This window comes from Streptomyces sparsogenes subsp. cuspidosporus, assembly GCF_039532705.1.
GTDB classification, from domain to species: Bacteria; Actinomycetota; Actinomycetes; order Streptomycetales; family Streptomycetaceae; genus Streptomyces; species Streptomyces sparsogenes.
In genome coordinates this window covers 55,271-112,481 of the sequence record NZ_BAAASD010000026.1, presented here as the reverse complement: position 1 = coordinate 112,481, position 57,211 = coordinate 55,271, and the positions used below count along the sequence as shown (strand labels likewise).

At 73.4% G+C, this 57,211-nt stretch carries 47 protein-coding genes (1 of these 47 only partly in view); 28 read left to right on the top strand and 19 right to left on the bottom strand.

The window, feature by feature from the left end; translation table 11 throughout:
• The first annotated feature begins 46 nt into the window (after positions 1-46).
• Both ABFY07_RS26810 and ABFY07_RS26805 read left to right on the top strand, forming a co-directional pair.
• On the top strand, positions 47-1,402 hold the full coding sequence (locus tag ABFY07_RS26810; protein ID WP_346176941.1) for an AAA family ATPase: 1,356 nt from the start codon (positions 47-49) through the stop codon (positions 1,400-1,402).
• A complete protein-coding gene (locus ABFY07_RS26805) occupies positions 1,399-2,229 on the top strand; it encodes an HNH endonuclease family protein (protein ID WP_346176940.1) in 831 nt (276 codons plus the stop codon). The genes ABFY07_RS26810 and ABFY07_RS26805 overlap by 4 nt, the downstream gene beginning before the upstream one ends.
• A 10-nt stretch (positions 2,230-2,239) precedes the next feature.
• On the opposite strand, the gene ABFY07_RS26800 is transcribed toward ABFY07_RS26805, so the two are convergent.
• Together ABFY07_RS26800 and ABFY07_RS26795 are read right to left on the bottom strand one after the other, a co-directional pair.
• The gene (locus ABFY07_RS26800; RefSeq protein ID WP_346176939.1) at positions 2,240-2,839 is read right to left on the bottom strand and encodes a Uma2 family endonuclease; all 600 of its coding nucleotides are present in this window, start codon (positions 2,837-2,839) and stop codon (positions 2,240-2,242) included.
• A gap of 102 nt (positions 2,840-2,941) precedes the next feature.
• The gene (locus tag ABFY07_RS26795; RefSeq protein WP_346176938.1) at positions 2,942-3,445 is read right to left on the bottom strand and encodes a hypothetical protein; all 504 of its coding nucleotides are present in this window, start codon (positions 3,443-3,445) and stop codon (positions 2,942-2,944) included.
• Between the two features lie 64 nt (positions 3,446-3,509).
• Here ABFY07_RS26795 and ABFY07_RS26790 point away from each other — a divergent pair, with 64 nt between their 5' ends.
• On the top strand, positions 3,510-4,235 hold the full coding sequence (locus tag ABFY07_RS26790; protein WP_346176937.1) for a hypothetical protein: 726 nt from the start codon (positions 3,510-3,512) through the stop codon (positions 4,233-4,235).
• An 81-nt stretch (positions 4,236-4,316) separates the two neighbouring features.
• Here ABFY07_RS26790 and ABFY07_RS26785 read toward each other — a convergent pair whose 3' ends face one another.
• The 12 genes from ABFY07_RS26785 to ABFY07_RS26730 form a co-directional block, all read right to left on the bottom strand.
• Positions 4,317-6,014 (bottom strand): phosphodiester glycosidase family protein, encoded by a 1,698-nt coding sequence (locus tag ABFY07_RS26785; protein ID WP_346176936.1) that lies wholly within the window; start codon positions 6,012-6,014, stop codon positions 4,317-4,319.
• Between the two features lie 222 nt (positions 6,015-6,236).
• On the bottom strand, positions 6,237-7,004 hold the full coding sequence (locus ABFY07_RS26780) for a sirohydrochlorin chelatase (protein ID WP_346176935.1): 768 nt from the start codon (positions 7,002-7,004) through the stop codon (positions 6,237-6,239).
• A 93-nt stretch (positions 7,005-7,097) separates the two neighbouring features.
• Positions 7,098-8,096 carry an ABC transporter permease gene (locus ABFY07_RS26775; RefSeq protein ID WP_346176934.1) on the bottom strand — a complete coding sequence of 333 codons (999 nt, stop codon included), beginning with the start codon at positions 8,094-8,096 and terminating at the stop codon, positions 7,098-7,100.
• On the bottom strand, positions 8,083-8,907 hold the full coding sequence (locus tag ABFY07_RS26770; protein WP_346176933.1) for an ABC transporter ATP-binding protein: 825 nt from the start codon (positions 8,905-8,907) through the stop codon (positions 8,083-8,085). The genes ABFY07_RS26775 and ABFY07_RS26770 overlap by 14 nt, the downstream gene beginning before the upstream one ends.
• An 80-nt stretch (positions 8,908-8,987) precedes the next feature.
• Positions 8,988-10,130 (bottom strand): aliphatic sulfonate ABC transporter substrate-binding protein, encoded by a 1,143-nt coding sequence (locus ABFY07_RS26765; protein ID WP_346176932.1) that lies wholly within the window; start codon positions 10,128-10,130, stop codon positions 8,988-8,990.
• Between the two features lie 254 nt (positions 10,131-10,384).
• Positions 10,385-11,725, bottom strand: coding sequence for a sulfate adenylyltransferase subunit 1 (locus ABFY07_RS26760; RefSeq protein WP_346176931.1), 1,341 nt, complete (start codon positions 11,723-11,725; stop codon positions 10,385-10,387).
• A 1-nt stretch (position 11,726) separates the two neighbouring features.
• Positions 11,727-12,683, bottom strand: a complete 957-nt coding sequence (gene cysD, locus ABFY07_RS26755; protein ID WP_346176954.1) for a sulfate adenylyltransferase subunit CysD — start codon at positions 12,681-12,683, stop codon at positions 11,727-11,729.
• Positions 12,684-12,781: 98 nt separating this feature from the next.
• The gene (cysC, locus tag ABFY07_RS26750; protein WP_346176953.1) at positions 12,782-13,318 is read right to left on the bottom strand and encodes an adenylyl-sulfate kinase; all 537 of its coding nucleotides are present in this window, start codon (positions 13,316-13,318) and stop codon (positions 12,782-12,784) included.
• 158 nt (positions 13,319-13,476) lie between these two features.
• Positions 13,477-14,193 carry a phosphoadenylyl-sulfate reductase gene (locus ABFY07_RS26745; RefSeq protein ID WP_346176930.1) on the bottom strand — a complete coding sequence of 239 codons (717 nt, stop codon included), beginning with the start codon at positions 14,191-14,193 and terminating at the stop codon, positions 13,477-13,479.
• On the bottom strand, positions 14,190-14,372 hold the full coding sequence (locus ABFY07_RS26740) for a hypothetical protein (protein WP_346176929.1): 183 nt from the start codon (positions 14,370-14,372) through the stop codon (positions 14,190-14,192). The genes ABFY07_RS26745 and ABFY07_RS26740 overlap by 4 nt, the downstream gene beginning before the upstream one ends.
• Positions 14,373-14,406: 34 nt before the next feature.
• Positions 14,407-16,104 (bottom strand): nitrite/sulfite reductase, encoded by a 1,698-nt coding sequence (locus ABFY07_RS26735; protein WP_346176928.1) that lies wholly within the window; start codon positions 16,102-16,104, stop codon positions 14,407-14,409.
• Between the two features lie 457 nt (positions 16,105-16,561).
• Entirely contained in the window at positions 16,562-17,182 is a 621-nt protein-coding gene (locus ABFY07_RS26730) for a GNAT family N-acetyltransferase (RefSeq protein ID WP_346176927.1), read from the bottom strand.
• Positions 17,183-17,475: 293 nt separating this feature from the next.
• Between ABFY07_RS26730 and ABFY07_RS26725 the strand changes: the two genes are divergently transcribed.
• Positions 17,476-18,807 (top strand): YhjD/YihY/BrkB family envelope integrity protein, encoded by a 1,332-nt coding sequence (locus tag ABFY07_RS26725; protein ID WP_346176952.1) that lies wholly within the window; start codon positions 17,476-17,478, stop codon positions 18,805-18,807.
• Between the two features lie 6 nt (positions 18,808-18,813).
• Here the strand turns inward: ABFY07_RS26725 and ABFY07_RS26720 are convergent, their stop codons facing one another.
• Positions 18,814-19,440 (bottom strand): hypothetical protein, encoded by a 627-nt coding sequence (locus tag ABFY07_RS26720; RefSeq protein WP_346176926.1) that lies wholly within the window; start codon positions 19,438-19,440, stop codon positions 18,814-18,816.
• A 163-nt stretch (positions 19,441-19,603) separates the two neighbouring features.
• On the opposite strand from ABFY07_RS26720, the gene ABFY07_RS26715 reads away from it, so the two are divergent.
• The 19 genes from ABFY07_RS26715 to ABFY07_RS26625 all read left to right on the top strand — a co-directional run bounded on the left by ABFY07_RS26715 (position 19,604) and on the right by ABFY07_RS26625 (position 45,499).
• Positions 19,604-21,646 carry a spermine/spermidine synthase domain-containing protein gene (locus ABFY07_RS26715; protein ID WP_346176925.1) on the top strand — a complete coding sequence of 681 codons (2,043 nt, stop codon included), beginning with the start codon at positions 19,604-19,606 and terminating at the stop codon, positions 21,644-21,646.
• A 178-nt stretch (positions 21,647-21,824) separates the two neighbouring features.
• Positions 21,825-23,006 carry an ROK family protein gene (locus ABFY07_RS26710; protein WP_346176924.1) on the top strand — a complete coding sequence of 394 codons (1,182 nt, stop codon included), beginning with the start codon at positions 21,825-21,827 and terminating at the stop codon, positions 23,004-23,006.
• A gap of 234 nt (positions 23,007-23,240) precedes the next feature.
• Entirely contained in the window at positions 23,241-24,758 is a 1,518-nt protein-coding gene (locus ABFY07_RS26705; RefSeq protein WP_346176923.1) for a sugar ABC transporter ATP-binding protein, read from the top strand.
• Positions 24,755-25,774 carry an ABC transporter permease gene (locus ABFY07_RS26700; RefSeq protein WP_346176922.1) on the top strand — a complete coding sequence of 340 codons (1,020 nt, stop codon included), beginning with the start codon at positions 24,755-24,757 and terminating at the stop codon, positions 25,772-25,774. Before ABFY07_RS26705 ends, ABFY07_RS26700 begins: the two co-directional genes overlap by 4 nt.
• 18 nt (positions 25,775-25,792) lie before the next feature.
• Positions 25,793-26,857 (top strand): substrate-binding domain-containing protein, encoded by a 1,065-nt coding sequence (locus ABFY07_RS26695; RefSeq protein WP_346176921.1) that lies wholly within the window; start codon positions 25,793-25,795, stop codon positions 26,855-26,857.
• A gap of 51 nt (positions 26,858-26,908) precedes the next feature.
• Positions 26,909-28,153 (top strand): Gfo/Idh/MocA family protein, encoded by a 1,245-nt coding sequence (locus ABFY07_RS26690; RefSeq protein ID WP_346176920.1) that lies wholly within the window; start codon positions 26,909-26,911, stop codon positions 28,151-28,153.
• Between the two features lie 133 nt (positions 28,154-28,286).
• Positions 28,287-30,773, top strand: a complete 2,487-nt coding sequence (locus ABFY07_RS26685) for a PQQ-dependent sugar dehydrogenase (protein ID WP_346176919.1) — start codon at positions 28,287-28,289, stop codon at positions 30,771-30,773.
• A 112-nt stretch (positions 30,774-30,885) separates the two neighbouring features.
• The gene (locus ABFY07_RS26680) at positions 30,886-32,097 is read left to right on the top strand and encodes an inositol-3-phosphate synthase (RefSeq protein WP_346176918.1); all 1,212 of its coding nucleotides are present in this window, start codon (positions 30,886-30,888) and stop codon (positions 32,095-32,097) included.
• A complete protein-coding gene (locus ABFY07_RS26675; protein WP_346176917.1) occupies positions 32,094-32,972 on the top strand; it encodes an SCO3242 family prenyltransferase in 879 nt (292 codons plus the stop codon). The genes ABFY07_RS26680 and ABFY07_RS26675 overlap by 4 nt, the downstream gene beginning before the upstream one ends.
• Positions 32,969-33,979, top strand: coding sequence for a sugar phosphate isomerase/epimerase family protein (locus ABFY07_RS26670; protein WP_346176916.1), 1,011 nt, complete (start codon positions 32,969-32,971; stop codon positions 33,977-33,979). Before ABFY07_RS26675 ends, ABFY07_RS26670 begins: the two co-directional genes overlap by 4 nt.
• Positions 33,976-34,641: an EboA domain-containing protein gene (locus tag ABFY07_RS26665; protein WP_346176915.1), complete on the top strand. Its 666-nt coding sequence runs from the start codon at positions 33,976-33,978 to the stop codon at positions 34,639-34,641. The genes ABFY07_RS26670 and ABFY07_RS26665 overlap by 4 nt, the downstream gene beginning before the upstream one ends.
• Entirely contained in the window at positions 34,641-35,489 is an 849-nt protein-coding gene (locus ABFY07_RS26660) for a TatD family hydrolase (protein ID WP_346176914.1), read from the top strand. The genes ABFY07_RS26665 and ABFY07_RS26660 overlap by 1 nt, the downstream gene beginning before the upstream one ends.
• A 3-nt stretch (positions 35,490-35,492) precedes the next feature.
• The gene (eboE, locus tag ABFY07_RS26655; protein WP_346176913.1) at positions 35,493-36,722 is read left to right on the top strand and encodes a metabolite traffic protein EboE; all 1,230 of its coding nucleotides are present in this window, start codon (positions 35,493-35,495) and stop codon (positions 36,720-36,722) included.
• Positions 36,719-38,149 (top strand): alkaline phosphatase family protein, encoded by a 1,431-nt coding sequence (locus ABFY07_RS26650; RefSeq protein WP_346176912.1) that lies wholly within the window; start codon positions 36,719-36,721, stop codon positions 38,147-38,149. The genes eboE and ABFY07_RS26650 overlap by 4 nt, the downstream gene beginning before the upstream one ends.
• Positions 38,146-39,285 (top strand): sugar phosphate isomerase/epimerase family protein, encoded by a 1,140-nt coding sequence (locus tag ABFY07_RS26645; RefSeq protein ID WP_346176911.1) that lies wholly within the window; start codon positions 38,146-38,148, stop codon positions 39,283-39,285. The genes ABFY07_RS26650 and ABFY07_RS26645 overlap by 4 nt, the downstream gene beginning before the upstream one ends.
• 404 nt (positions 39,286-39,689) lie before the next feature.
• Positions 39,690-40,772 carry a ribosome small subunit-dependent GTPase A gene (gene rsgA, locus ABFY07_RS26640; RefSeq protein WP_346176910.1) on the top strand — a complete coding sequence of 361 codons (1,083 nt, stop codon included), beginning with the start codon at positions 39,690-39,692 and terminating at the stop codon, positions 40,770-40,772.
• A gap of 145 nt (positions 40,773-40,917) precedes the next feature.
• Positions 40,918-42,357 (top strand): dihydrolipoyl dehydrogenase family protein, encoded by a 1,440-nt coding sequence (locus tag ABFY07_RS26635; protein ID WP_346176909.1) that lies wholly within the window; start codon positions 40,918-40,920, stop codon positions 42,355-42,357.
• Positions 42,358-42,410: 53 nt separating this feature from the next.
• Positions 42,411-43,577 (top strand): protein phosphatase 2C domain-containing protein, encoded by a 1,167-nt coding sequence (locus tag ABFY07_RS26630; RefSeq protein WP_346176908.1) that lies wholly within the window; start codon positions 42,411-42,413, stop codon positions 43,575-43,577.
• A 179-nt stretch (positions 43,578-43,756) separates the two neighbouring features.
• The gene (locus tag ABFY07_RS26625; protein ID WP_346176907.1) at positions 43,757-45,499 is read left to right on the top strand and encodes a pyruvate dehydrogenase; all 1,743 of its coding nucleotides are present in this window, start codon (positions 43,757-43,759) and stop codon (positions 45,497-45,499) included.
• Positions 45,500-45,541: 42 nt separating this feature from the next.
• Here the strand turns inward: ABFY07_RS26625 and ABFY07_RS26620 are convergent, their stop codons facing one another.
• Entirely contained in the window at positions 45,542-48,700 is a 3,159-nt protein-coding gene (locus ABFY07_RS26620) for an alpha-mannosidase (protein ID WP_346176906.1), read from the bottom strand.
• A gap of 151 nt (positions 48,701-48,851) precedes the next feature.
• Here ABFY07_RS26620 and ABFY07_RS26615 point away from each other — a divergent pair, with 151 nt between their 5' ends.
• Entirely contained in the window at positions 48,852-49,334 is a 483-nt protein-coding gene (locus tag ABFY07_RS26615; protein WP_428837011.1) for an ATP-binding protein, read from the top strand.
• Positions 49,335-49,446: 112 nt separating this feature from the next.
• On the opposite strand, the gene ABFY07_RS26610 is transcribed toward ABFY07_RS26615, so the two are convergent.
• A complete protein-coding gene (locus ABFY07_RS26610) occupies positions 49,447-50,550 on the bottom strand; it encodes a DUF2637 domain-containing protein (RefSeq protein ID WP_346176904.1) in 1,104 nt (367 codons plus the stop codon).
• A gap of 356 nt (positions 50,551-50,906) precedes the next feature.
• On the opposite strand from ABFY07_RS26610, the gene ABFY07_RS26605 reads away from it, so the two are divergent.
• Positions 50,907-51,605: a GntR family transcriptional regulator gene (locus tag ABFY07_RS26605; protein ID WP_065965626.1), complete on the top strand. Its 699-nt coding sequence runs from the start codon at positions 50,907-50,909 to the stop codon at positions 51,603-51,605.
• Between the two features lie 87 nt (positions 51,606-51,692).
• On the opposite strand, the gene ABFY07_RS26600 is transcribed toward ABFY07_RS26605, so the two are convergent.
• Entirely contained in the window at positions 51,693-52,490 is a 798-nt protein-coding gene (locus tag ABFY07_RS26600; protein WP_346176903.1) for a hypothetical protein, read from the bottom strand.
• A 206-nt stretch (positions 52,491-52,696) separates the two neighbouring features.
• Complete coding sequence (locus tag ABFY07_RS26595; protein WP_346176902.1) at positions 52,697-54,541, bottom strand: PucR family transcriptional regulator; 1,845 nt, start codon at positions 54,539-54,541, stop codon at positions 52,697-52,699.
• Positions 54,542-54,800: 259 nt separating this feature from the next.
• Here ABFY07_RS26595 and ABFY07_RS26590 point away from each other — a divergent pair, with 259 nt between their 5' ends.
• The 3 genes in view from ABFY07_RS26590 to pucD are tightly spaced (each overlapping or abutting the next) and all read left to right on the top strand, a layout consistent with a single transcriptional unit that may run on beyond the window.
• The gene (locus tag ABFY07_RS26590; RefSeq protein ID WP_346176901.1) at positions 54,801-55,700 is read left to right on the top strand and encodes an FAD binding domain-containing protein; all 900 of its coding nucleotides are present in this window, start codon (positions 54,801-54,803) and stop codon (positions 55,698-55,700) included.
• Positions 55,691-56,257, top strand: coding sequence for a (2Fe-2S)-binding protein (locus ABFY07_RS26585; protein ID WP_346176900.1), 567 nt, complete (start codon positions 55,691-55,693; stop codon positions 56,255-56,257). Before ABFY07_RS26590 ends, ABFY07_RS26585 begins: the two co-directional genes overlap by 10 nt.
• On the top strand, positions 56,254-57,211 hold the start of the coding sequence (gene pucD / locus ABFY07_RS26580; protein ID WP_346176899.1) for a xanthine dehydrogenase subunit D. 1,463 nt of this gene lie beyond the right edge of the window; 958 of the gene's 2,421 nt are visible here — the first part of the coding sequence; it begins with the start codon at positions 56,254-56,256; its stop codon lies beyond the right edge, outside the window. Before ABFY07_RS26585 ends, pucD begins: the two co-directional genes overlap by 4 nt.

The following is a 57,211-nucleotide window of genomic DNA, read 5'->3' as shown; positions in this document are numbered from 1 at the left end:
GATAGTGTGCGAGGAGTCGCCGGACCCCGTCGGTAGGAGGCACGTCATGTACGTCACGGAGCTGGAGCTGTCCGGCGTCCGGGGGTTCCACGGTGCGCGGGCCGCGCGGTTGCGGTTCCCTCGGCGCGAGGACGGCAGCCACGCGGGCTGGACCGTACTGGCCGGGCGTAACGGCTCCGGCAAGACGACGGTGCTTCAGGCGCTCGCGTTGGCGGTGCAGGGCCCGGCTGTCACCCACGCGCTGTTCAAGGAGGCGGGCGACTGGGTGACTCGGGGAGCGCGGAAGGCGGTGGTCGAGGCGCGTGTGGTCGGCCCGGATCACGTGGATGCGCGATGGGTGAGCACCGACAGCCTCACCGATGACTGGTTCCCGGAGGCGGGGAGCGTCCGCCTGGTCTGGGAGCGGTTGACCAACCGCGGGGAGAGCCATGTCCGCCTGCGTCGCCCCACGACGGCGAAGGCCTTCGAACTGCAACGCAGAGCCGAGTCGGGACCCTGGCAGGAAACACCGCAGGGGTGGCTGTGCCTCGGCTACGGTCCCTACCGTCGTCTCGACGGCGGGGCGTCCGCTCGGTATGTGAGCGCTGAACGGGCCGAGCGGTTGGCGACGCTCTTCGATGAAAGCGCCTGTCTGGCAGAAGGCGTCACCTGGCTGATCGATCAACATCTGCGCAGCCTCGAAGGGCGCACCGGCGCGCGGGAACTCGTAGAGGCCGTGAAACTCCTGCTCGCCGATGGACTGCTGCCCGACGACCACGAGGTGAGCGGAGTCGATTCCGACGGCCTCTGGGTGAACACCCCGCGTGGCGTCCTTGCCCTGCGCAGCATGAGCGATGGCTACCGCTCGGTCACGGCGCTCGTCGTAGACATCGTGCGCCACCTTCAGGGCGCCTATGGCGACCTTCGCGTCGAGGAGCGCGACGGGCACCCCGTTATTCCTATGCCGGGCGTCGTGCTCATCGATGAAGTCGACGCCCATCTACACGTCAGTTGGCAGAAGCGTATCGGCCAGTGGATGAAGCGGCACTTCCCGGAGATCCAGTTCATCGTCACCACGCACAGCCCGTACGTCTGTCAGGCCGCCGACCCCGGCGGCCTCATCCGACTGGCCGGCCCGACCGAGGAGCGGCCACCCGAGGTGGTCGACGAGGAGCTGTACCAGCGAGTCGTGTACGGCAGCGGGGACGACGCGATCCTCTCGGACCTCTTCGGGGTGGACTCCCCGTATTCCGAGCGGGCGGACGCACTGCGACGACGGCTTGCGGCCATGGAGTTCCGTGTTCTGGACGAGCAGGCGAGCGAGGAGGAGCTGGCCGAATACCGGAAGCTGAGCGCGCAGTTGAACAGTTCCTTGTCGGCACGAGTGACCGAAGTGGCCGCCCATCTGGGGCGTGACGAGTGATTCCACTGCAACGGCCGCCGCTCGACCACAAGACCGCCGGTCTCCTTGCCGAGGCACACGAGCGCTTACCCGAAGCCGGCCTCACCGAATCCGTTGCCCGGAAGGCCTGGAAGGATGCCAGCGGCACACGCAGGAGGGTCGCCGATGCGCTACGCGCCATGGCCAGCGGCATCGAGCGCTGCATGTACTGCTCGGAAAGCTTCGGGACCGCGATCGACCACCACGAGCCTCTGAACCACGCGCCGCGGCGGGTCTTCGACTGGTACAACCACCTGCTCGCCTGCGCATTCTGCAACACCCACGCCAAGGGCGGCACGTTCCCGCACGACAAGGCGGGGAACCCCCTCCTCGTCGATCCCACGGCGGACGAACCTGCCGACCACTTCCGGCTTTCGCTCACCAGCGGTGAGTATCACTGCCTGACCGAGCGAGGGTGTGCTTCCATCGACGTCTTTCAACTCAATCGCGGATCCCTGCGCCATGGCAGGCTGGACGCGGTGGGGCAGTGTCTCGACACGCTGGCGAAGTGTGCCGAGTACCTGGCGAACGGCGACAAGGCCGAAGTGGAGCAGCGGATACGGCGACTCGGGCGGCAGCCTTTCGCGGATGTGCTCCAGGAACTCCGGCGGATCGCCGACCGGCCCAAAGCCGGCGTGGTGCTCGGAAACGATGCCGCTCTCGCAGCCCTGCGCACCCTGTACACACCGCTCACGGCCATGCCCGTCTTCGTTCCCAAGCAGGAGCGCCACGAGCCGAACTGCCGCTCGTGGAGGGTGGCGGAGGCCACCGGGCCCAGTGGTGGTGTCGGGGCCGGAGCGCCCCGCTGACGCCCGTGGTTCAGTCGGCCAGATCGTCGAGCAGCGCCGCGACGTCCAGGTCGACGGTGAACTCTCCCGCGACCTCGACGGCTTCCTTGCCCGTGACCGTGGCCACCTCGCGGTAGGTGTCCACCGTCAGCTCGTGCACCACCACCCGCACATCGGGTTCGAGCTCGACCCGCCAGTAGGCAGGCACCTTCGCCTGGGCGTAGAGCGCCGGCTTGAGAATGCGATCGGTGGACCGGTTGAACGGCGACACGATTTCCACGAGCAGCAGGACCGCTTCCAGCGGCACGGCCAGCGTCCCGCGCTGGACGGCGGCGCGGTCGACGACGGCGATGTCGGGGATGAACAGCCTGGACTTTTCCGCCACCATCACGGCGCCGGCGGCCAGGAATGCCGCGGCCGACCGGACCAGGGCGGAGTTGATCCGGCGAAGCAGCTCACCGGACACGATCTGGTGGTCCCAACTGGGCGCGGGCGAGACCATGAGGACTCCGTCCACCAGCTCGTACCGGGCGCGTGCCGGGTGCTCCGGCAGCGCGAGGACGTCCGCGATCGACCAGGGGCCTTCGTGGTCGTCAACCCGAGTCTCGGCCGTGACACTCATGACTGTCATCACCGCCTCCCCGTGTTCCTTGTCCCCGGCAGGGCACAGACCGCGGACACTCGCAGAGAGTTCCAGTCCGAGCCCCGAGCGCGCGCCGAAAGGGTGCACTCGTCACTCAATGGAGTGAGGCGGCCACGCGGCGATGGTGGCGGTGACGCCGCCGCCGAGGAGGGCGAGCGCGAGGGTCAAGGCGAGCCAGTGGTGGGACGCCAGGTCGAGGGGGCCCTGGGCGAGGGCGCCGGCGGGTTGGGCGTCGTAGGGGTCGGCGCGGTCGTAGACGACGGTGGTCGCCACCCGGTCCTCGGCGTCGCGGTGGCCGCGCGGGACGTACAGCGAGCCGTCGATCGGCGCCTCCGGTACGGAGACGGGGTCGCCGGCGGCGTCGGTGAAGTCGAGCCACACCGAGGAGGTCTCGCAGGTGGTGCCCCGGCCCGTGGAGCAGGTGGTGGACAGGGTCGCCTGGGCCCGGGCGTGCAGGCCGTGGGCGCGCAGCGCGGCCAACTCGCCGCGGCCGTCCCAGATGTGCTTGACCTGGATCGCCAGCAGCAGAGCGCCGGCCAGCGCGACCGCCACGGCCGCCGCCGTCGGCCACCACCGTCGCAGCGCACTCTTCACGCCGCCACCCTACTGGGGTGGCCGGAAGTCGTGGTGTCACACCGTCGCACTAGGGTTTCCGACCATGACGAAAGACAGGCTTCGCGAGCTTCTCGCCACCGGGCTGATCGACCGTCTCGACGCCCGCGACAAGGCGCTGCTGGAGCGGCGCGCGCGGATCAAGGCCAGTGGTGAGAAGCCTGTTCGGCCGGATCCGCGGGGGTGGTGGTACGCGGTGCCCGGCGCGGCGTACGAGGGGGTGTTCACGGCGCTGGGGCTGCACGATCGGTTTCCGGCCACGCTGGAGGAGGGCGCCGACGTGGAGGACATGCCGTGGCGCCGGGGCGCGCTGCCGGTGTTCATCACGCCCGAACTGGACGGCTGGCGGTTGGTCTTCGGCAACCTCATCGATGTGGTCGGCCAGGACTGGGACGAGTGGATGGGCGCCGTGGAGCGGCTGAGCGAGCACTGCGGCGAGGCACAGATGTTCTTCGAGGACCAGGCGGCCGGGGCGGACGTCTGGGTGGTGGCGGAGAAGGGGCGGATCCGGCGGCGTTACGCGGCGGAGAGCGACCCCGAGTGGATCGGCGAGCCGCTGCCGTGGGAGGACCTGCGCGTCGACGACGAGGACTTCGACCCGGAGTACGACGAGGCCGAGCCGAACGAGGGGACGGCCCGCGCGGCCTACGCGTGCGGGCGGCTGTCCGTCGACCCCACCGAGGTCGGCCCCGCCACCCGGATACGCGGCCACGGCTGGCTGGCCCTCAACGCGCCCGGCATCGGGCACGAGGGGCTGGACCTGCTCGTGTAGGCGCACCGGGATTTCCGGTGAGAACGGGACAGCGACACGCCGATGTGACGGCGTGTCGCTGTCCCGTTCTCACCGCAAAGGTCAGCGGCGCGCAGGAAGCACCTGGACCGTGTCGCCCACCGGCCGCTCGCCCGCCGCGTCCGAGGGGACGTTGACGACCCTGCCCTCGACGGCCATGGTGCTGGAGCCGCCGCCGTCCAGGTTGAGCGCCTCTTCCGCGCCCAGGGAGCGCATGAACTCCGCGCCTTCCGCCAGGGTGAACCCCTCGCTGGTGCCGGGCTGCCGGCCGTCCACGGTGACCAGCAGCAGGCGGCCCTCCTTGTCGATGCCGGCCATGGTGCGGGGCTGCCGCCCGTTGGACCAGGCGTAGCCGAAGGAGAGGTCCTGGGGGTCGAGCATGCCCTCGGTGGCGGCGTCGACGGCGATCCGCCCGCCCGCCACCAGGGTCGGCGCGGCGCTGACGACGCTGTCGCCCGGGCCGAGTTCGACCTGGCGGCCCGCGGTGTCGCGGACCACCTCCCGCACGGCGATCCGCTCGCCGGGGCGGCCGTGGGCCGTCAGCCAGTCGGCCGCGGAGCCGATGCCCTGGAGCACCGACCCGCCGGCCGGGACCTTGCCGCCGCGCGCGCCGGTGGAGACCACACGGTGGCCGGCGTCGAGCACCACCTGGACACCGGGCCCGGTGGGCAGGCCGGCACGGAACGACGCGGTGAACTTGACCAGGTCGTCGGCCTTGGAGCAGGTGAGGTCCTGGCGGGGCAGGTCGGTCGGGGTGGCTCCGGGGCGGCCGCAGTTGCGTACCCGGCCCGGCACCCGGTTGACGCCCTCCACCGCGTAGTCGGCGGATCCGGCGCGCGCGGTGGCCGTGGTGGTCAGATCCGCGATACGGGCGCGCCGGCCGCCGTCCTCGAGGATCAGCGCGGCCCTCGGGCCGGCGGCCATCGACTGCAGCTCGCCGTCGTACGCGCCGATGCCGGCCATGGTGCCCTGGACACCGTCGGCGTCGGAGGTGACGAAGAAGCCGCCGTTGACGCCGACCAGGGAGTTCAGCGAGGTGGCGACCGAGGACGTCTTCTCGCGGTCCGCGACATCGCCGTGGTGGGTGGCTTCGACGGCGCCGGTGAAGGTGGCCGGGTCGATGACCGCCACCCGCACGCTCTCCCGGTCGGCGGGCTGCTGGATGTCGTAGCCGGTCCACTCCACGGACGGCTGGAGGCCGGCCGCGGTCACCTTCGGCGTCGTGCGCTGCGCCTCGGCCGAGGTGGCGTACGAGCCCACGCGCACCCGCCACCCCATGGTGCCGCGTGGCGTGTCCGCGTACTCCGGCCAGCCGACCTCCTCCACCCTCGGCGTCAGACCCGCCTCGCGCAGCCGCCGCGCGGTCTGGTCGGCCCAGGCGCGGGCGCCGAGCGGGGCGAAGGTCGCGGCGCCGGTCAGCCGGTCGACGGCGGGCGCCTGGACGGTGACCGTCCAGGCCGGCTCGGCGTCCGGGTGCTCGATGACGCCGGTGCGCAACTCGACACCCGGGGCCACCGTGCGCGTCGTCCAGCGGATCTCGTCGGAGACCGCGACGAGGGCCGGACGGGTGAGGGAGTGGGGAGTGGAATGGGTGGCGGTGTGGGTGGCCGGGGGAGCGGAGGCCTGCGCCGGTGCGGGCACCGCCCAGGGGTGGATGGCCGTCAGCGCGATGGTGGCGGCCACGGCGACCGTGACCCGCCTGCGGGGGCCGTGGCGGACTCCGGCGGCTCCGGGTGTACGAGTGTCGCGTTCGTTGCGCATGACATCCCCCTGTGGGTGGAGGGAAAGTCCAGCGGGGTACGGGGACCGGGTCGGCGACGGCGGGGGACGGTACGCGGAAGGGGCGGTGAACAGTGGGGACGGAGGGAGCCCGGCCGGGCCAGGAGTAGCTGGATTATCTCCCGGCGGCGGCCGTCCCGCGCCTTGGGCGCGGCGCCCGCCCGGCGGCGCCGCGCAGGCGCTCATCGGGCCGTGAGCCGCCCGTCAGGCCGTGAGCGCCGTGAGCTCCCGGGCCCGCGCCTCGTCGTAGCGGCGCAGCAGCAGGCGGGCCAGCTCGGGGGCCGGGCCCAGGACCTCCGCCAGCACGTCCGCGCCCGCCTCGCGCGCGCCGTGGGCGATGCGGTCCGGGAGGCGGCCGGGGGCGATGACGTACGGGGCGACGGCCACGCGGCGGGCCCCCTCGGCGCGCAGCGCGCGCACCGCGTCCTCGGTGCGGGGGAACCCCCCGGGTGCCGCGGAGGCGAACGCGGGTCGCACGGCGCACCAACCGGTGTGCCGCCACTCCCGCGCGATTTCTGCGATCACCGCGATCGCCTCCGGGTCGGTGGAGCCCGCCGAGGCCAGGACGACCCCGGTCGAGCGTCGGTCGCCGGGCCGCAGCCCGGCTTCGTACAGGCGCCGCTCCAGGGCGCGGGTCAGCAGTGGCGCGGGGCCGAGGACCTCGGCCTGCCGGACCCGCAGGCCCGGGTGGCGGGCCGTCGCCTCGCGCAGCACCGCCGGGATGTCGGCCTTCGCGTGGAAGGCGCGGGTGAGGAGGAGCGGGAGGGCGATCACCTCGTGGCTGCCCTCCGCGGCCAGCCGGTCCAGGACCTGGCCCACCCTCGGCGCGTTGAAGTCCAGGAACGCCGCCTCCACGCGCGTCCCCGCCCGCAGCGACCGCACCCGCGCGCACAGCGCGGCGACGGTCGCCGCGTGGCGTGGGTCGCGGCTGCCGTGGGCGATGACCAGCAGGACGGGGGCGGGGGATGTCACGGGATGCGTTACCTGGGCCTTACGGGGTCGAGGACGGGGACGGTTGTGGATGCGGGGCGGGTACGGGCACGGGGTGGTGCGGGCAGGGCGGGGTCACCGGGCGCTCGCCAGCAGGCCGCGGCTGCGCAGCACCCGCCGTTCGATCGGGGCGAAGACCAGCAGCTCGATCGCGATCCCGACGAACAGGATCATGATGATGCCGAGCAGCACCCCCGGCATGTCGGAGTTGTTGCGCTGGTTCTCCAGGTACTGGCCGAGCCCGACCCCCAGCTCCGGGGACTTCGCGATGATCTCCGCGGCCATCAGCGAGCGCCAGGAGAACGCCCAGCCCTGCTTGAGGCCCGCCACATAGCCGGGCAGCGCGGCGGGCAGCAGGATGTGCCGGGCGCTGACCAGGCCCCGGGCGCCCAGCGTCCGGCCGGCGCGCAGGAAGAGCGGGGGCACCTGGTCGATGCCGGCGACCAGGCCGTTGGCGATCGAGGGGACCGCGCCGAGGAGGATGACGGCGTACATCATCTTCTCGTTGAGGCCCAGCCAGATCACCGCGGGCGCCACCCAGGCGACCGAGGGCAGCGACTGGAGGCCGGACAGGATCGGCCCGATCGCGGCGCGGACGATCTTGACCCGGGCGACGATCAGCCCCAGCGGGGTGGCGATCGCCAGCGCGATGAGGAAGCCGAACAGGCCGCGCGAGACGCTGGTCCAGACGATGTCGAACAGTTCGCCCCGGAGCCACAGTTGCTCCAGCGCGTCCCAGACCAGTTTCGGATCGGGGAGCTTGTAGTCGTCGGTGACCTTCGCCCAGACCAGCACCTTCCACAGGACGAGGATCAGCGCGACGGCCACGACGGGCGGCAGCACCTTCTGGACCAGCACCTCGGTCGGCGAGGTGCGCCGGATCTGCACCGCGTCCAGCGCGTCCAGACCGGCCTCCAGGCCCGCCAGGTCCTGGCCGGCCTGCTTCCCTGGCTTGCCCGACTTCTCCGGCTTGCCCGGCTTCTCCGGCTTCCCCGGCTCTTCCGTCGTCTCGCCCGCCTTCGTCGCGGCGGTCGTGGTCTTCGGCGACTCGCCGGTGGTCTCAGTGCCGGCCATGGCGGCGGATCTCCCCACGCAGTTCTTCGGTGATCTCGATGGACAGGTCCGCGACGGCCGCGTCCTCGATCCGGCGCGGCTGCGGAATGTCGACCGCCCACTCCCGCACAACCCGCCCGGGCCGCGAGGACAGCAGCACCACGCGCTCGGCCAGCCGCACCGCCTCCCGCACGTTGTGCGTGACGAACAGGACCGACACGCCCGTCTCGCTCCAGATGCGGGTCAGTTCGCCGTGCAGCACATCGCGGGTGATGGCGTCGAGCGCGGCGAACGGCTCGTCCATCAGCAGCACGCTGGAGTCCTGCGCCAGCGCGCGGGCGAGCGCGACGCGCTGCCGCATGCCGCCGGACAGCTCGTGCACCCGCTTGCCGTACGCGCCGCCCAGCCGCACCAGCTCCAGCAGCCGCTCCGCCTCGGGCCTGCGGTCGGCGCGCGGCACCCCGCGCAGCCGCAGCGCCAGCTCGACGTTCTTGCCCGCCGTCAGCCACGGGAAGAGCGCGTGCTCCTGGAACATCAGGGCCGGCCGGCCGCCGGGGACCTCGATGGTCCCGGCGGTCGGCCGGTCCAGGTCGGCGATCAGGTTGAGCAGGGTCGACTTGCCGCAGCCGGAGGCGCCCAGGATGCACACGAACTCACCGGGCCGCACATCGAGGCTGATGTCGTCGAGCACGGGCTGCGCGGCGCCGGGCCGGCCGAACGCCTTGTGGACATGGTTGATCCGGACAGCTCCGGAGGAATCCGACGGGCCTGCCGCGCCTGCCGCGGCCGCGTCCGCCCGGTCGGCCTTGTCGGTGGTCAGTGCCGGGGACATCCGGTCACCTCCTGATGGGGTGCGTACGTGCGAGGGTGCGTACGGGATGCGTACGAGGTGCTTGCGTACGGGAGCGGCGGCTACTGCTTGCCGAGCCCCGCGGCGGAGACCGTCGGCCTGCCCTCCGCCTTCAGGACCTTGTTGAGCAGGGTCAGGTCGTAGATGCCCTTCAGGTCGGGCTTCTCCAGCAGCCCGGCCTTGACCGCGTGGGCCGCCTCGGTGTTCAGCGTGGCGGCCAGCGGGTCGTCGGTGACCTGGATGCCCTTCCACGCCGGGTCGAGCACCTCGGCCGGGAGCCCCTTGCCGGTCTCGGCCTTGAGCGCCGCGTTGGCGTCGGCCTTCGCCCGGTCGGGGTCGGCCTTGATGTACGCGTTGGTCTTCACCGAGCCGCGCAGCACCGCCTCCACCACGTCCGGGTGCTCCTTGAGGAAGTCCTGCCGGACGATCACGTTGGTGATGACGAACTTCTTCTCCGGCCACAGGGTGGACTCGTCCAGCAGCACCTTGGCGCCCTCGGCGACCAGCTTGGAGGCGGTCGGCTCGGGCACCCAGGCGCCGTCGATCGCGCCGGACTTGTAGGCGTCGGGGGTGATCTTGTTGTCCGTACGGACCACGGAGACATCGCCCCGGCCGCTCTGGGCGTCGACCTTCCAGCCCTTCTCGGCGATCCAGTTGAGGAACGCCACGTCCTGGGTGTTGCCGAGTTGCGGGGTGGCGATCTTCTTGCCCTTGACGTCGTCGAGCGTCTTGATCTTCTTCGGGTTGACGACGAGCTTGACCCCGCCGGACGCGGAGCCCGCGATGATCTTGAGGTTCTTGCCGTGCGACTTCACATAGCCGTTGATGGACGGGGACGGGCCGATCCAGCCGATGTCGATGGAGCCCGCGTTGAGCGCCTCGATCTCGGACGGTCCCGCGTTGAAGACGAACGGCTGGATCCTGGTGCCGCCCAGCTCCTTCTGGATCTCCCCGCCGTCGCGCAGGCCCACCAGCGCGGTGGCGTGCGTCAGATTGGCGAAGTAGCCGATCCTCACCTTGTCCAGACCGCCGACCTTCTTGCCACCGGCGGCGGGGACGGCCTTGCTTCCCGTGTCGTCCTTCTCCGAGCCGTAGCCGCACGCGCCCAGCGCGCCGATCAGCAGCGGAAGGGCGGCGCCCGCCGCCAGCAGGCGGGTGCGCCGGCGGCGGGGCGGGCGGGGCTGGGTGGTGCGGTCGACGGTCACGGGAGGTGTTCCTCTCGGAGGGCCGGGGACGACGTCAGGGGACGCCCGGCAGTGCGGAAGGTCTTCGTACGCGATACGGCGGGGGCGCGGCGACAGGGCCGATCAGCGCGCGGGTCAGCGCGTGGGCCAGGGCGCGGGGCAGGGCGTGGGTCAGCACGCACATCGCCCGACCCCGCCCTGGCCGCTGCCCAGCGCGCCGCTGCCGACGCGGCCGCCCTCCTTGGCGAACGTGGAGAAGACATCACCGGACATGCTCAGAAGTCCCATCCCTCGTCGTCGGCCGGGTCGCCCGGGCCGCCCTTGGCGGGGACGGGGGTCGCGAACGAGTCGCCCGCCATGCCCGCCGTCAGCGTCGTGCCGTCGGCCGGGTCGATCAGGATGAACGAGCCGGTGCGGCGCGAGTCGGCGTAGGAGTCCATCGGCAGCGGCTCGGCGGTACGGATCTTCACCCGGCCGATGTCGTTGGCGACGAGCTGCTCCGGGTGCGGGTGCAGCGACAGGTCGTCCAGGGTCAGCCGGGACGGGATGTCCTTGACGATGGCCTTCACCGTGCGGGTGCCGTGCTTCAGCAGCACGCGGTGGCCCACGGTCAGCGGCTGGTCCGCGACGTGGCAGACCGTCGCCTCGATGTCCTGCGTGGTCTCGGGCGCGTCCTTGGTGGGCACGATCAGATCGCCGCGCGACACGTCGATGTCGTCCTCCAGCAGGACGGTCACCGACTGCGTCGTCCAGGCCACCTCGACCGGCTTACCCAGCAGGTCGATGCCGGAGATCGTGCTCGTACGGCCGGACGGCAGGACCGTGACCCGCTCGCCGACGCGGAACGAACCGGCCGCGATCTGGCCCGCGTACCCCCGGTAGTCCGGGTGCTCCGCGGTCCGCGGACGGATCACGTACTGCACGGGCAGCCGCGCGTGGCAGTGCGCCAGGTCGTGGCTGACCGGGACGGTCTCCAGGTGCTCCAGGACGGTCGGGCCGCCGTACCAGTCCATGGTGGCGGACGGCTCCACCACGTTGTCCCCGGCCAGCGCCGAGATCGGGATCGCGGTCACCTCGGGTACGCCGAGCTCGGTGGCGTAGGCCGTGAACTCCTCGGCGATGGCCGCGAAGACGCTCTCCTGATAGCCGACGAGGTCCATCTTGTTGACGGCCAGCACCACATGCGGCACGCGCAGCAGGGCCGCGATCGCGGCGTGGCGGCGGGTCTGCTCCACCACGCCGTTGCGCGCGTCGACCAGGATGACCGTCAGCTCGGCGGTGGACGCGCCGGTGACCATGTTGCGGGTGTACTGCACATGGCCGGGCGTGTCGGCGAGGATGAACCGGCGCCGCGGCGTGGCGAAGTAGCGGTACGCCACGTCGATCGTGATGCCCTGCTCGCGCTCGGCGCGCAGCCCGTCGGTGAGCAGCGCCAGGTCCGGGCCCTGCTGCCCCCGGCTCGCCGAGGCGCGCTCCACGGCCTCCAGCTGGTCGGCGAGGACCGACTTGGAGTCGTGCAGGAGGCGGCCGACGAGGGTGGACTTGCCGTCGTCGACCGAGCCGGCGGTGGCGAACCGCAGGAGGGTGGTGGCGGAGAGTTCCGTGGTGGTGGTCATGCTAGAAGTACCCCTCGCGCTTGCGGTCCTCCATGGCGGCCTCGGACAGCTTGTCGTCGGCGCGGGTGGCGCCGCGCTCGGTGAGCCGGGAGGCGGCGATCTCGGCGATGACGGCGTCCAGCGTGGTCGCGTCGGAGTCCACGGCACCCGTGCAGGACATGTCGCCGACGGTGCGGTAGCGGACCTGCCGCTTCTCGACGGTCTCCCCGTCCTTGGGCCCGCCCCACTCGCCGGCGGTCAGCCACATGCCACCCCGCCGGAACACCTCGCGCTCGTGGGCGAAGTAGATCTCCGGCAGCTCGATGTCCTCCCGGGCGATGTACTGCCACACGTCCAGCTCGGTCCAGTTGGACAGCGGGAAGACGCGCACGTGCTCGCCCGGGGCGTGGCGGCCGTTGTACAGGTTCCACAGCTCGGGGCGCTGGCGGCGCGGGTCCCACTGCGAGAACTCGTCCCGCAGCGAGAACACCCGCTCCTTGGCGCGGGCCTTCTCCTCGTCGCGGCGGCCGCCGCCGAAGACCGCGTCGAACCGCTCCGACTGGATCTTCTCCGTCAGCGGCAGCGTCTGCAGCGGGTTGCGGGTGCCGTCGGGGCGCTCCTTGAGGACGCCGCGGTCGATGTAGTCCTGGACGGAGGCCACGTGCAACCGCAGCCCGTGCGCCGCCACCGCGCGGTCCCGGTACTCCAGGACCTCGGGGAAGTTGTGCCCGGTGTCGACGTGGAGCAGCGAGAAGGGCACCGGCGCCGGCGTGAACGCCTTCAGCGCCAGGTGCAGCATCACGATGGAGTCCTTGCCGCCGGAGAACAGGATCACCGGCCGCTCGAACTCGCCCGCCACCTCGCGGAAGATGTGCACCGCCTCGGACTCCAGCGCGTCCAGGTGCGTCAGCGCGTAGGGCTCGCCGACGCCCCCGCCCCCGCCGTCCGAGCCGGGACCCGTCCCGCCGACCTCGGTCACGGTCGTCACGGTGCTGGTTCCGTTCGCTTCTCCGCCCGCGCGGCGCAGAGGTGCGGCTTCCGTGGTCGTCCGCGGCCCGGCGGCCGCGCGCGCGTCGCTCACGCGAGTCCCCTCTCACTCAGCAGCGCCCGCAGCGCGGCGGCGGATTCCTGGACGCCCTGCCGGTGCGTCTCGATGCGCAGGTCCGGGTCCTCCGGGGCCTCGTACGGGTCGTCGACCCCGGTCAGCCCGGAGATCTCGCCCGCCGCCTGCTTGGCGTACAGCCCCTTGACGTCCCGCTCGGCGCACACCTCCACCGGGGTGGCCACGTGGATCTCCAGATACGCCGTGCCCTCGGTCTGGTGGCGCTTGCGTACCGCCTCGCGGCTGTCCGCGTACGGGGCGATGACCGGCACCAGGACCTTGACGCCGTTGGAGGCCAGCAGCTCGGCCACGAAGCCGATCCGCTGGACGTTGGTGTGCCGGTCCTCGCGGGAGAAGCCGAGGCCGGCGGAGAGGAACTCGCGGATCTCGTCGCCGTCCAGCACCTCCACCCGGTGCCCCTCGCCACGCAGCCGCTCCGCCAGCGCGTAGGCGATCGTGGTCTTCCCCGCGCTCGGCAGCCCCGTGAGCCACACGGTCGCGCCCCTCTTGATGGGCGCGCTCACCTCCGGGCGCTCGGACCCGGTATCGACGCTCGTCGGCTTCGGTCGCTCGTGCCTCGCTCCCTGTGCCTCCTCACTCTCGATACCGGCGCGCCCTTCGGCTCCCGCGCCCTGCTCAGTCACGCTCATCTGGTTCTCCTGGTCAGCCATCAGCCGTGCAGCCCGCACTCCGTCTTGGCGCGGCCCGCCCAGCGGCCGGCCCGTGCGTCCTCGCCCTCCAATACCCGCCTGGTGCAGGGCGCGCACCCCACCGACGGGTAGCCGTCCATCAGCAACGGGTTGGTGAGCACGCCGTGTTCGTCGATGTACGCGTCCACGTCCGCCTGCGTCCAGCGGGCGATCGGGGACACCTTGACCTTCCGCCGCCTGGCGTCCCAGCCGACGACCGGGGTGTTCGCGCGGGTCGGGGACTCGTCCCGGCGCAGTCCGGTCGCCCAGGCGTCGTACCCGCGCAGCCCCTCCTCCAGCGGCTTGACCTTGCGCAGGGCGCAGCACAGGTCGGGGTCGCGGTCGTGCAGCTTCGGCCCGTACTCGGCGTCCTGCTCGGCGACGCTCTGGCGGGGGGTGAGCGTGATGACGTTGACGTCCATCACGGCCGCCACCGCGTCGCGGGTGCCGATGGTCTCCGGGAAGTGGTAGCCGGTGTCCAGGAAGACGACGTCCACGCCGGGCCGCGCGCGGGAGGCCAGGTGGGCCACCACGGCGTCCTCCATCGAGGAGGTCACGCAGAAACGCGGTCCGAAGGTGTCGGCCGCCCAGCGCAGGATCTCGAGCGCGGGAGCGTCCTCCAGCTCGCGGCCGGCCCGCTCGGCCAGCTCCTCCAGGTCCTTCGAGTCCTTGAGCGTGTTCTGTGGCCGCTCGGTCATATCGCCGTGCCTCCTTCGCCCTGGTCGTGCCGCAGGCCCTTGGCCAGCAGCCCGAGAAACGACAGCCGGAACGCGCGGTTGCAAGAGGCGCATTCCCACGCGCCGTGGCCCTCCTCGGAGGGGCGCAGGTCCTCGTCCCCGCAGTACGGGCAGTAAAAGGGCGCCGCACGCTCACTCATGAGAGCGCCTCCTGCCTACCGTGGCTCGCCGCCCTCACGACAGCGCCTCCTCACTCGCCCGCGCCGCCCACGCGGCGAACCGCTCGCCGTCTTCCCGCTCTTCCTGGAAGCGGCGCAGCACGCGCTCGACGTAGTCGGGGAGTTCGGCGGAGGTGACCTTCAGGCCGCGCACCTTGCGGCCGAAGGCGGGCTCAAGGCCCAGCGTGCCGCCCAGGTGGACCTGGAAGCCCTCGACCTGGTTGCCGTCGCGGTCGGTGACGAGCTGGCCCTTGAGGCCGATGTCGGCGACCTGGATGCGCGCGCAGGCGTTCGGGCAGCCGTTGAGGTTGATGCTGATGGGCTGGTCGAAGTCGGGCAGCCGGCGCTCCAGCTCGTCGATCAGCGCGGAGCCGCGCTCCTTGGTCTCGACGATCGCCAGCTTGCAGAACTCGATGCCGGTGCAGGCCATCGTGCCGCGCCGGAACGGCGAGGGCTTGACCCGCAGGTCCAGCGCCTCCAGGCCGGAGACGAGCGACTCGACCTGGTCCCGGTCGACATCGAGCACGATCATCTTCTGCTCGACGGTCGTGCGGACCCGCCCCGAGCCGTGGGCCTCGGCCAGCTCGGCGATCTTGGTGAGGGTGGCCCCGTCCACGCGGCCGACGCGCGGCGCGAAGCCGACGTAGTAGCGGCCGTCCTGCTGGCGGTGCACACCGATGTGGTCGCGCCACTGCTGTACGGGCTGCTCGGGCGCGGGCCCGTCGGCCAGCTCGCGCTTGAGGTACTCGGTCTCCAGCACCTGGCGGAACCTCTCCGGGCCCCAGTCGGCGACCAGGTACTTCAACCGGGCGCGGTTGCGCAGCCGCCGGTAGCCGTAGTCGCGGAAGATGCCGATGACCCCCGCCCACACCTCGGGCACCTCGTCCAGCGGCACCCAGGCGCCGAGCCGGACGCCGATCTTCGGGTTGGTGGAAAGACCGCCGCCCACCCACAGGTCGAAGCCGGGGCCGTGCTCGGGGTGGCGCACCCCGACGAACGACACGTCGTTGATCTCGTGCACGACGTCGAGCAGCGGCGAGCCCGAGATGGCCGTCTTGAACTTGCGCGGCAGGTTGGAGAACTCCTTGCTGCCGATGTAGCGGCGCTGGATCTCCTCGATGGCCGGGCTGCCGTCGATGATCTCGTCCTCGGCGATCCCGGCGACGGGGGAGCCGATGATGACGCGCGGGGTGTCGCCGCAGGCCTCCGTGGTGGACAGGCCGACGGCCTCCAGCCGCCGCCAGATCTCCGGCACGTCCTCGATCCGGATCCAGTGGTACTGGATGTTCTGCCGGTCGGTGATGTCGGCCGTCCCACGGGCGAACTCCTGGGAGACCTCGCCGATGACGCGCAGCTGCTCGGTGGTCAGCCGGCCGCCGTCGACGCGGACCCGCATCATGAAGTACTCGTCGTCCAGCTCCTCCGGCTCCAGGACGGCGGTCTTGCCGCCGTCGATGCCGGGCTTGCGCTGGGTGTACAGGCCCCACCAGCGCATGCGTCCGCGCAGGTCGGCGCCGTCGATGGAGTCGAAGCCGCGGTGGGCGTAGATCGTCTCAATGCGTGTCCGCACATTGAGACCGTCGTCGTCCTTCTTGACCTGCTCGTTGGCGTTGAGGGGGGTGAAGTGACCCGCGGCCCACTGGCCCTCGCCGCGGTGGCGTCCGGCCTTGCGGCGGGGCGTGGCTGCACTGGGGCGGTCCGGGGTGGCGGCCATGGCGGTGTGTGTCCTTCTGAGCGGCTCTGGTGTGGCAGGCGTGCTCGTGCTACGCACCCTCGATGACCTGCGATGACGCACAGGTGGGCACGGCGCTGCGGCGGCGGGCGGGGTACGGGGGCGGGGAGCTCGAGGCGTGCGCGCTCGCCCACGACGTCGGGGGCGGCGCGGAGTGCGGTGATGGCGGGGGTGCCGGGGGTGTTGGCGGTGCTGTGCGGGGCGGGGGCCCGGCTACCGGGACAGCATCAGCCCGCCGGACAGATCGCGCTGGACATGCGGCCGAGATCGACGTGTCGCCGACTCACCAAGGCAATTCCAGCTCGAGACATGAGGGAAGCGTGGCATGGGGGTCTTGGGGCAGTCCACCATCGTCCAAAACCTGGACAGGTATGTCCCACATGGTGGAATGATGTGGCCTTGCTCACGCCGCCCGAGCCTTGCGGCCCGGGCGGCCGGCTCACTCGGTCCCGGGCTCTGGCGCGCTCCGGGACCCGGGCTCGGGACCGGTGTCGGGTTCGGTGTCGGGCTCGGGCTCGGGCTCGGGACCGGGCTCGGTGTCGAGTTTGGTGTCGAAGACCCGGAACCCCCGCCGCCGGTAGTTGTCCAGCGCGTACGGCCCGTCCTTGCTGCAGGTGTGCAGCCACACCCGCTTGGTCGGCGGCCGCCCCGGCCACCGCTCGGCCAGGTCCCAGGCCCGGGCGGTGCCCCAGCTCAGCAGGTGCCCGCCGATGCGCCGGCCGCGGAAGGCGGGCAGCAGCCCGAAGTACACGATCTCGACCACCCCCTCCTCCTGCCCCTCCAGCTCGATGTACCCGGCCGGGGTGCCGCGCTCGTACGCCACCCAGGTCTCGAGCCCGGGCCGCTCCAGCCACCCGCGCCACTGCTCGAGGCTCCACCCGAGCCGGTCCGTCCACGCGATGTCCGCGCCGACGGACCCGTAGAGGAAACGGCTGAACTCCGGCGAGGGGATCTCGGACCGGACGATCCGCACCCCCGCGGAGGCGGGAGGCTCCTGGGCCGGGGCGAGGTCCGCGGGCGAGGTCTGCTCCAGGGACCAGGTGGTGACCGTGATGCTCATGCGCCACATCTCATCACGGCCGGGACCTCTCCCCACGGGCGAGGCTGCAACGCCGCGCAACCTTTGCGTACGGCTGTACGCCGCGCGGACAGTGGGAGCGGCGGAGGGCGGTACCGAGTCGGCGCGGCATCCCCTCCGCCGGTCACCGGCCGGCCACGGAGGGAAACACCGTGCGCCCCCGGCCGGCCCCGGGCGGATACCGTGAGAAGGTGCAGCCAGGGAAAGAACCGTCGAAGCCGTCCGGCCGGCTCCACAAGGCCCGCGCCTTGTACCGCAATGTGTCCAAGCGCAGGATGGCCTGGCTGCTGCTGAAGGACACCGTCAACTCCTGCATGGAGTACCGGGTCACCGGCCTGGCCGCCGAGGCCGCCTTCTTCACCCTGCTGTCGCTGCCGCCGCTGCTCCTCGGCCTGATCGGGCTCCTCGGCTACTTCGACGCGTGGACCGACACCGACACCGTGGCCACCATCCGGCAGAACATCCTCAACGCGTCGGGGACCGTCCTGTCCGACCAGGGGGTCAGGGAGATCGCCCGGCCGCTCCTGGACGACGTCATAGAAGGCGGGCGGCCCGATGTCATCTCGCTCGGCTTCGGCATCGCCCTGTGGTCCGGCTCGCGCGCGGTCAACGTCTTCGTCGACACCATCACCATCATGTACGGGCTCGAAGGCCGCCGCGGGATCGTCAGGACCCGGCTGCTGGCCTTCCTCCTCTACCTGGTCGCGCTGGTCATCGGGGCGGTGGCGCTGCCCCTGATGGTGATCGGCCCGGAGACCGTCGTGTCGCTGGTGCCCGCGAGCGGGGATCTCGTACGGATCCTGTACTGGCCCGTGGTCATCCTGCTGTCCGTCGCCTTCCTCACCACCCTCTACCACGTCTCCGTACCGGTGCGCTCGCCCTGGCGGGAGGACATCCCCGGCGCGCTTGTCGCCCTGACGATATGGGTGCTCGGCAGCTTCCTGCTGCGCATCTACCTGATCCACACCGTCGAGGGGCCGACGATCTACGGCTCGCTGGCCGCGCCCGTCGCGGTGCTGCTGTGGATCGGCGTGTCCGCCTTCGCGGTGCTCGTCGGCGCGGCCGTCAACGCCGCGATCGACCGGGTCTGGCCGTCGGTGGCGACCGCCGCCGGGCGCGCCGAGGCCGCCGCCCGGGTCCGGGAGGAGGCGGCCAGGCAGCGGGCCAGGGAGCAGCGCACGGCGGACGACGGGGCGGCGGAGATCACCCCGCCCTCGGAGTTCCCCGAGCGCTGGGCGCAGTTCCTCCCGCACGCCGACATACGGTCCCGGCTGCATCACCGGCGCACCCCGCGGCAGGGGTCGCGCACGCCGGAGAACGGCGGGAAGAAGCCCCCGCAGGAGCCACCGGCGGCCCAGAACGGCGCCTCCACGGACCCCGCGCCCGACGCCCGCCCCGACGCCCGCTTCGAGGGTCGCCCCGACGCCCGCCCCGACGCCCGCCCCGACGCACGCTTCGAGGGTCGCCCCGACGCCCGCTTCGAGGGTCGCCCCGACGGCCGGACCGACGGCCGGCCCGACGCCCGCTTCGAGGGGCGGCCCGACGGCCGGACCGGCAGCCAACCCGGCAGCCGCAGCGACAACCGGTCCGACGCCCGCCCCGGCTAGGCGGGGTCAGATCCAGACGCGGGAGGCCAGGAGCCCCAATCCGGCCTCCGCCGCCTGGCGCCACACCCGCAGCGGCCCGTCCAGGAGCGCCGCGGCGTCCTCCTCGCCCGGCCAGTCGTCGATCCGGGCCAGCACCCGCTCACGCTCCGCACCGGCCACGGCGAGCGCGGCCTCGACCGCCGGAAGCAGGCGGCGCACCTCGCCGGCGGTGACCACGGCGTCCCCGGCCCAGCCGGGCAGCTTCTCCGCCCGCTCCGGCCCCAGGCCGTGGAAGAGCGCGGCCACCGGGTTCTCCTTGCGCACGGACTCGAAGAACGGCTGGACCGTGTCGCCGTCGATCCGGTCCCACCAGTTCATGACGTGGAGCTTCCCCGTGGCGTCCATGGCGTCGAAGGCCGAGTCGTTGACCATGTTGTACAGGTGCAGCGCCTCCTCGGTGGTGTAGCGGCCGTCCTCGCGCCACACCGGCACCGCGCCACCGCCACGCGCCGCGTCGCGCTCCCAGCGCCACCAGGACCCCACCGCGGAGGAGCGCGCCGCCGTGGCCTCGATGGCGGGCGAGGCCAGCGGGGCCAGCTCCGCGACGTCCGCGTCGTCCAGCGCCCCCACCAGCCACAAGCCGGACATCCCCATGCCACGCCCTCCATCACCGCGTCTGTGCTCGAACGGAGGTTCCACGGTGTCATGCCCCGCCGACACCCCGGCTGGGCCCATCGGGTGACAGACGCGGCCCAGGCGGCCCACCTGCCGCCGGGGTGCTCGACCTGCCCCCGCTCAGATGACACCGTCTCCAGGCATGGACCACAGCGCCCGACCGCGGAACGTGCGCCCGAGGCTGCTGCTCGCCAGCGCCACCATGCTCTTCGTCGAGCTGGCGCTGATCAGGTGGACCGGCGCCAACATCGTCCACCTCAGTTACTTCTCCAACTTCATCCTGCTGGGCTCGTTCCTCGGCATCGGCCTGGGGTTCCTGATCCCCGCCGGGCGCGGCCAGTGGCTGCCCCGCTGGGCGCCCGTGCCGCTCGCCGTCCTCGTCGTCCTGGTGCGGGAGTTCCCCGTGCAGGTACGGCAGACCAGCGGGGAGGTCATCTACTTCACGGCCGTGAAGACCACCGGGCTGCCCCAGTGGGTGACCCTGCCCATCCTGTTCGGCCTCGCCGCGCTCATCATGACCGCGATCGGCAAGATGACGGCGGACCTGTTCCGGCAGCTTCCGTCGCTGGAGGCCTACCGCTACGACCTGCTGGGCTCGCTGTGCGGGTCGCTCTCCTTCGCGGCGCTGTCCTGGCTGCGCGCCCCGTCCGTGGTGTGGGGGGTCCTCGCCGCGGCGGCGCTGCTGGTGCTGGGCGGGCGGCACCACACCGTCCGGTACGCGGTGCCGCTGGCCGTCATGGTGGCGGCGCTGACCCTGGAGTCGATGGCCAGTGGCATCTCCTGGTCCCCGTACTACAAGATCGAGGTCAAGCGTCCGACCACGGGCAGCCGGGACTACAAGATCTCCGCCAACGGGGTGCCGCACCAGAGCATCGCGCCGCTGAAGGTGCTGCGGCGCTCCGACTCCCCGTACGAGGAGCCCTACCGGGAGACACCGGCCAACCCGCACCGCCGCGTCCTGGTCATCGGCGCGGGGAACGGCAACGACGTCGCTGTCGCGCTCGCCCACGGCGCCCGGCGGGTGGACGCCGTCGAGATCGACCCCAGGCTCCGGGAGATCGGCGCGGACCTGCACCCCGACCGGCCGTACGACGACCCCCGGGTGCACGTCCACATCGACGACGGCCGGGCCTTCCTCGAGCGCACCGACGCCCGCTACGACCTGGTGGTCCTCGCCCTGCCGGACTCCCTGACCCTGGTGGCCGGGGCCAGCAACCTCCGCCTGGAGAGCTATCTGTTCACCCGGCAGGCGTTCGAGGCCGCACACCGCCACCTGGCCCCCGGCGGCGCGTTCGCCATGTACAACTACTACCGGCAGAACTGGCTCATCGACCGCTACGGCTCCACCCTCGCCGGGGTCTTCGGACACGCGCCCTGCATCACCCACTACGGCGGCAAGAAGGCCGCCATCCTGGTGGCCGGCGTCACCCCCGGCGACCAGCGGTGCGGCAGCACCTGGCGGCCCTCCGGCAAGGTGCCCGCCGCCGCCACCGACGACCACCCCTTCCCGTACCTGCTGCACCGCACCATCCCCAGCCTCTACCTCGGGGTGCTCGGCGCGATCCTGCTCGTGACCATGGTGTCGGTGCGGCTGACCGGGGTCCGGATCAGGCGCACCCTCAAGTACACCGACATGTTCCTGCTCGGTGCCGCCTTCATGCTGCTCGAGACCAAGAACGTGATCGGCTTCGCCCTCTACTTCGGCACCACCTGGCTGGTCAACGCCGTGGTCTTCGCCGGCGTCATGCTGGCCGTGCTGTGCGGGGTCGAGGCGCGGCGCCGGATGCGCCGGGTCAACCAGCCCGCGCTGCAACTCCTGCTGTTCGCCACCCTCGCGGTGTCCTGGCTCGTCCCCACCCACCTGGTGCTCGGGCTGCCCTTCGCCGCGCGCCTGGCGGCGGCGATCGCCCTGGCCTTCGCTCCGATCTTCTGCGCCAACGTCATCTTCTCCGACCGCCTGGCCGCCGCCCCCGACCCCACGGCGGCCTTCGGGGCCAACCTGCTGGGCGCGCTCACCGGCGGCACCCTCGAATACCTCGCGCTCGTCACCGGCTACCAGGCGCTGCTCCTCGTCGTCGCCCTGCTGTACGCGGGCGCGTGCGTCGCCATGCGCTTCACCCGCCGCGCCCCGGGCTCGCCCGGGCCCGTCGAACAGCGCACGGCGGAGCCCACCGCACGTCCCTGACTGCCCCGTCGGTGACGACGCCCGCCCGCCACCCCGCATCGATCTTTGTCCTGTGAGTGGGAAAAGTTCGCAGTAATCCGTGCACGGATTCTTCCCAGGTGCGGAAAGCGCTGCTACGTTCCTCACGAAAGCCCGACACGGGTGGCCGAATCTGGGCGGGGAGGGGATCGTGAGACGCATGACGGCGCGACCGGCCAACGCCCATCAGGCCCGTCTGCTCAAGCTGTTGCGTGACGGCGGCCCCAACTCCCGCGCCCAGCTGGGCGACCAGGTCGAACTGTCCCGGTCCAAGCTGGCCGTGGAGGTGGACCGGCTGCTGGGGACGGGCCTGGTGGTGGCCGACGGACTCGCCGCCTCGCGCGGCGGCCGCCGTTCCCAGAACATCCGGCTCAACCCGGGCCTCAGGTTCCTCGGCGTGGACATCGGCGCGACATCGGTCGACGTCGCCGTCACCAACGCGGAGCTGGAGGTCCTCGGCCACCTCAACCAGCCGATGGACGTCCGCGAGGGTCCCGTCGCGGTCTTCGAGCAAGTCCTGGACATGGCCGGAAAGCTGAAGGCCGCCGGGCTCGCCGAGGGCTTCGACGGAGCCGGTATCGGCGTCCCCGGGCCGGTGCGCTTCCCCGAGGGCGTTCCGGTGGCCCCGCCGATCATGCCGGGCTGGGACGGCTTCCCCGTGCGGGAGGTGCTCAGCCAGGAACTCGGCTGTCCGATCATGGTCGACAACGACGTGAACCTCATGGCGATGGGGGAGCAGCACGCCGGAGTGGCCCGCAGCGTCGCCGACTTCCTCTGCGTCAAGATCGGTACGGGCATCGGCTGCGGCATCGTGGTCGGCGGCCGGGTCTACCGTGGCACCACCGGCAGCGCGGGCGACATCGGCCACATCCAGGCCGTGCCCGGCGGCAGGCCCTGTGCCTGCGGCAACCGGGGGTGTCTTGAGGCCCACTTCAGCGGCGCGGCGCTGGCCCGCGACGCGGTGCAGGCGGCCCAACAGGGCCTGTCCCCCGAACTCGCTGCCCGACTGGAGACCAGCGGCACCCTCACCGCCGTCGATGTCGCCGCCGCGGCCACCGCGGGCGATGCCACCGCGCTGGCACTGATCCGCGAGGGGGGCACCCACGTCGGCCAGGTCCTGGCGGGTCTCGTCTCCTTCTTCAACCCCGCCCTGTTAGTGATCGGCGGCGGAGTGACCGGTCTGGGCCACACCCTGCTCGCCGCTGTCCGTACTCAGATCTACCGCCAGTCGCTGCCTCTCGCGACCGGCAATCTGCCCATCGTCCTCGGAGAGCTGGGACCCACCGCCGGGGTGACCGGCGCGGCCCGGCTGATCAGCGACCACCTCTTCTCGCCCGCCTGAGCGACCGCCCTCTCCAACCCGCGCAAGCGACCATGCGATCACCGCACCGCGTCCGCCCACTCGTGTAAACCCGTCTCCCCGGCCGCTCGGCCCGTGCGGCGCCCGGCTCTGCCGTGCGCCCGAACCCCCCGCACCCACCCCCGCCCCGTACGAAGTACGCCTGCCCGGCGCCGCGCCGGCCGCAGGCGCAGCACGCCCTGCCACCGGCCCGCGCGTCCGCCGAGGGGAACCCACATGGCATCAGAACCACCGCTGCTCAGCATGTCCGGGATCACCAAGTCGTTTCCCGGAGTCCGCGCCCTGGACGGCGTCGACCTCGACGTCCAGGCCGGTGAAGTGCACTGTCTGCTCGGCCAGAACGGCGCCGGGAAGTCCACGCTCATCAAGGTCCTGGCCGGCGCCCACCAGCCGGACGGCGGTGTCATCCGCTGGCGCGGTGAGCCCGTCACCCTGCGCTCTCCGATCGCCGCGATGCGCCTGGGCATCGCCACCATCTACCAGGAACTCGACCTGGTGGAGCACCTGTCGGTGGCCGAGAACGTCCACCTCGGCCACGAGCCGACGGCCGCCGGATTCGTCGTACGGGGCAAGGCGGCGCGTGCCTCGACGGCCGTACTGCTCAAGCGACTGGGGCACCCGGAGATCGATCCGGCCCGGCCGGTGGCCGAACTGTCGGCGGCCCAGCGGCAGATCGTCTCCATGGCGCGGGCCCTCTCCCACGACGTACGGCTCATCGTCATGGACGAGCCGTCCGCCGCCCTCGACCCGGAGGAGGTGGACAACCTCTTCCGTATCGTCGGCGGCCTCACCGCGGACGGCGTCGCCGTCGTCTACATCTCGCACCGCCTGGAGGAGATCCGGCACATCGGCGACCAGGTGACCGTGCTCAAGGACGGGCGGTCGGTCGCGAGGGGACTGCCCGCCAAGACGACCCCGACCCGTGACGTCGTCGCCCTGATGACCGGCCGCGACGTCGAGTACGTGTTTCCGAAGCGGCCCGCGGGGCCACCCACGGGCGACGCCGTGCTCCAGGTCCGCGGACTGGCCCGCGACGGCGAGTTCGCGCCGCTCGACCTCGACATACGGCCGGGTGAAATCGTCGGCCTCGCCGGACTGGTCGGCTCCGGGCGTTCCGAAGTCCTGGAGACGGTCTACGGCGCCCGCAAGCCCACCGCGGGCGAGGTCCTCGTCGACGGCGCACCGCTGAAACCCGGCAGCGTCCGCGCGGCCGTTCGCGCCGGGCTGGGGCTGGCCCCCGAGGAGCGCAAGGCACAGGCCCTGCTGATGCTGGAGTCCGCCACCCGCAACGTGTCGGTCTCCACCCTCTCGCGCTTCTCCCGGGCGGGCTGGATCGACCGGGGCGCCGAGCGGCGCGCCGCCCGGGACGCGGTCCGCGAACTGTCGCTGCGGCCCGACAACCCGGAGGTGCCCGTGCGCACCCTGTCCGGCGGCAACCAGCAGAAGGCCGTCCTGGCCCGCTGGCTGCTGCGCGGCTGCCGCGTACTGCTGCTGGACGAACCCACCCGCGGCGTCGATGTGGGCGCCCGGGCCGAACTGTACGCGGTCGTCCGCCGACTGGCCGACGCGGGCCTCGCCGTGCTCCTCGTCTCCAGCGAGGTGCCCGAGGTGCTCGGCCTGGCCGACCGGGTGCTGGTGCTCCGCGAGGGGCGGGTCGTGCACACCGCGCCCGCCCGGGAGCTCGACGAACACCGTGTCCTCGACCTCGTCATGGAAGGAAGCCCGGCGTCATGACGCAGCCCGTCTCCCCGCCCCGGGACACCGCAGGCAAGACGCCGGCGGCCGAGCGTCCCCTGGCCCGCCGCGGCCCGCGGGTCCGCGCCGACATCCGTACGCTGTCGCTGCTCGGCGTGCTCGCCGCGCTCGTCGTCATCGGCGGTGTCAGCAAGCCCGACGAATTCCTCGACATCCGCAACCTCCAGCTCGTCCTCACCCAGGCGTCGATCATCGGCGTCGTCACCGTCGGCATGACCTTCGTCATCACCTCCGGGGGCATCGACCTGTCGGTCGGCGCGATCGTCGCGCTCTCCTCGGTGTGGGCGACCACGGTCGCCACCCAGGAGTACGGGTTCGCCGGGATCCTCTTCACCGCCGTGGTGGTCGGCCTCGGCTGCGGCCTGGTCAACGGGCTGCTCATCGCCTACGGCGGCGTGGTCCCCTTCATCGCCACCCTGGCCATGCTCGCCTCGGCGCGCGGCCTCGCCCTCCAGATCACCGACGGCCGCACCCAGATCGTCACCGTGGACGGGATCCTGAACCTCGGCGAGCGCGACTCCTACGTCCTGGGCATACCGCCACTGGTGATGGTGTTCGCGATCGTGACGATCGTCGGCTGGCTCGTGTTCAACCGGACCACCTTCGGCCGCCGCACGGTCGCGGTGGGCGGCAACGCGGAGGCGGCCCGGCTCGCCGGGATCGACGTCCGGCGCCAGCGGCTCTACCTCTATCTGCTGTCGGGTCTGTGCTGCGGCATCGCCGCCTTCCTGCTGGTCGTGCTGTCCGGCTCGGGCCAGAACACCAACGGCAACCTGTACGAACTCGACGCCATCGCCGCGGTGATCATCGGCGGCACCCTGCTGACCGGCGGCCGGGGCACCATCACCGGATCGGTCCTCGGCGTCCTGATCTTCACCACCATCACCAACATCTTCGCCCTCAACAACCTCCAGAGCGACGTCCAGCAGATCGCGAAGGGCGCGATCATCGTCGCCGCCGTGCTGGTCCAGCGCCGCACCGCGAGCACCACCTGAGGAAGGGGTTCACCCGCCATGCCAGAGCACGCGAGCCGCACCACCAGCGGCGCCACCAGTCGCAGAGGACTCCTCTTCGGGACCGCCGCGGTGTCCGCCGGAGCCTTTCTCGCCGCTTGCACCAGCAATGAGAGCAACGACAAGGGCGTCGCGGCCGACCCCGATCCGGCCGCCGACGACAAGCCCGGCAAGCACGTCACCATCGGCTTCGCCGGACCCCAGGCCGACCACGGCTGGCTCAGCGCCATCAACGAGAACGCCAAGAGCCGGGCGAAGAAATACTCCGACGTCACCCTGGAGACCACCGAGGGCTCGAACGACACCGCCCAGCAGATCGGCCAGATCGAGACCCTCATCAACAAGAAGGTCGACGTCCTGGTGATCCTGCCCGCCGACGGCAAGGCCCTCACCCAGGTCGGGCTCAAGGCCATGAGGTCGGGCATCCCGGTCGTCAACCTCGACCGGATCTTCAACACGGCCCAGGCGTACCGCTGCTGGATCGGCGGCGACAACTACGGCATGGGCCTCAACGCCGGGCACTACATCGGCGAGAAGCTCAAGGACAAGAAGGACGCCCGGGTGATCGAGCTGGCGGGCCTGGACAGCCTGGAGCTCACCAAGCAGCGCACCCAGGGCTTCGACGACGCCCTGAAGAACTACCCCAACATCCGCAAGGTGGCCCGCCAGGCGGCCGAGTTCACGGTCGAGTCCGGGCAGGCCAAGATGGCCCAGCTGCTGCAGGCCCAGTCGAAGTTCGACGCCCTGTGGAACCACGACGACGACCAGGGCGTGGGCGCGCTGCGTGCCATCGAACAGGCCGGACGGGACGACTTCCTGATGGTCGGCGGGGCGGGCGCGCTCTCCGCCTTCCAGGCCATCAAACAGGACAAGGGCGTGCTGAAGGCGACCGTCCTGTACCCCCCGACCATGGCGGCCTCCGCCATCGACCTCGCCCGCGCCCTCGGCCAGGGCAAGGGCGTCGGCGGCCTCGCCGAGTACGAGATCCCGGCGTCGCTCACCCTCTACTCGGCCGTCGTCGACAAGGACAACGTGGACCAGTACATGCCCACGGGCTTCCGATGAGGCACCCCGCCCGCACCCCCGCCGTGTCATGACGAAGAGGAGGACGAGCGCATGGAACAGCCGCAGCAGTCAGCGGAGCAGGAGCGGGCGGCCGAGGCCGCGCCGCGGGCCGGGAGGCCCCCGCTGCGCGTCGGCATGGTCGGATACGCCTTCATGGGCGCCGCCCACTCCCAGGGCTGGCGCACCGCGGGACGCGTCTTCGACCTGCCCCGGCAGCCGGTCCTGGCCGTGATCTGCGGCCGCGACGCCACCGCCGTACAAGCGGCGGCGGACCGGCACGGCTGGGCGGCCGTCGAGACCGACTGGCGCGCTCTGATCGCCCGGGACGACGTCGACCTCGTCGACATCTGCACGCCCGGCGACAGCCACGCCGAGATCGCGGTCGCCGCGCTGGCCGCCGGCAAGCACGTGCTGTGCGAGAAGCCCCTCGCCAACTCCGTTCAGGAGGCCGAGGCCATGACCGCCGCGGCCGAGGAGGCGTACCGGCGCGGCCGGCTGCTGGCGATGACGGGCTTCAACTACCGCCGGCTCCCCGCGACCGCCCTCGCCCGGCGCATGATCGCCGACGGCCGGCTCGGCACCCTGCGCCACGTCCGGGCGACCTACCTCCAGGACTGGCTGGTGGACCCCAAGGCCCCCCAGACCTGGCGGCTGCGCAAGGAGTCGGCGGGCTCCGGCGCACTGGGGGACCTCGGCGCGCACATCGTCGACCTGGCCCAGTATCTGGCGGGGGAGAAGCTGACCGGGGTGTCCGCCCTGACCGAGACCTTCGTACGGGAACGCCCGCTGGCCCACGGCCACGCCGCCGGCCTGAGCGCCGGACCCGCGGCCGGCACCGGCGCGGTCACCGTGGACGACGCCGCCCTGTTCACCGGACGGTTCGCCTCCGGCGCCCTCGCCTCCTTCGAGGCCACCCGCTACGCCACCGGCCACAAGAACGCCTTGCGCATCGAGTTCAACGGCGACCGCGGCTCGCTCGCCTTCGACCTGGAGCGCCTCAACGAACTGTGGTTCCACGACGCCGGCCAGCCCGGCGCCGAGGCCGGCTTCCGCCGGATCCTGGTCACCGAGCCCGACCACCCCTACCTGGACGCCTGGTGGCCGCCGGGGCACGGCCTCGGCTACGAGCACAGTTTCGTCCACCAGGCCCGCGACCTGGTCCACGCCATCGCCGAGGACCGCCGCCCCGAACCGTCGTTCGCCGACGGGCTCCAGGTGCAGCGCGTCCTCGCCGCGGTGGAGGAGAGCGCGGAGAAGAACTCCGTCTACACACCCATCGCGCACCCAGGCCTCTGAGCCGCCGTCGGCCCTGTCCGACGCGGCACTCCCCGGCCGACGCACAGCGCGCCGGCTCCCACACCCCGGGATGACGGCGCATCCCGGTGTACGCGCCCCGAACGTACAACCAGCCCCATTCTGGAGGCATTTCGTGCACGGGAACGACCGCACCACCCGCCCCCGAACCCACAGATCACCTCTGCGCAAGGCGATCGCGCTGCTGAGCGGCGCGCTTCTCGCCGGCGCGGGCCTGACCCTCTCCGCCCCCCAGGCCGGCGCAGCCGTCACCGGCCAGGACAAGGCCGCCGCGGCCGAGGACTTCCAGCAGGTCACCCTCGCCAAGGGGGAGGCGGAGGTCGGCGAGCCCATGTCGCTGGCCGTCCTCCCCGACCGCTCCGTCCTGCACACCTCCCGCGACGGCGAACTGCGCCTGACCGACGCCGCGGGCAACACCAAGCTCGCGGGCAAGCTCGACGTCTACTCCCATGACGAGGAGGGCCTGCAGGGCATCGGCGTCGACCCGGGCTTCGCCGACAACCGCTTCATCTACCTCTACTACGCGCCCCCGCTGGACACCCCGGCCGGCGACGCCCCGGAGACCGGCACCGCCGCCGACTTCGCGCCCTTCGACGGCGTCAACCGCCTGTCCCGCTTCGTGCTGAAGACCGACGGCACGCTCGACACCGCCAGCGAGAAGAAGATCCTCGACGTCCCGGCCACCCGCGGGCTGTGCTGCCACGTCGGCGGCGACATCGACTTCGACGCGGCCGGCAACCTGTACCTGTCCACCGGCGACGACACCAACCCCTTCCAGTCCGAAGGCTACACGCCGATCGACGAACGCCCGGGCCGCAACCCCGGCTTCGACGCCCAGCGTTCCGCGGGCAACACCAACGACCTGCGCGGCAAGATCCTGCGCGTCAAGGTCGAGGCCGACGGCTCCTACACCATCCCCGAGGGCAACCTCTTCAAGCCCGGCACCGCCAGGACGCGGCCCGAGATCTACGCGATGGGCTTCCGCAACCCGTTCCGGTTCAGCGTCGACAAGAAGACCGGCATCCTCTACGTCGGCGACTACGGCCCCGACGCCGGCGCCGCCGACCCGAAGCGCGGCCCGGCCGGGCAGGTCGAGTTCGCCCGCGTCACCGGCCCCGGCAACTTCGGCTGGCCGTACTGCACGGGCGCCAACGACGCCTATGTCGACTTCGACTTCGCCGACCGCACCTCCGGCGCCGCCTTCGACTGCTCCGCCCCGAAGAACACCTCCCCCAACAACACCGGCCTGACCGACCTGCCTCCGGCGCAGCCCGCCTGGATGCCGTACAACGGCGGATCCGTCCCGGAGTTCGGCGACGGCTCCGAGTCCCCGATGGGCGGCCCGGTCTACCACTACGACCCGACTCTCGACTCGCCCGTGAAGTTCCCCGAGGCCTACGACGGCGACTTCTTCGCCGGTGAGTTCGGCCGCCGCTGGATCAAGCGCATCTCCAGCGACGCCGATGGCACCGTGCGGTCGATCAAGGACATCCCCTGGAGCGGCACCCAGGTGATGGACATGGCCTTCGGCCCCGACGGCGCGCTGTACGTCCTCGACTACGGCACCGCCTGGTTCGGCGGCGACGAGCACTCGGCGCTGTACCGCATCGAGAACGCGACCGACGGCCACTCCCCGTCGCCCCAGGCCTCCGCGGACCGCACCTCCGGCCAGGCCCCGATGAAGGTCCGGTTCTCCTCGGCCGGCACCACCGACCAGGACGGGGACCCCCTCACCTACAGCTGGGACTTCGGCGACGGCGCAACCTCCACGGCCGCCGACCCCGCCCACAGGTACCGGAAGAACGGCACCTACACCGCCACCGTGACCGCCAAGGACCCCTCCGGCCGGACCGGCAGCGCCAGTGTGCAGATCGTCGTCGGCAACACCGCGCCCCAGGTCGTCATCGAGACGCCGAAGGACGGGCAACTGTTCAGCTTCGGCGACGCCGTCCCGTTCAAGGTGAAGGTCACCGACCCCGAGGACGGCCGGACCATCGACTGCGCCAAGGTCAAGGTCACCCTGATCCTCGGCCATGACACCCACGGCCACCCGCTCACCTCCGCCAACGGCTGCTCCGGCACCATCCAGTCCAGCGCCGACGGCGGCCACGACGAGGACGCCAACATCTTCGGCGTCCTGGACGCCGAGTACACCGACGGCGGAGGCGGCGGCCAGGCCGCGCTCACCTCGCACGACCGGCACGTCCTCCAGCCCCGGCACCGCCAGGCCGAGCACTTCGGCACCGGCCACGGCGTGAAGGTCACCGGCCACGACACCGCCCAGGGCGGCAAGGTCGTCGGCGACATCGACAACGGCGACTGGATCGCCTTCACGCCCTACGTCCTCAGCGACGCCACGAAGATCACGGCGCGCGTCGCCTCAGCCGGCGCGGGCGGCACCCTCGAGGTCCGCGCGGGCTCGGCCACCGGGCCCCTGCTCGGCACGGCCACGGTGCCCGTGACCGGCGGCTGGGAGACCTACCAGGACGTGTCCGCCGACCTGTCCCGAGCACCGCGCGGCACCACCACGCTCTACCTCGTCTTCAAGGGCGGCAGCGGTGCCCTCTACGAGATCGACGGCTTCACCTTCACGACCCGCTGAGCCCGCCGAGGGCCACTGAACGGCGGCGGGCGGGAGACGCCGGACTCCCGCCCGCCGTCACCACCCCCATCCCTCCGGTCGTGCCCGACCCGAGACCGTCAGGAGGCAGCCCATGTCCGCGTCCCTCTCCCGTCCCCCTCGGGTCGGTGTCTGGCTGATCGGGGCCCGCGGCTCCGTCGCCACCACCGTCGTCGCCGGATGCGCCGCCGTGACCGCGGGGCTGCGCCCACCGACCGGCCTGGTCACCGAGGCGCCCGCGTTCGCAGGCAGCGGCCTGCCCGCCCTGTCCGCCCTCGTCTTCGGCGGCCACGACACCGCCGACTGCCCCCTGCCCAAACGCGCCGAACAACTGGCCGAGGGCGGCGTCCTCCCGCCGGGCCTGCCCGCCGCCGTCGCCGCCGAACTCGTCGCCGCCGACGCGGAGATCAGGCCCGGCGGCCCCCTCCCCGGCGACACCCGGGACGAGGACGCGCTGATCGCCGCGTTCACCGCCGACATCCAGGACTTTGTCACCCGGCTCGGCCTGGAGCGCGCGGTGGTCGTGAACGTGGCCTCCACCGAACCGGCCCCGCCCCCCGGCCCGCGGCCAGGAAGCCCAAGAGGCGCGACCGGGTCGAAAGGGACACCGCCCAGCGGTGGCCCGGGGAGTGCCGAGCCCGCGGGAGAGAGCCTCCCGCCCAGCTCGCTCTACGCGGCCGCCGCCCTGCGCGCCGGCTGCCCGTACGTCAACTTCACCCCCTCCACGGGCCTGCACCACCCGGCGCTCGCCCCGCACGCCGCGGCGAGCGGACTGCCGTACGCGGGCCGCGACGGCAAGACGGGCCAGACCCTGCTGCGCTCCGTCCTCGGCCCCATGTTCGCCCAGCGGGCGCTGGACGTCCGGGCCTGGTCCGGCACCAACCTCCTCGGCGGCGGCGACGGCGCCTCCCTCGCCGACCCGGCAGCCGCCGCGGCGAAGAACGCCGGCAAGGAACGCGTCCTCGCGGACACCCTCGGCACCACCCCCGAGGGCGAGGTCCACATCGACGACGTGCCCGCGCTCGGCGACTGGAAGACCGCCTGGGACCACGTCGCCTTCGACGGCTTCCTCGGCACCCGCATGGTCCTGCAGACCATCTGGCAGGGCTGCGACTCGGCGCTCGCCGCGCCCCTGGTCCTCGACCTGGCCCGGCTCGTCGCCCGCGCCCACCGAACAGGTCTGCGCGGCCCCCTCGCCGAACTGGCCTTCTTCTTCAAGGACCCGGTCGGCCAGGCACCATCGGCGCTGGGCGAGCAGTACGCGGAACTGGTGCGGTTCGCCCGGAGGCTGGGGGAGGCCGGGTGAAGCGCCTCCACGCCTGGGCCGAACTGCTGCGCCTGCCCGCCCTGTTCACCGTCCCCGGCGACGGGCTGGCCGGCGCGGCCGCCGTCGCCGCCCGCCCCGACCGGCGCACCGCGCTCGCCGTCGGCTGCTCCCTGTGCCTGTACGAGGCCGGGATGGCCCTCAACGACTGGGCGGACCGGGCGGAGGACGCCGTCGAGCGTCCGCACCGCCCCCTGCCGTCCGGCCGGGTCCGCCCCGCCGCCGCCCTCGCCGCGGCCTGCGCCCTCACCGCCGCGGGCCTCGCCCTGGCCGCCAGCGCGGGACGCCCCGCGCTGGCGGTCGCGGTGCCGCTGGCGGCCACCGTCTGGTCGTACGACCTGGCACTGAAGCGCACGCCCGCCGGGCCGGGCGCCATGGCCGCCGCCCGCGGCCTCGACCTGCTCCTCGGCGCCGCGGCCACCCGTGGCCACGTCCGCCCGGCCCTGCCCTCGGCGGCCCTGCTCGCCACCCACACCCTCGCCGTCACCGGCGTCTCCCGCCAGGAGACCCGGGACGGCACCCCGCTCGCCCCGCTCGCGGCGCTGGCCGCCACGGCCACCCTGACCCGGCTGCTGCCGGGCGCCCCGGGACGCGGTCGGCCGTCACCCGTCCTCCCGCACCTCCTCACCACCGCACTCGTCCTCGGCTACGCCTCCGCCACGGCCCGCCCCTACCTGCACGCCGCCCTCAACCCCTCACCCCCGCTCACCCAGCGCGCCGTGGGCGCCGGCATCCGCGCCACCATCCCGCTCCAGGCCGCCCTCGCCGCCCGCGCCGGAGCCGGGGCCACCGCGCTGGGCACGGCCGCCCTCACCGCGCTGGCACGGCGCTTCTCCAGGCGGGTGAGCGTCACATGACCTCCCACGGGACAGCCCTCCGGTTCGGCTACGGCACCAACGGCCTCGCCGACCTCCGCCTCGACGACGCCCTCGCCCTCCTCGCCGACCTCGGCTACGACGGTGTCGGCCTGACGCTCGACCACATGCACCTCGACCCGCTCGCCCCCGACCTCGCCGCCCGCGCCGCACGGGTCGCCCGGCGCCTGGCCGCCCTCGGACTCGACGTCACCGTGGAAACCGGCGCCCGCTACGTCCTCGACCCCCGCCACAAGCACGGCCCCTCGCTCCTCGATCCGGACCCGCAGGCCCGCGCCCGCCGCGTGGACCTCCTGCTGCGCGCGGTCCGGGTGGCCGCCGACCTCGGCGCGCACGCCGTGCACTGCTTCAGCGGAACCGCCCCGGCCGGCGACGACGCGGACACGGCCTGGCAGCGGCTCGCCGCCTCCCTCACCCCGGTCCTGGAGGCCGCCGCCACCGCCGGGATCCCGCTCGCCGTCGAGCCCGAACCCGGCCACCTCCTCGCCACCCTCGCCGACTTCCACCACCTCCGCCGCCTCCTCGGCGACCCGCCCGCCCTGGGCCTCACCCTGGACCTCGGCCACTGCCAGTGCCTGGAACCCCTGCCGCCCGCCGACTGTGTGCGCGCCGCCGCGCCCTGGCTGCGACACGTCCAGATCGAGGACATGCGGCGCGGCGTCCACGACCACCTCCCGTTCGGAGAGGGCGAGATCGACTTCCCGCCCCTCCTCGCGGCTCTCGCCGCGACCGGCTACCAGGGCCTGACCGTCGTCGAACTGCCCCGCCACTCCCACGCCGGCCCCCACCACGCCCGGACCTCCCTGCCGTTCCTGCGCCGCGCGGCCGCTGCCGCGGCGGCGAACGTGCCGACCACTGCCGCCTCGGGTGCTGGTCACCCGGCCGCTGCCGCACCGCACGCCGCCGCCCCGGTCGCCGCCGGGGCGGCCACCACCGGCCCGGCCACCGCCGCCTCCGCCACCACCGCGCCGGAAGGGAGCACCCCATGAGCCACTCGCCCGCCGGGGGAGCCGGCCCGGACACCACCCCCGACACCCTCCGCGACCACCTCGACACCCACCTCCACCCGGCCGCCCGCGCCTGGCTCCGGCAGGCCCTGGACGAAGCCGCCCACCCGGACGGGACCGGGCCGCTCCCCGTGTGGGAGCTGCGCGTGGCCGAGGCGGGCCGCCGCTGCGGCAGCCGGCACGCCGACGCCGCCCGCGTCCTCATCCTGCACGCGGCCCGTGCCGACCCCGCCACCCTCGCCCGCCTCTACCACCGGGGCACGGCCGCGGAACGCCGCGCCGTCCTGTGCGCCCTGCCGCACCTCGTGCCCGGACCCGACGCGGTCCCCCTGGTCGAGGACGCCCTGCGCACCAACGACACCCGCCTCCTCGCCGCCGCCCTCGGCCCCTACGCGGCCCGCCACCTCGACCCCCACAGCTGGCGGCACGCCGTACTGAAGTGCCTGTTCACCGGCGTCCCCGTGGACGCGGTGACCGGCCTGGCGGCGCGCGGACGCGGCGACGCGGAACTGGCCCGCATGCTCACCGACTACGCGGCCGAGCGCACCGCGGCCGGCCGGCCCGTGCCCTCCGACCTCCACCGCGTCCTGGCCCTGGCCACCGAAGACCCCAAGGCGGACCACCCCCACGGCGAGGAGTCCTGATGCGCCTGTTCGACCCCCACATCCACATGACCTCCCGCACCACCGACGACTACGAGGCCATGAGCGCCGCGGGGATCCGCGCCGTGGTCGAGCCGTCGTTCTGGCTCGGCCAGCCCCGCACCTCGCCCGCCTCCTTCCTCGACTACTTCGACGCCCTGCTCGGCTGGGAGCCCTTCCGCGCCGCCCAGTACGGCATCGCCCACCACTGCACCCTCGCCCTGAACCCCAAGGAGGCGAACGACCCCCGCTGCGTCCCCGTCCTCGACGAGCTGCCCCGCTACCTCGTCAAGGACCAGGTCGTGGCCGTGGGCGAGATCGGCTACGACTCCATGACCCCGGCCGAGGACACCGCGCTCGCCGCACAGCTCCAGCTCGCCGCCGACCACGGCCTGCCCGCCCTCGTGCACACCCCGCACCGCGACAAGCTCGCCGGGCTGCGCCGCACCCTCGACGCCGTCCGCGAGTCCGCGCTGCCGATGGACCGGGTGCTGGTGGACCACCTCAACGAGACCACGGTGAAGGAGGCCAAGGACAGCGGCTGCTGGCTGGGTTTCTCCGTCTACCCCGACACCAAGATGGACGAGCGCCGGATGGTGGCGATCCTGCGCGCGTACGGGCCCGAGAAGGTCCTGGTGAACTCCGCCGCCGACTGGGGCAGAAGCGATCCGCTGAAAACCCGGCGGGTGGCCGACCTGATGCTGGCCGAGGGCTTCACCGGGACGGATGTCGACCGGGTGCTGTGGCGCAACCCCGCCGCCTTCTACGGGCTCAGCGGGCGCCTGGAACTCGAGGTCGCCCCGCCCGCGGCCACCCACGAGGGCAACTCCGTGCTGCGCGGAGGGGAGTGAGCGATGCGCTTCCGCCACCCGGACGGCACCACCGTCCACCTCGCCTACTGCACCAATGTGCACCCCGCCGAGACCCTCGACGGCGTCGTCGCCCAGCTCCGCGACCACTGCGTGCCCGTCCGCCGCCGCCTCGGCCGCGACCGCCTCGGCATCGGCCTCTGGCTCGCCCGCGACGCCGCCCGCACCCTCGACACCGACCCGTCCGCCCTGCGCGTGCTGCGCCGCGAACTCGACCGCGGCGGCCTGGAGGTCGTCACCCTCAACGGCTTCCCGTACGAGGGCTTCGGCGCCGCCGAGGTCAAGTACCGCGTGTACAAGCCGGACTGGGCAGACCCCGAGCGCCTGGAGTACACCACCGCACTGGCCCGGATCCTCACCACCCTGCTGCCCGACGACGTCACCGAGGGCAGCGTCTCCACCCTGCCGCTCGGCTGGCGCACCACCTGGAGCGCCGACCGCGCCCGCGCCGGGCAGCGGGCGCTGACCACCCTCGCGGAGCGCCTGGACGCCCTGGCGGAACTGACCGGGCGGAGCGTGCGGGTGGGCCTGGAACCGGAGCCCGGCTGCACCGTGGAGACCACCGGCGACGCCATCGCCCCGCTCACCGCCGTCGGCCACCCTCGCATCGGCGTCTGCGTCGACACCTGCCATCTCGCCACCTCCTTCGAGGACCCCGCGGAGGCGCTGGACGCGCTCGCCGCCGCCCGCGTCCCCGTGGTCAAGTCCCAGCTGTCGGCCGCCCTGCACGCCGAACACCCCGGCCGGCCCGAGGTCCGCGAGGCCCTCGCCGCCTTCGCCGAACCCCGCTTCCTGCACCAGACCCGCACCCTCACCGCGACCGGCCCGCGCGGCACCGACGACCTCGGCGAGGCCCTGGGCGGCATCGGGGAAGCCCTGAGCGGCCTCGGGGAGGCCCCGCCTCCCCGAGGCCGCCCGGGCGGCTCGACCCTGCCCGCGGACGCCCCCTGGCGGGCCCACTTCCACGTCCCGCTGCACGCGGCCCCCGCCCCGCCCCTCACCTCCACACTCCAGGTCCTGCGGGCCGCCCTGGCCCGGCTCGTCGGCGGCCCGCGCCCGCTGACCCGCCACCTGGAGGTCGAGACCTACACCTGGCAGGCGCTCCCGCCCGAGCTGCGGCCCCGCGGCCGGGACCGGCTCGCCGACGGCATCGCCGCCGAGCTCGCCCTCGCCCGCGACGAGCTGACCGACCTCGGACTGAAGGAGTTGCCATGACCGCGCCGGACGGCCGCCCCACCCCGCTCCTCGTCCTCGACGTGGTCGGTCTCACCCCCCGGCTCCTCGACCGGATGCCGCACCTCAAGGCCCTCGCCGCGGCCGGCTCCCGGGCCCACCTCGGCACGGTCCTGCCCGCCGTCACCTGCGCCGCACAGTCCACCTTCCTCACCGGCACGATGCCCTCGGAACACGGCATCGTCGCCAACGGCTGGTACTTCCGCGAACTCGGCGACGTTCTGCTGTGGCGACAGCACAACGGCCTGGTCGCCGGGGACAAGGTGTGGGACGCGGCCCGCCGTGCCCACCCCGGCTACACGGTCGCCAACATCTGCTGGTGGTACGCCATGGGCGCGGACACCGACCTCACCGTGACCCCCCGGCCCGTCTACTACGCCGACGGCCGCAAGGAACCGGACTGCTACACCCGGCCACCCGCCCTGCACGACGAACTCACGGAGAAGTTCGGCACGTTCCCGCTCTTCCACTTCTGGGGGCCCGGAGCCGATCTGGTCTCCAGCCAGTGGATCATCGACGCCACCCGTCACATCCTCCGCACCCGCCACCCGGACCTGGCGCTCTGCTACCTTCCCCATCTCGACTACGACCTTCAGCGCTACGGCCCCGACGACCCCCGCTCCCACCAGGCGGCCGCCGACCTGGACGCGGCCGTGGCCCCCCTGCTGGACGACGCCCGCGCGGAGGGCCGCACGGTCGTCGCGCTGTCCGAGTACGGCATCACCCGCGTGAGCCGGCCCGTCGACATCAATCGCGCCCTGCGCCGCGCCGGGCTGCTGGAGGTGCACACCCAGGACGGCATGGAATACCTCGATCCGATGGCCTCCCGCGCCTTCGCCGTCGCCGACCACCAGATCGCCCATGTGTACGTCCGCCGCCCCGAGGACCTGGCCGCCACCCGCGCCGCCCTCGACGGGCTGCCCGGCATCGGGCAACTCCTCGACGACGAGGGCAAGAAGACGCACCACCTGGACCACGCCCGCTCGGGCGAACTGGTCGCCATCGCCGAACCGGACGCCTGGTTCACGTACTACTACTGGCTCGATGACGCCCGCGCGCCCGACTTCGCGCGCCTGGTCGAGATCCACCGCAAGCCCGGCTACGACCCGGCCGAGCTGTTCATGGACCCGCTCGACCCCTATGTGAAGGTCAAGGCCGCCACCGCGCTCGCCCGCAAGAAGCTCGGGCTGCGCTATCGCATGGCGGTCGTCCCCCTCGACCCCTCACCCATCCGAGGCAGCCACGGCCGCCTGCCCACGAGCGACGACGACGGTCCGCTCCTCCTGTGCTCCACCCCCCGCGCCGTCGGCGACCGCATCGCGGCCATCGACGTGAAGTCCCTGCTGCTCCGACTCGCCGGCCTCGACATCGACGGCCCCCCAGACGAAACGAAAGAAGGCACCCCGTGAACCACACGCCTGACACCGACGACCAGCTGCGCCGCAGCCTCGGCATCGGCCGCCGCCGCTTCCTGAGCACCTGCACCGCCGTCACGGCCGGGGCGATCGCCGCCCCCGTCCTCGGCGCGAACCCCGTGCAGGCCGCGCCCCGGTCCGCCGACACCGGCAGAGGGCACCCGCTCGTCCCCGCCGACAAGCGCGGCATCATGCTCTACACGGTCCGCGACGCCATCGGCCGCGACCCGCTCTCCACCTCCCTCCCGTCCGGCTTCCGGGCCGTCTTCGAACAGCTCGCCCGCTTCGGCTACCGCCAGGTCGAGTTCGCCGGCTACGGCCAGCACCCGGGCGCCCCCGGCGGCGCGAGCCTGGAGTCCGTCCAGGGCGCCGGACTGCTGCGCCGCTGGCTGGACGACAACGGGCTGCGTGCCCAGGGCAACCACGGCTTCATCCCCGGCTCCTGGCCCCTGACCAGAGCCGACCTGGACACCTTCAAGAAGCACCTGGAGATCGCGAACATCCTCGGCCTGCCCCACATGGGCACCGGTGGCGACCCCACCGGAAGCTCCTACAAGGCCGACTGGGATGTGGCCGCCGACAAGTGGCACGCCCTGGGCGAGATCGCCCGCCGAGCCGGACTCAAGCTCTACACCCACAACCACGACGCGGCCTACGGCTTCCTCCTCGACGGCGGCCCGCTGGACGACCAGGGACGCCCCACCCGCAGCTCCGGCATCCGCAAGCTGGAGTACTTCCTGTCCATCACCGACCCGCAGCTGGTCTGGCTGGAGATGGACATCTTCTGGGCACACGTCGCCCAGTACAAGTTCCGCACCTACACCGCCCACGACGGCTCCACGCAGACGAACGTCTTCGACCCGGCGGGCCTCGTGACCCGCCACAACAAGCGCTACCCGCTGTTCCACGCCAAGGACGGCGTCGTCAACACCACCAACGGGATGGGGTACGACATGGTCCCGTTCGGCACCGGCGTCATCGACTACACCACGTTCTTCTCCCGCGTGGGCCACCGCAATTACCACAACCCCATGGTCGAACAGGACAACGCGCCGAGCACCACCAACCCGGGCCAGTCCCTGGAACACGCGGCGATCGGCTACCGCAACCTGGCCGCCCTGCGCCGCTAGCGGCGGCACGGGCGGAGGGCCCTCCGGCCGACCCGGCGGCCCTCCGTCCGTGCCGGTGGCTGCCGTGCGTCCCCCTCCGGGCCGGGCGGCGGCCGGCGGCGGCGGGGTCCGCGGGAGGGGGCGTGCGGGCGCGATATCCGGTGGCGCGCGGCGGGCGTGCGCTTCTATAGTGAGTGCGCTTCGTGCGGTGGCCCTCGGCCGCCGCTGTCGGCCCAGTGAGGAAACGGGAGGTGTGACCGATGGCTGTCTCTGTGATGGGCGCTGCCCGCAACCAGAAGAACGTCCACTCCACCTCCGTGGTCCCCGGCTGACTGATTCCTCCTCTTCTCTCTGCGCGCCCGTGAGCGCGTGGCCGGGGGCTGCCCTCAGAAGGGTTTCCCTTGAATCCGTCTTCCTCTTCCGCTGTGTCACGTCCGCTGTCCGCCTATGGCTGGGACGAGGGATGGCAGGCCGAGTTCGCCTCCCACGCCGAGCGGGGGCTGGTGCCCGGGCGTGTCGTACGGGTCGACCGCGGTCTGTGCGACGTCCTCACCGCCGAGGGCACCGTGCGCGCCGACACCGAGTTCGTCGTCCCCCGCGACCCGATGAAGGTCGTGTGCACCGGGGACTGGGCCGCGGTGGACGCGGCCGGCGACCCCCGGTACGTACGGGCCCTGCTGCCACGCCGGACCGCCGTGGTGCGGTCCACGTCGTCGCAGCGCTCCGAGGGACAGGTGCTGGCCGCGAACGTCGACCACGCGGTGCTGGCCGTCTCCCTCGCCGCCGAGCTGGACCTGGGGCGCCTGGAGCGGTTCCTCGCGCTGGCCTGGGAGAGCGGGGCCCAGCCGATGGTCGTGCTGACCAAGGCGGACCTGGTGCCCGACCCCGTGACGCTGGCCCACCTCGTGTCGGACGTGGAGACCGCCGCGCCCGGCGTGCAGGTGCTGACCGTCAGCTCCACCGCCGGCGAGGGCCTCGACGTGCTCGGCGCCGTGCTCGCCTCGGGCACCTCCGTGCTGCTCGGCCAGTCCGGCGCCGGCAAGTCCACGCTCGCGAACGCCCTGCTGGGCGAGAGGGCGCAGGACGTCCGGGAGGTCCGGGACAGCGACGGCAAGGGGCGGCACACCACGACCACCCGCGACCTGCTGCCCCTGCCGTCGGGCGGCGTCCTCATCGACACGCCCGGGGTGCGCGGGGTCGGTCTGTGGGACGCCGGAGAGGGCGTCGCGCAGGCGTTCTCGGAGATCGAGGCGCTGGCCGAGGAGTGCCGCTTCCACGACTGCGCCCACCAGGCGGAGCCGGGCTGCGCGGTGCTCGCCGCCATCGAGGACGGCACCCTGCCCGAACGCCGCCTGGACAGCTACCGCAAGCTGCTGCGCGAGAACCAGCGCCTCGCGGCGCGCACCGACGAGCGGCTGCGGGCCGAGCTGCGGCGGACCTTCAAACAGCGGCAGGCCCTCGGGCGGCACATGATGGAACGCAAGCGGGGCCCGATGCGCAAGCCGTAACCGCTGCTCCCGGGTGGATCCGGCACGGCTCGGATCCACCTGCGGACCCGTGGTTCATGTGGCCCGCACCGGTTCCTTGGGGCCAGGATGGCCCAAGGAACCGAAAGCCCGGCCGGACGCCGGAGCCGGGAAGAGAGCGAGTTGCATGATGGCCGCCACGGAAGAGTACGACGTCATCGTCCTGGGCGCGGGTCCGGTCGGCGAGAACGTCGCCGCCCGGACCCGCGCCGCCGGGCTCTCCACGGTGATCGTGGAGAGTGAACTGGTCGGCGGCGAGTGCTCGTACTGGGCCTGCATCCCCAGCAAGGCGTTGCTGCGCCCGGTCATCGCGCGCGCCGACGCGCGCCGCCTGCCCGGGCTGCGGCAGGCGGTCGACGGCCCGCTGGAGAACGCGGCCGTCTTCGGGCGCCGCGACGAGTACGTCGCGCACTGGAAGGACGACGGCCAGGTCAGCTGGCTCGACTCGATCGGCGTGGACCTGGTCCGCGGACACGCCCGGCTGGCCGGCCCCAAGCGGGTCGCGGTGACCGGCGCGGACGGGCAGGAGCACCACCTCACCGCCCGGCACGCGGTCGCCGTGTGCACCGGCAGCGACGCCGCGCTGCCCGACCTGCCCGGGCTCGCCGAGGTCCGGCCCTGGACCAGCCGCGAGGCCACCAGCGCCTCCACCGTGCCCGGGCGGCTGGCCGTGGTCGGCGGCGGCGTGGTCGCCACCGAGATGGCCACCGCCTGGCAGGCGCTCGGCTCGGAGGTCACCGTCCTGGTCCGGGGCTCCGGCCTGCTGGAGCGCATGGAGCCCTTCGTGGGCGAACTCGTCGCCAAGTCGCTGACCGAGGCCGGGGCCCAGGTCCGCACCGGCACCTCCGTGACCGGCGTACGGCGGGACACCCCGGACGGCCCGGTGACCCTGACCCTGGCCGGCGGGGAGCGGCTGGAGGCCGACGAGGTGCTGTTCGCCACCGGGCGCACCCCGCGCACCGGCGACATCGGGCTGGAGACGGTCGGCCTCGAACCGGGCGCCTGGCTGCGGGTGGACGACAGCTGCCGGGTGTCGGACGTCCCGGGCGGCTGGCTGTACGCCGTCGGCGACGTCAACCACCGCGCGCTGATGACCCACCAGGGCAAGTACCAGGCCCGCGTCGCGGGCGCGGCCATCGGCGCCCGCGCCCAGGGCGTGCCGCTGCTGGAGACCGACCCCTGGGGCGCCCACGCGGCCACCGCGGACACCGCAGCCGTGCCGCAGGTCGTGTTCACCGACCCCGAGGTCGCCGCCGTCGGGCTCACCGCCGCCCAGGCGGAGGCCGACGGCCGCCGGGTCCGGGTCGTCGACTACGACCTCGCCCGGGTCTCCGGCGCCGGGCTCTACGGCGAGGGCTACCGGGGCCAGGCCCGCATGGTCGTCGACCTCGACCGGGGCCGTCTGATCGGCGTCACCTTCGTCGGCCCGGGCGTCGGCGAGCTGCTGCACTCGGCCACGGTGGCGGTCGCGGGCGAGGTCCCCCTGGAACGGCTGTGGCACGCGGTCCCCGCGTTCCCGACGATCAGCGAGGTGTGGCTGCGGCTGCTGGAGACCTACCGGGGGTAGACGCCGCTCAGGCCGTGTTCCCGTGGGCGGTCCGCTGGGGAACCATGGAGGGCATGAGCCAGCAGGGGGACCGGCGCGGTCACGAGGACGAGTGGTGGGGCGAGTTGTACCGCCGGGACACCGACGACGTGGGGCCCGCGCCGGCGGGGGACTCGGTCGACGACCGTTTCGACTCCGCCTCCCGCACGGTCGCCGGCCCCCCGCCCGCACCAACCCCCTCCCCGCCTCCCGCCCCGGCCTCGTCCCCCGCCCCGGCCTCGTCCCCCGCCCCGGCCTCGTCCCCCGCCCCCGGAGCCCCCTGGGGTCCACCCGCCCCGCACCACCCCACCCGGCCGCCCCGGCCCGGCCCCGCGCCGGGGCCGGGCGGGCCGCCTCCCGCCGACGCGTTCGAGCCGGGCGTGTTGCCGTGCGCCGACGCGTACGAGTGGGCCGACCTCGGGCCGGACACCGTCCTGGACGGCGCCCGCTGTGGAGCCGCCACGCTGCGCGCCGTCTCCTCCCGCGGCGAGTCGGCCCGCCGTCGCGGCGAGCCGCGGCAGGACGCGCTGCTCACCGCGCGCTTCGGGGCCGGGCCCGGCGGTCTGGTGCTGGTGGCGCTCGCGGGCGGGGCGCCGGGGGCCGTGGCGGCCCAGCGGGCGGCGCGCGAGGTGTGCGAGTGGATCGCCCGGGCGGTCGGCCGCAGTCACGTGCGGCTGGTGGAGGACATACGCACCGGGAACCGCGACGCGCTCAAGTCCGGACTGCACCGGCTCACCGACCGGGCCCTGGGCCGGTTACGGGCCCGCGCGGCCGAGCTGGGCCTGGACCCGGCCGAGTACGCCGCCTCGCCGCGCTGTCTGCTGCTGCCCACCGACCCCGACTGCCGTACCCGCGTGGTCTTCGGCGCGGGCGGCGGCGGCCTCTTCCGGCTGCGCGGGGGCGCCTGGCAGGACCTGGAGCCCGCCGCACCGGCGCCGGAGACGGAGGCCGCGGGCGACGTCCCGGTCCCCGCCGCCCCCTTCCGCTTCCGGGCCTCCGTAGCCCACCCGGGCGATGTGCTCCTGATGTGCGGCGGCGGGCTCGCCGAGCCGCTGCGCGCCCGGCCCGCGCTCGCCGGACACCTGGCGCAACGCTGGACGGACGCGGAACCGCCGGGGCTCGCCGCGTTCCTCGCGGACGCCCGAACGAGGGTCGAGGGCTACGCCGACGACCGTACGGCGGCCGCCGTCTGGGAGGCGTGAGCGCGTGGTCCGTGGGTTGATGGAGCCAGGGCCCGGCCGCACCCGTACAGCCGGACCCGTGCGGACGGACCCGTGCGGACGGACCCGTGCAGACCGATCCGTACAGGCGGACCCGGTATCCACACCGGCCGCGCACGCCCCTGGGCTGCGTGAGCCACGACCCGGACGGAAGGCGCGCGATGGGCAAGCAGACCGTGGCCGAGCAGTTCGTGGACCTCCTGGCGCGCGCCGGGGTCCGCCGGCTGTACGGGGTCGTCGGAGACAGCCTCAACCCCGTGGTCGACGCGGTCCGCCGCAACGCGGCCATCGACTGGATCCAGGTCCGCCACGAGGAGTCCGCCGCCTTCGCCGCCGGCGCCGAGGCCCAGCTCACCGGCCGCCTCGCGGCCTGCGCGGGCTCCTGCGGGCCGGGCAATCTGCACCTGATCAACGGCCTGTACGACGCGCACCGCTCGATGGCCCCGGTCCTCGCCCTGGCCTCGCACATCCCCAGCAGCGAGATCGGCTCCGGCTACTTCCAGGAGACCCACCCGGACCGGCTGTTCGGCGAGTGCAGCCACTACTGCGAGCTGATCTCCAGTCCGCGGCAGATGCCGAGGGTGCCGCAGACCGCGATCCAGCACGCCGTCGGCCGCAGCGGCGTCAGCGTGGTGGCGCTGCCCGGCGACATCGCGGCGCTGCCGGCGCCCGAGCGGGCGGAGGAGCACGCCCTGGTCACCACCCGCCCCTCGGTGCGCCCGGGCGACGCCGAGATCGACGCGCTCGCCCGGATGGTGGACGCGGCCGACCGGGTGACGCTCTTCTGCGGCAGCGGCACCGCGGGGGCGCACGCCGAGGTGATGGCCTTCGCCGAGCGGGTGAAGGCCCCGGTGGGCCACGCGCTGCGCGGCAAGGAGTGGATCCAGTACGACAACCCGTACGACGTCGGCATGAGCGGTCTGCTGGGCTACGGCGCGGCGTACGAGGCCACCCACGAGTGCGACCTGCTGATGCTGCTGGGCACCGACTTCCCGTACAACGCGTTCCTGCCCGACGACGTGAAGATTGTGCAGGTCGACGTCCGGCCCGAGCACCTGGGCCGCCGCTCCAAGCTGGACCTGGCCGTGTGGGGCGATGTGCGCGAGACGCTGCGCTGCCTGACGCCGAAGGTGCGTGCCAAGACGGACCGCCAATTCCTGAACCGGATGCTGAAGAAGCACGCGGACGCGCTGGAGGGCAAGGTCAGGGCGTACACCCGCCGGGTGGACAAGCACATCCCGATCCACCCGGAGTATGTGGCGTCGGTGCTGGACGAGGAGGCGGCCGGCGACGCGATCTTCACCGTCGACACCGGCATGTGCAATGTGTGGGCGGCCCGCTATCTGACCCCCAACGGCCGCCGCCGCGTGATCGGCTCGTTCACCCACGGCTCGATGGCCAACGCGGTGCCGCAGGCGATCGGCGCCCAGTTCCTCGACCGCGGCCGCCAGGTGGTCTCGATGTCCGGCGACGGCGGTTTCGCCATGCTGATGGGCGACTTCCTCACCCTCGTCCAGTACGACCTGCCGGTGAAGGTGGTGCTCTTCAACAACTCCTCGCTGGGCATGGTGGAGCTGGAGATGATGGTCTCGGGCCTGCCCTCGTACGGCACCACCAACCTCAACCCCGACTTCGCGGAGATCGCCCGCGCCGCCGGGGCGTACGGCGAGCGCGTGGAGAAGCCCAAGCACCTGCGGGCCGCGCTGCGGTCCGCCCTGCGCTACAAGGGGCCCGCGCTGCTGGACGTCGTCACCGACCCCAACGCGCTGTCCATCCCGCCGAAGATCCGGGCGGAGATGGTGACCGGCTTCGCGCTCTCCGCGAGCAAGGTCGTGCTGGAGGGCGGGGTGGGCCGGATGGTGCAGATGGCCCGCTCGAACCTGCGGAACCTGCCCCGGCCCTGACCCCGCCCCCCTTGCCTCCCTACCGCGCTACTGCCTGCCGCGCTACGCGGGCGTGAGCCTGAGGGTGACGATCTCGTGCGGGCGCAGGCTCAGGGCCAGCCCGCCCTCGCCGGTGGCCGCCTCGTGCAGCGGCCGCTCCAGCAGGTCCGTCACCTGGGCGCTGACCACCGGGAAGGCGGTGGTGAGCGTGGCCGCAGCCCGCCCGCCGCGCGACTCGTACAGCCGCACCACCACATCGCCGCTCCGGTCCTCCGCCAGCTTGACCGACTCCACGGTCACCGCCGGATGGTCGACGCCGATCAGGGAGGGCAGCACCGGGCCCGCGGGGAGGGCGCGCGGCGGCAGGTTGAGCGCCAGGCCCTCGGCGACCGCGTCGCCCACCTCGGCGCCGGGCAGCAGCGCGTAGCCGAAGCGGTGGGTGCCGAGGTCGGTCTCGGGGTCGGGGCTGTGCGGGGCGCGCAGCAGGGTCAGCCGCACGGTGGTGCCCAGCACCCGCCCGCCCCCGTCGCCCTCCACGGCGTGCTCCGTACGGGTCACATCGTGGCCGTACGTCGAGTCGTTGAGCAGCGCCGCGCCATAGCCGGGCTCGGCGACCCGCAGCCAGCGGTGGGCGCAGATCTCGAACCGGGCCGCGTCCCAGCTGGTGTTGGTGTGCGTGGCGCGGTCCACATGCCCGAACTGGATCTCGGAGGTGGACACCTTGGCGTGGATGTCCAGAGGGAAGGCCGCCTTGAGGACCTTCTCCGACTCCTGCCAGTCCACCTCGGTGGTGATGTCCAGTCGGCGGCTGCCCCGGCTGAGCCGGATCTCCTGGGTGATCCGGGAGGCCCCCGACGCGCCGAAGACGCGCACCACCCGCACCGCGGCGCGCAGCGGCCCGGACTCGACCAGCTCGACGGACTCGGCGTCGGTGAGATCGGTGTGGACCCGGCGGTAGTGGCGGTCGATGTCCCAGGCGTCGTACTCGTTCGGGTGGTCGGGGTGCAGCTGGAGGAGGTTGCCGCGGGCGCCGGGCGCGATCAGCTCCCGGTCGGCCGGGAGGTCCACCACGGAGGTGAGCAGCCCGTCGCCGTCGATCACCACCCGCAGCAGGTCGTTGTCCAGCACGATCGTGCGCCCGTCGCTCAGCGCGCCGACCGGCGCCTCGGACGCGCCGGCCGCCGGCGTGTCGCCGCGCACGGCCGACGCGCCCAGCGCGGGCAGCCGCACCGCGACCGCGGCGCGCCCGTCCTCCAGCGGCTGCGCCGGCGCGCCCGGCGGCAGGGCCGCCGCCGTCGGCGCGTCGAGCGTGACGACCTCCTCGCGCGCGTACGGGGAGGCGTTCAGCACCACCGGCCCCTCCGACGCGCCGCCGAGCGCGGCCACCGCCGCGGCGACGATCCTCTCCAACTCGGCGCGGACCCGCTCGTAGGTGTCGCGGGCCTCCCGGTGCACCCAGGCGATCGAGGAGCCCGGCAGGATGTCGTGGAACTGGTGCAGCAGCACCGTCTTCCAGGTCCGGTCAAGCTCCTCGTACGGATAGGCGTACCCGGGGGCCCGCAGCGCGGCGGCCGTCGCCCACAGCTCCGCCTCCCGCAGCAGGTGCTCGCTGCGCCGGTTGCCCTGCTTGGTCTTGGCCTGGGTGGTGTACGTGGCCCGGTGCATCTCCAGGTACAGCTCGCCGGACCACACCGGCGCCTTGGCCGCGTACTCCCGCTCGGCCTCCGCGAAGAACGCCGACGGCCGCTCGATCTCGACGCGCGGCGAGCCCTCCAGCGACTTGAGCCGCCGCGCCTTCTCCAGCATCTCCCGGGTGGGGCCGCCCCCGCCGTCGCCGAAACCGAAGGGGACCAGGGAGCGGGTCGCCAGCCCCTTGTCGGCGAAGTTCCGCTCCGCGTGGGCCAGCTCGCTCGCGTGGAACTGGGCGTTGTAGGTGTCCACCGGCGGGAAGTGGGTGAACACCCGGGTGCCGTCGATGCCCTCCCACCAGAACGTGTGGTGCGGCATCTTGTTCGACTGGTTCCAGGACAGCTTCTGGGTGAGGAACCACCGCACCCCCGCCAACTTCGCCAGCTGCGGGAACGCGGCGGTGTAGCCGAAGGAGTCCGGCAGCCAGATCTCCTCGGTGTCCACCCCCAACTCCTCCAGGAAGAACCGCTTGCCGTGCACGATCTGCCGCGCCAGCGCCTCCCCGCCGGGCATGTTGGCGTCCGATTCGACCCACATCGAGCCGACCGGGGCCCAGTTGCCCTCCGCCACCGCCTTCTTGATCCGCTCCCAGATGTGCGGCTGGTGCTCCTTCACCCACGCGTACTGCTGCGCCTGCGAGCAGGCGAAGACCAGCTCCGGGTACTCGCCCGCGAGCGCGGTGACGTTCGCGAACGTACGGGACGCCTTGCGCACGGTCTCGCGCAGCGGCCACAGCCACGCCGAGTCGATATGGGCGTGTCCGGTCGCCGACACGCGGTGGGCGCTGGCGTGGGCGGGGCGGCTGAGCACCTCGGCCAGGGCGGCGCGCCCGGCCGCGGCGGTGCCCGGCACGTCATGGAGGTCCAGCGCGTCCAGCATGTTCTCCAGCGCGCGGAGTATCTCGTGGCGCCGCGGCCGGTCCACGGGCAGCTCGCGCATCAGCTCCGACAGCACCTCGATGTCCAGCACCAGGTGCCAGACCTCCTCCTCCAGCACGGCCAGGTCCGCCGAGGCGAAGCGGTACAGCGGCCGGTCCCCGGCGGTCAGCACATCGCCCAGCTGGGTCGGCTCGAAGCCGTCGCGCAGCACGGCCGGGTTGGCGGCCGCCTCCAGCAGCAGCCGCACCGGCTCCCCGCCGGCCGCCGGGGCGGCGACGGGGATGTGGCGGTTGCGCGGGTGGATGCCCTTGATCGGCACGCCCTCCGCGTCATACACCAGCCCCTCGGCCTGGAAGCCGGGGGCGTCGCCGGTGAAGCCGGGGTCGATGACGGCCTCGACCCGCCGTCCCGCCCACGCCTCGGGCACCTCCCCCTCGAGCCGGAACCACCAGGTGGACCACGGCGAGCCCCAGTCGGTGCCGGTCTCGAATGGCTCGTACGACCCCTTCAGCGCGTCGCGCACCGGCACCGGCTCGCCGGGGGTGCGCCACGCGGACAGCGTGAGCGGGGCGCGCGCCGAGTACTGGGCGGGCCTGATGAACTGGTGCAGCGCCCGGTCGAGGCGCCCTTCCACCAGCGATCGGTCGTCGTGCATGCGCGGCTCTCCTCGGGATCGGCGCTCGGCGGATCAACACCCCGATCACTTCCCGCGGTGTGTGGGCGCCAACACGCGGGAAGCATTCCCGTGAGCGTGTTCGACGACAATTCGACGCTGGCCGCGCCACGGGCGGCCGGGGCGGGGGAGGATGAAGCGTCAGCCTGCACATCGGGGCGGGGCGGCCGGGCGGCCGGAAGCGGGGGCGGTGGCCATCGAGAGCGAGCGGGGCCCGGCCCTCAGCAAGCGATTACGCGGCGGCGAGCTGTCCCGGGTGGCGGAGGTGCGGGCGGGCCTGCGCGAGCTGCTGCGCCACTGGGGCGAGCCGGGCCGGAGGGACGTGGCCGAGCTGCTCGCCAGTGAGCTGGTCACCAACGCGCTGGTGCACACCGACGGCGGGGCGCACCTCACGGCCACGCTCGGCGCGGGTCCGGGGGCCCTGCTCTGCGGCCGATTACGGGTCGAGGTGCGGGATTTCGCCTCCCGGCACCCGACGCCGCGCGTCCAGGTGTCGGAGGAGGGGACCTCCGGGCGCGGGCTGATGCTGGTCCACTCGCTGGCGGACGCGTGGGGGGTGCGGGCCCACGGCGTGGGGAAGACGGTCTGGTTCGAGCTCGACGCGCGGTGCGGGTGAGGCTCGGCGCGCGGGAGACGGCGCCGGAGGTTCGACGCGCGGTGCGGGTGAGGGGGGCCTGTCCGGCGGGGGCGGGAGAGGAGCCCGGCTCCCCGTCCCGCCCACCCGGCGGTCAGCCGAAGGCCCGCTCGATCTGCGCGAGCTTCTCCTCGAGGGAGTCGAGCCGCGGCATGGTGAGCGTGTCGTCCTCGGCGGTGAGGTCGATGGTCCGCGGCCGCTCGGCCACGCGGTCGCCGACGGTTCCGGCGGCGGCGTCGTCAGCGTCGCCCGCGGACCGCAGCGCGGGCCGGGAAGCGGGCGCGGGCAGCTGCCCCTTTTCCAGCGAGGGTGAGTTTTCCGGCGAGTTCTCCGGTATGGCAGGCTCCGATGTGAGCGCGGGCTGCGGGGAGGACCCGGTGACCTCCACCTGACGGCCGCCACGCCGGCCCCAGCTGCGGTGCTGCCGGTTCAGCGCCCGGATCCTGGCCCGGTCCAGCTTCTCCTGCTCGCGCCTGCGCTGCCGGTTCAGCTCCTTCTCCCTGCGGTCCTCGCGGACCTCCTCGACGGCCTCGTCCAGGGTGCGGACGCCCTCGAGCAGCATCAGCGACCAGGCGGCGAAGGTCTCGCGGGGCGCGCGCAGCCAGCGCACGATACGGATCTGCGGCAGCGGCCGCGGCACCAGGCCCTGCTCGCGCAGCGCCGCCCGGCGGGTCTGCTTCAGCGCGCGGTCGAAGAGCACCGCGGCCGACAGCGACATGCCGGCGAAGAACTGCGGCGCCCCCGCGTGGCCCATGCCGCGCGGCGCGTGCACCCAGTTGAACCAGGCCGCGGCGCCGGCGAACAGCCACACCAGCAGCCGGGAGCCGAGCGCGGCGTCACCGTGGCTCGCCTCGCGCACCGCGAGGACCGAGCAGAACATCGCGGCGCCGTCGAGCCCGAACGGCACCAGGTACTCCCAGCCGTTCGAGAGGGCGAGGTTCTCGCGTCCGAAGCCCACCAGGCCCTGGAAGGAGAGCGCGGCCGCCACCCCCGCGCAGCAGAACAGCAGCACGTACGAGGCCATGCCGTAGATGGCCTCCTTGCGCCGCCGCCGCTCCTCGCTGCGCTCCCAGGAGTCGGTGGTGGCGTTGTCGTCCTTGCTGTTGCGGCCGCGCGCGAGCACTGTCACCGCTCCCACGACGCCGACCAGCACCACGACGGCCGGGAGGCCCCAGCTCGATATGTCGGTCAATCTCATCCGGTGTCCCTTGCCTGGCTTCCGTGAAGTTCTGGCCGCAGTACCCGGCCTACTCGCGCGACATCTTGGCGCAAACCTCGCTTGCCCCGAGTGGTTTCCGGACAAGAGGCCGCCAATTCGGCGGGGGGACACGCGGATAGGTGCGATACGGTTCGAACGCTCGCGCTGTGCAAGCGGCTTGCATTCTATTCATGGAACCCGATCGGGCGTAAACGGGTCTCTGAGCTTGCGTCAGGGTGCTCGATGTGCGCCCTTGTGCTGTGTTCCGTTAGCGTTGCCTTAAATACGGCGTCCGAGGGGTTTGACCTCACGTGACCTCCGCATATCGTTTCCAGCGGACGTCGGGAGGAGCCGAGGTGGAGCAGGCCAGAGCCGGAACGGCGGCGGAGCCGCCCCCAAGTCCCGGCACCCCTTGCCCCGGCGGGACCACCCCACGGCCCCGGCGCCACTCGGTGCGCGGGCAGATCCTGGACGCCCTGCGGGACGCGCTGGTCGGCGGCGAGCTCGCCCCCGGCGAGGTGTACTCCGCGCCGGCCCTCGCCGAGCGCTTCGGCGTGTCCCCCACCCCCGTACGGGAGGCCATGCAGCAGCTCGCGGGGGAGGGGGCCGTCGAGGTGGTGCCCAACCGCGGCTTCCGGGTGGCCCGGCGCAGCGCGCGCGAGCTGGCCGAGCTGGCCGAGGTCCGGGCGCTGCTGGAGGTCCCCGTGATGCTCAGCCTCGCCGAGGCGATCGCCCCCGAGCGCTGGGCGGGGCTGCGGCCCTTCGCCGAGGCGACGGCCGCGGCGGCGGCGAAGGGGGACCGCGCGGCGTACCTGGAGGCGGACCGCACGTTCCACCAGGCGGTTCTCAGCCTGGCCGGAAATCAGCAGCTCGTCGTCGTGGCCGACGAACTGCACCGCCGGGCGCAGTGGCCCCTGGTCGGCGGCCAGATCGTCCGCACCGCCGACCTCATCGCCGACGCGGCCGAACACACGGCCCTGCTCGACGCGCTGACCGAGCGGGATCTCGACGCGGTCGAGTCCCTGGTGCGCGACCACTTCAACGGCGGCGACTGACGCTCGCGCATCGGCGCCCGTCCCCCGCCCCTTGCGGAGAAGGCGAATCGCCGAGAAGGCGAAGGGGCGGGGGAGTGGGGGCCTCGGTCACGCCGGCGCGGAGGGGGTGCGGGCTAACTGGTCGGCGAGCCACACCGGGACGCCGCCCAGCAGCCGCACCAGGCGGACCGCCTCCGTGCGCAGGCGGGTGGCCTCCGGTTCCTCCTCCACTTCGGCCAGGGCCGCCAGGGCCGGGGCGATGCCGATCAGATAGCCCAGCTCTTCCCGGATGCGCAGCGATTCGGCGAAGCCGCGCCGGGCCTCGGCCACCTCGCCCTCCTGCTCCGCCATCGCGGCGAGGTGGCGCCAGGTGAACGAGCGCAGCAGCTCGTCGCCGTGGTTGGCGGCCCCGGCGTGGGCGCGCTGGAAGGCGGCATGGGCGCCGGTGGGGTTCTGGGACAGGTGCTGGGCGATCAGGCCGCGGCGGAAGTCGAGCAGCGGGCGGGTCGGCGAGCCGGGGCCGAGCAGCGCGGCGGCGCGCCCGAGCGCGGTGCGCGCCTCGTCGGCGCGGTCGCGCGCCCCCAGCAGCGTGGCGGCGTACGCGAGGTAGCCGCGCTCGCAGGCCGTGGCGCCCCGCTCGTCGTCGGTGAGGGCGAGCGCCTCCGCCGCCCGCAGGGCGTCCTCGGCGGCCTCCCACCCCTCGGAGGTGTACATGCAGCGCTCGATCAGCACCGCGCTCCGCTTGAGCGCGGCCGAGGTGTCGGTTATCGCGCGGGGGGCGAGCAGGGCGGCGGCGTCGTGCCAGCAGCCGCGCGACCGCAGCCGCCATACCGCCGTGTCCAGGGGGTCGTCCACGCGACCCGGACGGAGATCAGAATCGGAGTCCGACGATCCAGGTGGTGACATGGCGGTGTCCGCCACATTGCCCTCCCCAAGCGCGCCATCGAGCCGGAAGCTGTGATCCGAATCTCAGCATGAATGCGAGGGCCCGGCCAAGGGGTCGGTGTGAATCAATTCACAAACAGTTGGAAAACCGGTGAGCCCTTGACGCGGGGCGAGCCGCCGGACCCGCGAACCCGCGTTCGGTCAGCCCAGCAGCTCAGCCCAGCGGCTCAGCTCATCCGCAGGGCCAGGAAGAAGTCCACCTTGTCCTCGAGCCGCGCCAGGTCACGCCCCGTCAGCTGCTCGATCCGCCCCACCCGGTACCGCAGCGTGTTGACGTGCAGATGCAGCCGGGCCGCGCAGCGCGTCCAGGAGCCGTCGCAGTCCAGGAACGCCTCGAGCGTGGGGACCAGCTCGGCGCGGTGGCGGCGGTCGTAGTCGTGCAGGGGGTCGAGCAGCCGGGCGGTGAAGGCGCGGCGGACGTCGTCGGGGACGAAGGGGAGCAGCAGGACGTGGGAGGCGAGCTCCTGGTGGCCCGCCGCGCAGACCCGGCCCGGGCGGGCGGCGGCGACCCGCCGGGCGTGTCGCGCCTCCTCGAGGGCGCCGCGCAGCCCTTCGGCGGACTGGACGGTGGCGCTGACGCCGAGCGTCAGCCGCCCGTCGCCGTCCAGCCCCCGGGAGAGCGGTTCCCGGACGGCGGCGAGCAGCGCGTCAGCGTGGAGCCCGGCCTCGAAGCCGTACGCCCGCTCGGCGCCGCCGCTCCCGGCGGCCGTGTCGCCGCCGGTGTCGCCCCTCGCACTACTCGCCGTACCAGCTGCCGTACCGCCCGCCGGGGCCGCCGCCGCGCCGTCGGCCGGCGCGGGCAGCGGGACGAGCGCGACCGCCTCGTCGCCGGTGTGCGCCACCGCGATCCGGTCCGAGGGCTCGGGCCCGCCGGCCTCCGGGTCGACCAGCACCTCTTCGAGCAGCGACTGGGCCACCGGGCCGCCCGGCGCCGGGGGAGCCTCGCCCTCCCACTCGACGCGGGCCACCACCACCTGCCAGTGCGGCGCCGTGCCCAGGCCCGGCAGCAGGACGGGGGCGGCCACCCGCAGCCGGGCCGCGACCTCGGCGGGCGGCGCGCCCGACTGGACCAGCTCCAGCACCTCCTGGGCCAGTCGGCGCCGTACGGTGCGGGCGGCGTCCCTGCGGTCCCGCTCCACGGCGATGAGCTGGGTGACGCCGTGCAGCAGGTCAAGCCGCTCCTCCGGCCAGTCGCCGGCGTCCGCCCCGACCACCAGCAGCCAGTCGGACAGCACGGTCTCGCGCACGTCCCCGGAGCCGGCGGGGCCGCGGCCGCTGCCGCGGATCGGGAAGAGGGAGTACGTGGCGCCGTCGGCGGCGGTCACGCGGTGCGGGCCGCGGCGGCCGGAGCGCTGGGCGGCCAGGTGCTCGCCCGCCAGCTGAGCGCGGACCGCGGCCGGCAGCTCGGGCGCGCCCCCGCGGCCCGCCGGCCCCGCGCCCCCGGACCCGGCGGCCGCCGGGCCACCGGACGCCGCGACGGTCGGCACCGCGATCCGGCGGCCGGTGGAGGAGAGCACCCAGGCGGGCAGGTCCAGGTCGGAGGCGAGCAGGTCGAGCACGACCTCCGGGCCGCCCCCCGCGGGCCCCGAGGTCATCAGCCGCCGGTGCCGGTCCACGACGGCCGCCAGGTCCCCGGCCCGCTCCCCGGAGACCCGGCGCACCACGTACTCGGTGATCGACGCGAACGCCACGTCCTCCACCACCGAGAACAGCGGCAGCCGGTGCCGCGCGCAGGCCAGCACCAGGTCCTCGGGCACGGAGCCCAGCTCCGCCTCACCCGCCGCGAGCCCGGCGACCTGGGCCTCCACCAGGATCCGTACGAACCGCTCGGAGTCCTCCGGCTCCCGCCGCCACGCCAGGCCGGTCAGCACCAGCTCGCCACCGGACAGATAGCGGCTCGGGTCGCGCAGGTCGGTGGTCATCACGCCGCGCACGGTGCGGTCCAGCTCCTCCTCGCCGCCCAGCAGGCGCAGCCCCAGGGCGTCGGTCTCCAGCAGTGCGCGCAGCCGCATGTCGTCGCCAGCAATCCTCGTGTGTCGCCGGTGGAAGTCCTCGCAGTCCTCGCCGTTTCGGTGGCTACCGCCGAGCTTTCCACTCCCCGTCTTTCGTTCGAATCTACAAGACCCGCCCGCCGGCCGGCCAACCGCTTCATGTCTTCGGTGACTGCCCCAGGTGGCCCATGCCTCGGTCTACTGGCGGCAAGCCGCGTGCCCGGCGGGAGAGCCGAAGCGCAGAGTGCTGGGGGACAGACCCCGGAGAGAAGGGACGCCCATGGAGTTCCTGCGCCCCGCCAGGTGGGACGAAGCGCTCGCCGCGAAGGCCGCGCACCCCACCGCCGTGCCGCTCGCGGGCGGGACCGATGTCATGGTCGAGCTCAACTTCGACCGGCGGCGCCCCGATCACCTGCTCGACCTCGGCCGCATCCCCGAGCTGCACACCTGGGAGACCGGCCCGGAGACCGTGCGGCTGGGTGCCTGCGTGCCGTACACGCGGATCGTCGAGCGGCTGCCCGGCGAACTGCCGGGGCTGGCGCTCGCCGCGCGCACCGTCGGCTCGCCGCAGATCCGCAACCGGGGCAGCGTCGGCGGCAACCTCGGCGCCGCCTCCCCGGCCGGTGACGCGCACCCCGCGCTGCTCGCCGCCGGGGCCGAGGTGGAGGTGGCGTCGGTGCGCGGCAGCCGCCTGATCCCGGTCGAGGAGTTCTACACCGGCGTGAAGCGCAACGCCCTGGCGGACGACGAGCTGATCAGGGCGATCCACATCCGCAAGGCCACCGGACCGCAGCAGTTCTCCAAGGTCGGCACGCGCAACGCCATGGTCATCGCCGTCTGCGCGTTCGCGATCGCCCTGCATCCGGACACCCGTACGGTGCGGACGGGCATCGGGTCGGCCGCGCCCACCCCGGTCCGGGCGCGCGCGGCCGAGGACTTCCTGAACGCCGCCCTCGCCGAGGGCGGCCACTGGGACGGCGGCCGGGCCGTCACCCCGTCGATCGCCGGGCGGTTCGCCGAGCTGTGCGCCGCCGCCTGCGACCCGATCGACGATGTGCGCGGCAGCGCGGCGTACCGCCGCCACGCGGTGTCCGTCATGGCCCGCCGCACGCTCGGCTGGACCTGGGAGGCGTTCCGCGAGGGCGGGGCCATCACCGGAGGAGGCGCACAGTGCGCGTGACGTTCACGGTCAACGGGCGGCGGCACCAGGCCGACGAGGTGTGGGAGGGCGAGTCGCTGCTGTACGTGCTGCGCGAGCGACTGGGCCTGCCGGGCTCCAAGAACGCCTGCGAGCAGGGAGAATGCGGCTCCTGCACGGTCCGGCTCGACGGGGTGCCGGTGTGCGCCTGCCTGGTGGCGGCCGGTCAGGCCGAGGGCCGCGAGGTGGTCACGGTGGAGGGCCTGGCGGAGTACGCGCGGGCCCGGAGCGAGGGGGCGGCGGCCGGGGCCCGGAGCGAGCGGGCGGCGGGCGACGGGACACCCGCGCAGCCACCCGTCCAGCCGCCCCCGCTCGCCCCCGTCCAGCAGGCCTTCATCGACGCGGGCGCCATCCAGTGCGGCTTCTGCACCCCCGGACTGCTCGTCGCCGCCGACGAACTGCTGGAGCGCGAACCCGACCCCTCCGACGCCGACATCCGCGAGGCGCTCTCCGGCAACCTGTGCCGCTGCACCGGCTACGAGAAGATCCTCGACGCGGTGCGCCTGGCCGCCGCGCGCGGCGCGGAGGCCAGGCGATGACCACGGACACCGACCGCACCACCTCCACCTCCAGCCGCGCTCCCGCCCGAACCGCCACTAAGCTGCGCCAGGGCGCCACCGCCAAGGGCACCATCGGCGAGTCCACGCCACGCCCCGACGGCACCCTCAAGGCCACCGGCGAGTTCGCGTACTCCTCCGACCTGTGGCACGAGGACATGCTGTGGGGCTTCACCCTCCGCAGCCCGCACGCCCACGCCGAGATCCGCTCCATCGACGTCGGCGAGGCGCTGGCCATGCCCGGCGTGCACACCGTCATGACGTACGCCGACCTCCCCGCCGAGACCCACTACGGCCTGGAGATCCGCGACCAGCCCGTGCTCGCCGCCGGCCGGGTCCGCTACCACGGCGAGGCCGTCGCGATCGTCGCCGCCGACCACCCCGAGACCGCGCGCCGCGCCGCCGCCCGGATCAAGGTCGAGTACGCCGAGCTGCCGCTGGTCACCGACGAGGCCACGGCCACCGCGCCGGATGCGCCCGTGCTCCACCCCGGCCGCGCCGACCGCCACGCCGGCGGCGTCCCGCACCCCAACATCGTCCACCGCCAGCCCATCAGGCGCGGCGACGTCGCCGCCGCCGAGGCCCGCGCCGAGGTGGTGGTGCGCCGGGACTACGAGGTCGGCATGCAGGACCAGGCCTTCCTGGGCCCGGAGTCCGGTCTCGCCGTGCCCGCCGAGGACGGCGGCGTCGACCTCTACATCGCCACCCAGTGGCTGCACGTGGACCGCGACCAGCTCGCCCCGGTCCTGGGCCTGCCCGCCGACAAGGTCCGGCTGACCCTGTCCGGCGTCGGCGGGGCCTTCGGCGCCCGCGAGGACCTGTCCATGCAGGCCCACGCGTGCCTGCTGGCGCTGCGCACCGGCCGGCCCGTCAAGATCGTCTACAACCGGTACGAGTCCTTCTTCGGCCATGTCCACCGCCACCCCGCCAAGCTCG

Excerpts from the sequence above, each read along its gene's own strand:
- ABFY07_RS26630 (WP_346176908.1), top strand. The coding sequence starts at position 42,411 with ATGAGCCAGCAGGGGGACCGGCGCGGTCACGAGGACGAGTGGTGGGGC.
- ABFY07_RS26725 (WP_346176952.1), top strand. The coding sequence starts at position 17,476 with ATGGCCTGGCTGCTGCTGAAGGACACCGTCAACTCCTGCATGGAGTAC.
- ABFY07_RS26735 (WP_346176928.1), bottom strand. The coding sequence starts at position 16,104 with ATGGCCGCCACCCCGGACCGCCCCAGTGCAGCCACGCCCCGCCGCAAG.
- ABFY07_RS26620 (WP_346176906.1), bottom strand. The coding sequence starts at position 48,700 with ATGCACGACGACCGATCGCTGGTGGAAGGGCGCCTCGACCGGGCGCTG.
- ABFY07_RS26625 (WP_346176907.1), top strand. The coding sequence starts at position 43,757 with ATGGGCAAGCAGACCGTGGCCGAGCAGTTCGTGGACCTCCTGGCGCGC.
- ABFY07_RS26660 (WP_346176914.1), top strand. The coding sequence starts at position 34,641 with ATGCGCCTGTTCGACCCCCACATCCACATGACCTCCCGCACCACCGAC.
- ABFY07_RS26720 (WP_346176926.1), bottom strand. The coding sequence starts at position 19,440 with ATGGGGATGTCCGGCTTGTGGCTGGTGGGGGCGCTGGACGACGCGGAC.
- ABFY07_RS26690 (WP_346176920.1), top strand. The coding sequence starts at position 26,909 with ATGGAACAGCCGCAGCAGTCAGCGGAGCAGGAGCGGGCGGCCGAGGCC.
- ABFY07_RS26680 (WP_346176918.1), top strand. The coding sequence starts at position 30,886 with ATGTCCGCGTCCCTCTCCCGTCCCCCTCGGGTCGGTGTCTGGCTGATC.
- ABFY07_RS26635 (WP_346176909.1), top strand. The coding sequence starts at position 40,918 with ATGATGGCCGCCACGGAAGAGTACGACGTCATCGTCCTGGGCGCGGGT.
- ABFY07_RS26715 (WP_346176925.1), top strand. The coding sequence starts at position 19,604 with ATGGACCACAGCGCCCGACCGCGGAACGTGCGCCCGAGGCTGCTGCTC.
- ABFY07_RS26770 (WP_346176933.1), bottom strand. The coding sequence starts at position 8,907 with ATGTCCCCGGCACTGACCACCGACAAGGCCGACCGGGCGGACGCGGCC.
- ABFY07_RS26665 (WP_346176915.1), top strand. The coding sequence starts at position 33,976 with ATGAGCCACTCGCCCGCCGGGGGAGCCGGCCCGGACACCACCCCCGAC.
- ABFY07_RS26710 (WP_346176924.1), top strand. The coding sequence starts at position 21,825 with ATGACGGCGCGACCGGCCAACGCCCATCAGGCCCGTCTGCTCAAGCTG.
- ABFY07_RS26760 (WP_346176931.1), bottom strand. The coding sequence starts at position 11,725 with ATGACCACCACCACGGAACTCTCCGCCACCACCCTCCTGCGGTTCGCC.
- ABFY07_RS26730 (WP_346176927.1), bottom strand. The coding sequence starts at position 17,182 with ATGAGCATCACGGTCACCACCTGGTCCCTGGAGCAGACCTCGCCCGCG.
- ABFY07_RS26700 (WP_346176922.1), top strand. The coding sequence starts at position 24,755 with ATGACGCAGCCCGTCTCCCCGCCCCGGGACACCGCAGGCAAGACGCCG.
- ABFY07_RS26595 (WP_346176902.1), bottom strand. The coding sequence starts at position 54,541 with ATGCGGCTGCGCGCACTGCTGGAGACCGACGCCCTGGGGCTGCGCCTG.
- ABFY07_RS26740 (WP_346176929.1), bottom strand. The coding sequence starts at position 14,372 with ATGAGTGAGCGTGCGGCGCCCTTTTACTGCCCGTACTGCGGGGACGAG.
- ABFY07_RS26590 (WP_346176901.1), top strand. The coding sequence starts at position 54,801 with ATGGAGTTCCTGCGCCCCGCCAGGTGGGACGAAGCGCTCGCCGCGAAG.
- eboE (WP_346176913.1), top strand. The coding sequence starts at position 35,493 with ATGCGCTTCCGCCACCCGGACGGCACCACCGTCCACCTCGCCTACTGC.
- ABFY07_RS26600 (WP_346176903.1), bottom strand. The coding sequence starts at position 52,490 with ATGTCACCACCTGGATCGTCGGACTCCGATTCTGATCTCCGTCCGGGT.
- ABFY07_RS26745 (WP_346176930.1), bottom strand. The coding sequence starts at position 14,193 with ATGACCGAGCGGCCACAGAACACGCTCAAGGACTCGAAGGACCTGGAG.
- ABFY07_RS26615 (WP_428837011.1), top strand. The coding sequence starts at position 48,852 with ATGAAGCGTCAGCCTGCACATCGGGGCGGGGCGGCCGGGCGGCCGGAA.
- ABFY07_RS26670 (WP_346176916.1), top strand. The coding sequence starts at position 32,969 with ATGACCTCCCACGGGACAGCCCTCCGGTTCGGCTACGGCACCAACGGC.
- ABFY07_RS26790 (WP_346176937.1), top strand. The coding sequence starts at position 3,510 with ATGACGAAAGACAGGCTTCGCGAGCTTCTCGCCACCGGGCTGATCGAC.
- ABFY07_RS26810 (WP_346176941.1), top strand. The coding sequence starts at position 47 with ATGTACGTCACGGAGCTGGAGCTGTCCGGCGTCCGGGGGTTCCACGGT.
- ABFY07_RS26705 (WP_346176923.1), top strand. The coding sequence starts at position 23,241 with ATGGCATCAGAACCACCGCTGCTCAGCATGTCCGGGATCACCAAGTCG.
- ABFY07_RS26610 (WP_346176904.1), bottom strand. The coding sequence starts at position 50,550 with ATGAGATTGACCGACATATCGAGCTGGGGCCTCCCGGCCGTCGTGGTG.
- ABFY07_RS26800 (WP_346176939.1), bottom strand. The coding sequence starts at position 2,839 with ATGACAGTCATGAGTGTCACGGCCGAGACTCGGGTTGACGACCACGAA.
- ABFY07_RS26650 (WP_346176912.1), top strand. The coding sequence starts at position 36,719 with ATGACCGCGCCGGACGGCCGCCCCACCCCGCTCCTCGTCCTCGACGTG.
- ABFY07_RS26785 (WP_346176936.1), bottom strand. The coding sequence starts at position 6,014 with ATGCGCAACGAACGCGACACTCGTACACCCGGAGCCGCCGGAGTCCGC.
- ABFY07_RS26695 (WP_346176921.1), top strand. The coding sequence starts at position 25,793 with ATGCCAGAGCACGCGAGCCGCACCACCAGCGGCGCCACCAGTCGCAGA.
- ABFY07_RS26775 (WP_346176934.1), bottom strand. The coding sequence starts at position 8,096 with ATGGCCGGCACTGAGACCACCGGCGAGTCGCCGAAGACCACGACCGCC.